Source organism: Empedobacter falsenii (assembly GCF_019308355.1).
Classification (GTDB): domain Bacteria; phylum Bacteroidota; class Bacteroidia; order Flavobacteriales; family Weeksellaceae; genus Empedobacter; species Empedobacter falsenii_B.
On record NZ_JAAGKM010000002.1, the window covers coordinates 57,672 to 115,342 of the forward strand.

The following is a 57,671-nucleotide window of genomic DNA, read 5'->3' on the forward strand; positions in this document are numbered from 1 at the left end:
TCATCCGAAAAATCATGTTGATTAATTACTTCATTTTCTGCCAAAAAAACAGCTAAATCATGGTAAATATCAACATTAGTAAATGCGCGATCTGAATATTTATTGGTTTGAATCTCGACGCTATTTTCTGCATTATTCACTGAATATTCTAACATATTCTGCGAAGCCAACACACGCAAAGCAACATTTAGATAACCTTCGTTTGCCTGAAATTCGTTTGTCAATTCTTCTAACTGTATAGTTTTACGCTCGACGATATAATGCAAAGCTCCTTTTTTAGCCAAAGCACTTAATACCGGAGCCGTTACCAAACCATCGAGATGTCTAAAAATTAACGATCTCAAATATTTTTTATCCATTTTGGGCGATTTTTTCTACTATAAATATATTGAAAATTGCGAAAAGTTGATGTGAAGGTTATTGTAAAATTTTAAAAATTAGAAATTAAAAAAAACCTCATCTATTGACAAGGTTTTTGATGTATTTGATTAATCAATTTTGATAAAATTACCATTCAAATCAAATTTCAAATCGACATTATTTTGTAACAATTCTACTTTTATTTCTTTGTCTTTTGTATCCATTTCAATTGATTTCGCATCGATTTTAGGATATTTTGATTGAAGATATTTTTGAATATTATCTGGGAAAAATTTAATCGGAATCGCTTTTCCTAAACCATTTTTCACCTCCTTCCAATCACCATTATCTGTAAATTCTATTTTTGTTCCGTCTTTCAACTGAATATTATATGTTGTGATATTGCGTTCAACTTCTTTTATCGCATTCACAAACTCCATATTACCAAAGTTTTTCGAAACAAAATTTTGTGCATTAACAGGTAAACTATTTGCTGAAATCACCGTTTCATTTGGATCAATATTTACCGTTTTTTGTTGACCATTATCTTGTAAAACCACATAAGTATTTTGTGAAGTCGATGACTCTGGATGATTCGCAATATCACTTTCCGAAACAATTGGCTGTTCTGCAACTTCAGATTTACTTGTGATAACTTCTGAGTTTTCTGTTTTCTTCGATTCACACGAAGAGAAAACTAAGCTTAAAATGGCGGCTGTTGATAAAATTATTTTTCTCATGATTTGGATTTTAAACGTTTATCAACAAGCATTATACCATAAAAAAAGCTGATTAAAAATTTAACCAGCTTTTAAGAATTTATTTTTTCTTCTGAACTAAAATCAGGTATTCCCAAGGTTTTAATTTCAGTTTTGTTGTTGCATCAAATGTAACATCTTCGTTGTTCATAAAGTTTTTGTACACACCATTAATTGGAACTGTAATTTCTTTATTTGCTTTCGTAAAATTCGCAATAAAATAAGCTTCTGTCGTATTTTTATGACGTTTGAACGCTAAGATAGATTTATCATCAGATGTTTTCAAACGTTCGTAAGAAGCCGCTTTTTTCGCTCCATTAAATGCTTCATTTGTGATTTTTAGTTCTCCTAACTTTTCGTAAACGCCACGCATTTTTGCTGTTGGATTACGATCAATAGAATCTTTGACAAAGAATTTTAAACGACGATTAAAATCTTCTTCTTGTCCATTATAAATCAAAGGAATTCCTGGTAAAGTATACGTTAATGCAGCAAATGTTTCGACCGCATGACCCATTCTTTCGTACTCAGTTCCAGCCCAAGAATTTTCGTCATGATTTGATGTGAATAATAATTTATAATCATCCGCTTGCCATTTTTTCGGAAGCGAATCCATGTACGCATCAATCGCAGAAACATTCTTTTTACCTTTTGCAATATCATTCATGATATGATGAATTTCCCAACCATAAGCAGCATCAAATGCATTATTTGCTAATAAATCTGGCTTCTCTGTTTCACCTAACATAAAAATTTCGCGACCTTTTGCCAATTGTGGTTTTGCTTCATTCCAAAAATCTGTTGGAACTTCATGCGCCATATCACAACGGAAACCATCAATTTTGAAATCATCTAACCAATATTTCATATCGGCAATCATCTGTTTGCGCATTTCTTTGTTATCGAAATTTAATGCCACAACATCCGACCAATCGTAAGGAGAATGCATTTTCCCGTTCTTATCTTGTTCGTACCAATCAGGATGTTGTTTTACCCAAGGATGATCCCAAGCCGTGTGATTCGCAACCCAATCCAAAATCACATAGATTCCGTTTTTGTGCGCTTCATCAACCAATTTCTTAAAATCTTCGGCATTTCCAAATTCTGGATTGATTCCTCTATAATCTTTGATTGAATAATACGAACCTAAACCTTCTTTTCGATTTTCTTCTCCAATTGGATAAATAGGCATAATCCAAAGGATCTTAACCCCTAATTTTTTGATATTCGAAATCTCTTTTGTTACCGCAGCAAAAGTTCCTTCCGGCGAAAATTGACGAACATTCACTTCATAAATCACAGAAGTTTCCGCCATATCAGCCGTAAAAGGCAAAATACTTTGTTCTTTCCTTTCTTTTTTAACGTCTTCTGACTTTGTTTCCTTTTTGTTTTCACAACTTGTCAAAAACAAAGTTGTTATCAAGGTTAAACCAACTATTTTTTTTATCATTTTTCTTCTATTACTTCTCAAAAAATTAATTCACTTTTTCCAATAATACAATATCAGAAGTCGTATTCAATTCTAAATTTCCGTTCACAACTTTTCCTGAAAAACCTGAATAAGCATCGCGAATTTTAGCACCATCTTTCCAGATAGAACTTACATTAATTGTTTTTTTACCAATTGGCATTTCCAATCCAATCACCACTTCGTCTGTCTTATATTTTCTAGTAAAAATATATGGTTGATCTTGTAAATCTGTTTGATTACCTGCGCCAACTGCTGGATGATTTCGTCTGAATTGTCCTAATTTTTGATAATGTTCTAACAATAATTTTGTTTCTTGATTAGAATTTACATCATCCCAATTCATGAAAGAACGCAAATTTGCATCACCATCAACACCTTCTATTTCTAAAGGTCTAGCCGACTCATCGCCATAATAAACTTGCGAAATACCTGGCGTTAATAATAAACGTGTCGCAGCATCAAAATTATTTTCTCGTTTTATGTCAAACGGAGAACCGTCGTCATGAGATGTAATATAACTCATCACGGTTTTACCATTCATTTTATTTTGTAAAATCGAGTTGTAACGATTAAATACCTGTTGAGAAGTTTCGTTTTGAGTCGAACGCAAATCGAAGTTAATCAATGCATCAAATCCATTTTCGAAATAATTAACTTTTTTATCTGGAAATGGAAATTCTAATGCATCGTTCACCGAATAATTATAAACTTCTCCAATTAAATAAAAATCATTTTGATCTAAAACTTTTTCTGGATGATTGATTTTATATTGATTAAATGCATCTTGACAAATCTCTGCAAACTTCTTCCACACGCTTTCTTCTGTATGTTTCACCGTATCTACACGATAACCATCAATACCATATTTTTTGATATAATCCGAAAGCCATTTCATGATGTAATATTTTGGCGCTTTTGGCAGATTGTATTTGATGAAAAAAGTATTCAACTCTGCAACTTCTCTATCCAAACGACCTTCTTGTGACCATTTTGCAATCAATTGTGGAGGCAATAAAACATCATCTTCTGACTCGGTTAAAATATCTGGTAAATTGGCCACCAAGGTACATTCTACGGTTGTTTCGTAAGAATCGTAAGTGCATTGTGGCGAAACACGAACCCAATCTGCAGGAAAAACACCATCAGAATCTGTGACTGGTCCCGTGTGATTGATGACAGCATCTAACATAATTCGGATTCCCTTTGCATGTGCTTTATCTACTAATTCTTGCAATTCTTTTTCGGTTCCCCAATTTTTATCTATCGACGACCAATCTTTTGTCCAATAACCATGAAAACCATAAGTTGCACCTTGACCTTCGTTAACAGAACCATGAACTTGTTCTACAATCGGAGTCATCCAAATGGCATTAACTCCTAAATCTGAAAAATAATTATCTTCGATTTTATTGATTACCCCACGAAAATCTCCTCCTTCAAAACCTCTTAATTTAGATGTTTTAGCAGTTCTCCCGTAATTAACATCATTCTTTTTATCTCCATTCTCGAAACGATCGGTCAATAAAAAATAAATATTTGCACCATTCCAAACAAATGGTTGTTTTTCTGAATGATTTGTCTGCGTAGCTTGTGTTGTTGTTTTTGAACAAGAGCTTAAAAACAATGAAGCTATTCCTAACGTGAAAAGTATTTTTTTCATACTAAAAAGTTTTGAGTAGTAAGTTTTGAGTATTGAGTAATAAGTTTCTCAATACTCATCACTCATTACTTATTTAATTTCTTTGATACTAATTGCAAAACCACCACCAACTTGAGAAGTTAAATCTAACACTGATTTAGCATCAACTTTTTTGGTTTCAATTTTATACGATTGAGGATTTGTTTTGAAATGAGCATCTTTACCATCAGCATAAATAGTTGCTTCGTATTTTTTTCCTTTATCTAAGAAATCTAATTTAATTTTCGTTGAACGAGGCGTTTCACCATTTACATTTCCAACAAACCAATTGTTCGAATTTTTGTCTTTACGTGCAATTGTTAAATATCTTCCTGGTTCAGCTTCCAAATAATTAGAATCTTGCCAATCTACAGGCACATCTTTGATGAATTGAAATGCATCAGAAAATTGTTTGTAATGCTCGATAATATCAGCAGCCATTTGTAAAGGAGAATACATTGTCACGTATAAAGCCAACTGATTTGCAATCGTAGAATTAACGTGAGAATGATTGTTTGGATTTAATTTTTTCACATCCATTTCGAAAATACCAGGCGTGTAATCCATTGGTCCACCTAATAGACGTGTGAAAGGTAAAACCGTTACGTGATTTGGTTTAGAACCACCGAAAGCTTGGTATTCTGTTCCACGTGCAGATTCGTTTCCGATTAAATTTGGCCATGTACGCGCAACTCCTGTAGGACGAACCGCTTCGTGTGCGTTGACCATTATTTTATAATCAGCCGCTTTTTCGATTGCATATTGATAATGATTAATTGTATTTTGGCTGTAATGATAATCTCCACGAGGAACGATATCACCAACATATCCACTTTTTACAGATGTATAACCATTATCGTTCATGAATTTATATGCTTTATCCAAATGTCTTTCGTAATTACGAATTGATCCCGAAGTTTCGTGATGCATCATAATTTTTACACCTTTTGATTTTGCATATTCATTTAATGCTTTTACATCAAAATCTGGATAAGGCGTTACAAAATCGAACACATAATCTTTGTGATTTCCGAACCAATCTTCCCAACCTTCGTTCCAACCTTCTACCAATACCGCATCGAAACCATGTTTTGCAGCAAAGTCAATGTAATTTTTTACATTTTCGTTATTAGCCGCATGTTTTCCATTTGGTTTTGCGTTTTTATAATCCGTTATTCCTAATTGCACTGTAGAAAAATCGTCTGTATAAGCCCAAGAACCACGACCTGTAATCATTTCCCACCAAATACCTACATACTTCACTGGTTTGATCCATGAAGTATCTTCAATCTTTGATGGTTCATTTAAATTATATACTAATTGTGGCCCTTTAAACGCAATATCTGCCGCATTATCACTTGCAATAACTGTTCTCCAAGGTGTATTAAAAGGCGCTTGTAAATATCCTTTATCACCTAATGCATCAGGCGTTAACCACGATTCAAATACTAAATTTTTATCGTTTAAATTTAGATTCATTGCTGGATAATTGATTAAAGCTGCTTCATGAATGTTGATGTATAATCCATTCTCAGCTTTCATCATTAATGAAGTCTGAACTCCTGTTTTAGAAAATGATTTTTGTGATGCATTTCCAGTATAGGCTTGATCAAATAATCCTCTAATTTCTGATAACTTTGATTCTGTGTAATCATATTCTTGCGTATCGTAATCGCCAGGAATCCAAAAAGCTGTGTGATCTCCCGCCATTGCGAATTGCGAATGCTCTTCTTTGATGACAAAATATTTTAAATTCTTTTGTTCTGGAAACTCGTAACGGAAACCTAATCCTTCATTAAACAAACGAAAACGAATAATCATTTGTCGATCTGTATTTGGTTGAGAAACTGTAACTGCTAATTCGTTAAAATTATTTCTGATTTTAGCTACTTCTCCCCAAACTGGTGTCCACGTTTCATCAAAAGTTGAAGTCTTTGTATCTACGATTTGAAAACCAGATACAAAATTTGTAAATGCATTTTTATCTCCGACTTGATTTTCCCATTCAAAACTCATTTGATTGTTCGCTTTAAATTCGAATCCTAAAGTTGAAGGTTTGATGACATCTTTCCCTTTGTATTTTAATTGATACGTTGGTTTTCCATCTTTCGATAAAGAAAAATCTAATTTGAAATTTCCATTTGGTGATTTCAATTCTTGACCGTAAACGACGCTCATCATTGAAATTCCTAACGCTATAATTGATTTTAAGTGTTTCATTATAATTTGTTTATTTTTTATATCTATATTTTTTTGTCTTTTTGAGATTGCCGAAGAATTAATTCTCCAATATTCTTTTCTTGATAAAAAAGTATTCAAATTGTCAAGCTAAATTTATTTCAGCTTCTCATCATCTTTAATTTGATCCTGCACTTCGACTTCGCTCAGTGACCTATTCAAGATTACTTTAAATAACATTCTAAGCTTATCAAAGAAGCTTAAAAATACACTTCGACAAGCTCAGTGTGACAATTTATTAATGAGAATTGAAAGAAGTTCTACGTAAAACGTATCACGTAGAACTTAAAACATTTTCTACTTTATTGGAAAAATCGAAATTGCTGTTCCTCCACTCGCCGCTAAATTCAATTTCAGTTTTGATTTTGAATTTACTTTTACTTTTTTGATGTCGTATGCTTTTGGATTTTTATCCCAATGTGCATTTTTCGCATCTTGGTAAATTGTTGCTTCGTAAGTTACTCCAGGCGTTAAGAAATCTAATTTAATTTCAGTTTTTCGAGGATTTTCATCTGTAATCGCACCTACAAACCAATTCTCCCTTCCTTTTGCTTTACGCGCTACTGTTAAATAATCACCAGGCTCAGCTTCTAAGTATTTTGTATCGTCCCAATCCACTGCCACATCTTTGATGAATTGGAAAGCATCGGCATACTTCTCGTAGTTTTCTGGTAAATCGGCAGCCATTTGTAACGGAGAATATAACGTCACATATAAAGCCAATTGTTTCGCTAAAGTGGTATGCACTTTTGTATCACGACCAACATTATACACTTTCATTTCTGTTTCAAAAATACCAGGCGTATAATCCATAGGACCACCTAACTGACGTGTGAAGGGTAGAATGGTTTCGTGCGCTGGAGGATTTCCATAACTCCATGCATTAAACTCGTTTCCTCTCCCTGCCTCAGCAGCAATATAATTTGGATACGTACGGTGATAACCCGAAGGACGAGAACTCTCGTGTGTATTGACTAAAATTTTATTTTCAGCGAAACGCTCTACCGTCCAATTGAAATGATTGACCATTGTTTGTCCATCGTGATATTCTCCTCTTGGAATGATGCGACCAACATAACCTGTTTTTACTGCAGGATATTCGTAATGTTTCATTACCTCCATTGCACGGTCAAAACGACGTTCGTAGTTGGCTACTGAACCAGAAGTTTCGTGGTGCATAATCATTTTTACACCTTTTGATTTTGCATAAGCAGAAATTTCTTTGATATCGAAATCAGCATAAGGTGTTGTGAAATCGAAAACATCTTCTTTCCAGTTCCCATACCAATCTTCCCATCCTTCATTCCAACCTTCCACTAAAACTCCGTCGAATCCGTGTTTCGCTGCAAAGTCGATGTAACGTTTTGTATTTTCTGTAGTCGCTCCGTGAGGAAATTTAATTGCCTCCTGTCCGACTTGGTTTTGTGCGTTTTGAGTTCCTTGACGATCCCACGTTGATTTCCCAACGTGCATTTCCCACCAAATTCCGACATATTTCATTGGTTTAATCCAAGATGTATCTTCAATTTTTGATGGTTCATTTAAATTTAAAATCATTTGAGGACCTTTCCCTACGATATCTCGGGCATCATCTGATACCATTATTGTACGCCAAGGTGTGTTGAAAGGCGCTTGTAAATAAGCTAAATCTCCAATTGCGTTTGGTGCTAAATGCGATTTGAATTGATAGGAGTTTTTATCAAATTCTAAATGCATTACTGGATAATTAACCACTGCAGCTTCGAAAATATTTAAGTAAATATTATCCGAAGTTTTCATTTGTAATGGCGTTTGAACTGAATTTGGTTTCCCAATTGATTTCACTCCAATCCCATTATTCATATCAATTTTACTGTGATCGATTCCTGAAATCTTCGATTCGATGTATGTATATTCTTGTGTATCGAAATCACCAGGTAACCAAAATGTTTGATGATCTCCTGTTAAATTAAATTGTGTTTTTTCTTCTTTTACGACAAAGTAATTTAAGTTTTGTTGCTTCGGAAATTCATAGCGAAAAGCTACACCTTCATCAAAAACTCGAAACGTAACATTTACATTTCGGTTAGTAGAAGTTTGCGTTAATTGAAACGTACCTTCGTTATGAATATCTTTAATTTCTTTGTATTCTCCTAAAACAGGTTGCCAAGCATCATTTACTGATTTAGTCGTATAATTTGTAACTGTAAATCCGTTTTCTAAAGCTTCTGCATCTTTTAAAATGAAACCTAATGTTGAAGGTTTTACAATTTCTTTTCCTTTATAAGTTACCGAATACGATGGTTGACCATTAGCTGTTAATTCGAAGTTAACTTTTACTTCCTTTGATGGCGATTCAATGATTTGGGCATTTAATGCGCCTATGGCAAGTAAAGTAAATATAGTTGTTGTTAATTTTTTCATTTGCTTTTTACGTTGTACGTGATATGTTTTACGTTATACGATTTTGTTATTCTGAGCTTTTTAAGAATTATAAAAAACATTTCGACAAGCTCAGTGTGACAGTAATTCTATTTCATCAATTCAATAATCATCGAAGATTTTCCATCAATTGTGATTTCACCGTTTGGATGAATTGTGAAATCTTGATTCGATAAAATATCTTTTCCAGTATGATATCCTTTGATCGATTCTTCAAAACGATCCAATTGGAGGGTTTGCTTATCTAATTTATTATTTAAAATCACCATTACCGATTCGTTGTCATTGTATCGGAAATACACATAGACATCATTGATTGGTGCATAATGTTTGGTTTTACCGGAATGAATCACCTCTTTATTTTTACGCCAATTGAATACTTTCGCTGTAAAATCATAGAACGCTTTTTGCGTTGCTGTTCGTGAATTTGGATTAAATGCATTTTGTGTATCAGACTTCCAACCACCAAGAAAATCTTGACGAATTGCTGCATCTCCACCAGTATTTTTATCTCCAGCCATACCGATTTCAGTGCCGTAATAAATTTGTGGAATTCCACGAACCGTTCCGATTAAAGTCGTTGCTAGTTGATACGGCTTAATATCTCCTTTGTAGATTTCGTTCCAACGTTCGGTATCGTGATTTTCAAAAAAGACCAATAAATTATTGATGTCTGGATATAAGAAATCATTCGTGAATGATTCGTAGATTTTCACCAAACCTTTATCCCACGATTCTTCTTCCTGAAAAGCTTTCGTCATATTTGCATACAACGAAAAATCCATCACCGCTGGTAAATTCGAATTGTACCCCGCCATTTCACCGATTTTCGAATCTTTTTGCCAATACGATACATGAGCTGGCGAATGCATCCACGCCTCTCCTACTACATTTAGATTGGGATATTCATCTGTAATTGCTTTTACCCAAGTTGCCATTCCTTCTTTGTTATTGTAAGGATATGTATCTACACGTAAACCTCCTAATTCGGCATATTCTATCCACCAAATGGCATTTTGAGTGATGTACTTTAATACTAATGGATTTGCTTGATTGATGTCTGGCATCGTCGTATCGAACCAACCATTTAATGCGCCTATTTTATCAATCTCTGAAGCATTAGGATCAAATTGGGTTGTTGTTCTATAATTCGAACGACGGAATCCATTTTCTCCTTCTGGAAATGTATGGATCCAATCTTTTGAAGGTAAATCCTGAATCATCCAATGTGAGATTCCCCAGTGATTCGTGACATAATCTTGAATCAAATACATTCCACGTTGATTCAATTTCTGAGACAATTCACGGTATTCTTCGTTTGTCCCGTAACGACCATCAATTTTATATAAATCGGTTTGAGCATACCCGTGATACGAATATTCTTTTTCATTGTCTTCGTTTACTGGAGTTAACCAAACTGCAGTGGCTCCTAAATTTTGGATATAATCTAAGTTGTTGATAATTCCTCGTAAATCTCCTCCGTGACGACCACCTGGCAATTGACGATTAACTTTCTCACGCAATTCTTTTTTCGAATCATTGCTTTCATCTCCATTGGCGAAACGATCCGGCATAATTAAATACACCATATCTTTTGACGTAAAAGATGTTCGATTTGCAGAATTTGGCTGACGATTTTTTAACTCGTATGTATACGAATCAACGATTTTATTTTTGTTTTTGATGTTAATTTTGAATGATGATTTGTTTACTTCATTCGTATTAATCGTTACAAAAACATAATTTGGATTTTCAGTTTTCTGTAAATTTTGAATTTTTACATTATCCGATAATTCAATATTGTATTTACTAATATCTTTTCCATAAACCAGAATTTGAACTTCTGGATTTTTCATTCCTTTCCACCAAAACATTGGCTCTACTTTTTGAATTTGTGCAAAAGCTAATGTTGATAGGAAAGATGATAATAATAGTATTTTTTTCATGTTTTTTGTTTTTTTGATACCTCGACAAGCTTTGTATGATATTTACTTTATTGTCATTTTGAGTTTATCAAAGAATCTTTTTTAAATTCTCTGTCCAGCTGAACTTGTTTCAGCTTCTCATTCTCTGCTTCATGCGATCCTGAAATGAATTCAGGATGACTTTTTTAAAATACGTTTTCAGAATAAACTTAGAACTTAAAACATCTATTCTAAATAAAAATACCCTGAAAACCGAAGCCTTCAAGGTATTAGATTCCCTTTATTAAATCGAAGGCTGAACAACTACTTTCTGGTCGAAAACATAAACCTCTAACGGTTCTGTTCCTTCCAATTCAAATGTTGTTTCTCCTTTATTTACAATAACTTTTAGGATTTGATGACGGAAATTTACTTTAAATGTAAAACCTTCCCATTGTTCTGGTAAACGTGGCTCAAAATACAATTGATCGTTTTTCACACGCATTCCACCAAATCCTTCTACAATCGACATCCAAGTTCCAGCCATAGATGTGATGTGTAATCCTTCGTGAACTTCTTTGTTATAATCATCTAAATCTAAACGAGAAGTTCTCAAATAAAATGTATATGCTTGCTCCATTCTTCCTAACGTTGCTGCTTGGATGGAATGAACACAAGGCGATAATGATGATTCGTGAACCGTTAATGGTTCGTAAAAATCAAAATGTTTTTCTAATTGATCTTTCGAAAATTGATCTTCGAAATAATAGAACGATTGTAAAACGTCTGCTTGTTTGATATAAGCTGAACGTAAAATTCTATCCCAAGACCATTTTTGATTAATCGGACGTTCTTCTTTTGGTAATTCAGAAACAGGTGTTAAATCTTTATCCAAGAAACCATCTTGCTGTAAATAAATTCCTAATTCTTCACTGAATGGAAAATAAATATTCTCTGCAACTTCTTTCATTTCTGCTAATTCAGCATCAGTAATACTTCTCTTTGCAGCGATTCGAGCGAAATCCTCTGGATAATTTGTTTTGACGTTTTCAACTTGTTCCAACAAATAATTCATACACCATTGTGCACAATAATTTGAATGGAAATTGTTGTTGACATTATTTTCATATTCGTTAGGTCCCGTAACTCCTAACATCACATATTGTTTTTTGTCGTTTGACCAATTCACACGCTGTTTCCAAAAACGTGCAATTCCTAATAAAACCTCTAAACCAGCTTCTGGAATATACGTTTGATCTCCCGTAAAACGAACATAGTTGTAAATCGCAAATGCAATAGCTCCATTACGGTGAATTTCCTCGAATGTAATTTCCCATTCGTTATGGCATTCTTCACCATTCATCGTAACCATCGGATACAAAGCTGCACCTTTGTTGAAGCCTAATTTTTCTCCATTTTCAATCGCTTTATCCAATTGATTAAAACGATACATTAATAAGTTTCGCGCAACTTCTTGATTTTTTGTTACCATGTAAAATGGCAAACAATATGCTTCTGTATCCCAATATGTAGAACCTCCATATTTCTCTCCCGTAAAGCCTTTTGGACCGATATTCAAACGCTCATCTTTTCCAGAATACGTTTGATTTAATTGAAAAATATTAAAACGAATACCTTGTTGCGCTTTTGTATCTCCTTCTATAGTGATATCAGCCATTTCCCAAATCTTTGCCCAAGCTTCTTTTTGGTTTATTAACAATTGTTCATAACCTTGTTCATTTGCTTGAGATAATACATTTTCGGCAGCGTTAATTAATTCATTTTTAGGATGATTTGTCGAAACTACATAACCTCCAAATTTCTCAATTGTCGCGGTATCATTCGCTTTTACCTCAACTTCATATGTAAATTCTACTTTTGTTTCAGTTTTAACATCACTTGTTGGTGTATTTTGTTGATAACTTCCATTTACCAAGATTTTATTCTGCATAAATGTTACGACTTCAAAATGAGTTTTGAACGTACGCGCTTGTACAAAACCTTGTTCACCTTTAATTTCAGAAAAAATTGGTTCCCAAAAAATCTCTTCCCAGTTCGCATCTTCGTTCTTTACAGCTGCATCAACATAAGGTTTGAAGACAATTTTCGCATCATCATTGATTGGTTTGATGTCATATTTAATTGCTCCTAATTCATCTAAATCAGCAGAAAGAAAACGTCGAACAAAAACCTCAATTTCTAATCCTGAAGGTAAAATCGCAATAAATGAACGATCCAATAAACCTTCTTTCATATTCAATTCGCGACGGAAATTTTTAACTTCTTTACAAGTGTTTAAATCAAATTTTTCACCGTTAATTTCGATGTCAATTCCAATCCAAACTGGCGCATTTAATACTTTTGCAAAATATTCTGGATAACCGTTTTTCCACCATCCCACTTTTGTCTTGTCAGGATAATAAACGCCGGCAATATAGCTTCCTTGAAATGTATCACCTGAATAAAATTCTTCGAAATTGGCACGTTGTCCCATTGCTCCATTTCCGATAGAAAATAAACTTTCAGACGATTTTACACGATCTTTTTCAAACCCTTCTTCGATAATTGACCACGCATTCGGGATGATATAATCTTGATTCATTTTGTTTGTTGTATATAGTTTGTATAATTATTGATTGATTAATTCGAACAAGAAATCCTCTGAGATTTCAGTAAAATTTTTAAAGTTGTATTTCGCTTCATTCAAAACTGAATCTTCTCCAATTCCGATGCTTGTCATTCCTGCAACATTTGCTGCTTCAATTCCTGCAACAGAATCTTCAAATACAATTGAATTTTCGTTTGTTTGATTCGCTTTTTTCGCTCCAACGATAAAAACTTCTGGATCTGGTTTTGCGTTAGAAACATCGTTTCCATCTACGATATCATCGAAATAATTTAGAATATTAACTTTCTCTAAAATTGGACGTGCATTTTTAGAAGCTGATCCCAAAATAATTGGTTGATTGTTTTCTTTTAGAAAGTTTAAAACGTCCATAACGCCTGGTAAAATTTCAGAATCGTCCATCTTATCAATGTATTCTAAATATTCTTTGTTCTTCTGAATTAACCATTCGTTTTTCTGCTCATCAGAAGCTTCAACATTTCCCAATCCAAGAATAATTTCTAATGATCGCACACGAGAAACACCTTTCAATAATTCGTTATGTTCGTGCGTAAAATCGATGTTTAGATTATTCGCTAATTTTTTCCATGCTAAATAATGGTACTTTGCAGTGTCGACGATGACACCATCTAAATCAAAAATAAATGCTTTAGTTTTCAAAATGATTATGCTTTGATTGGTTCATCCACATCTTTTACGCGCGTTACAAAAAGTGCTGCAATAATTAGCGCAACACCGCTGGTAACAATGGCGAAAATTGGATTATCGTGATATAAATATTTTACAATTGGACCGCCTAACAATGCGTTGACGATTTGAGGCATACAAATGAAGAAATTGAAAATTCCCATGTAAACACCCATTTTTTTCGCTGGAATTGCTCCCGCTAAAATTGCATAAGGTATCGATAAGATACTTGCCCAAGCGATTCCTACTCCGATCATGGAAAGGATTAGTAATTTTGGATCGTGAATAAAATAGATTGAAATTAATCCTAATCCTCCACAAATTAATGAAATAGCATGTGTTGTTTTTCGACCAAATTTTAAGGCTATTGCTGGTAAAAAGAAGGCGAATATTGCAGAAATTCCGTTGTAAACTCCGAAGATAATTCCAACCCAATCTCCTGCTTTTTGATATGTTTCTGAATGGGTATCACTCAAAGACAAACCGTACACATGATGCGCGATTGCTGGCGTAGCAAATACCCACATTCCGAATAATGCAAACCACGTAAAGAATTGTACCAAACCTAATTGTTTCATCGTTTTTGGCATATTTCCAAAATCGGTAAAAATCTGTGTTAAGCTTGCTTTTTCTTCAACAATTGGTTCTCTACCTTCTGCTTTTTCGAAAGCGTCTAATTCTTCTGGCGAATATTCTTTTGTTGTAAAAATGGTGATTAAAACGGTTACAATAATTGCAATTGCTCCAATAATGAATGATAAAATTAAGTGAAACGGAACTTCTCCTTCCGCTGCAACACTTGAAACACCAAACCAGTTGCTCAAAATATAAGGTAACCACGAACCCACAACAGCTCCTAAACCAATAATTACAGTTTGAATTGAATATCCTAATGTACGTTGATCCGAAGGCAACATATCTGCTACAAATGCACGCATCGGTTCCATCGCGATATTGAATGAAGCATCCATTATCATCAAGAATCCAGCACCCATCCATAATGCAGGCATCAATGCCGTAAATGCACCTGCTTGTGGCATTAAGATTAATCCGAAAGAAGCCAATAAAGCTCCTACTAAAAAGTATGGTTTTCTTCGTCCAAATTTAGACCAAGTATTATCTGAATAATGACCAATAATAGGTTGAACAATCAATCCCATTAGCGGTGCAACAATCCAAAACCAAGACAATTCGTGCACATCGGCACCAAATGAACTTAGAATACGGCTCGCATTTGCGTTTTGCAAGGCGAAACCCATTTGAACTCCTAGATATCCGAAACTTAAATTCCAGATTTCAAGAAATCCTAATCTACGCTTTCTCATTATCGTAATTTTTTTATGTATTTTACGATAAGCGTTTTATGCTTATCAAAACTATATTTTTGTAATTTGAGAAGTAAAAATATGTTTTGATTTGTTTACAATGTTAAAACTTTTTTTTGGGATTATTGCAACTGTAACAATTATTTAACCAAAAAAAACTTACTAAATCGTTGTAGTTTCTCTGTGTAATAATTCTGTTCCGACAACTTCGGTAATGTAATGCTCATGCTCGTTTTCTGACTCTAATTTTTGAATCAATAAACGCGCTGCAATCTCACCCATTTTGAATGCATTTTGTTTGACTGTAGAAATGCTTGGAATTGAGTTCTTGGAAATTACACCATCTGTAAAAGCTATTAAATGTAATTCTTCTGGCACTTTGATTCCTTTTTTCAGTGCTGCTCTCAACACTTTTACGGCATATAATTCATTTACTGCCATTACTGCGTCAAATTTATTTTTTTCGAAAAACTCATCAATCATAGTGTCCAACTGACTCTCGTCTTCTACACGCAAAATCAAGTTTTCGTCAACTGCAATTCCATTCGCTTCTAATGTTCTTTTATATCCTTCGGTTCTTAAGCGTCCAACACTTATATAATCTGGCGTTGTGATAAAACCGATTTTCTTGCGTTCTTTACTTATAAAATACTGAATTGCTTCTTGTGTCGCAAGTACATCATCAATAATCACTTTATCAGTATAAACCTCACGCGTTACACGGTCGAACATCACAACTGGCATTCCTTGGTTGATGATTTCTTTGATATGATGATAATCTTTTTTGGCTTGAGTTTCTTTCGAAAGAGAAATCACAAATCCGTCTATACTACCCGCTGCAAGCATCTCCATATTAATCACTTCACGTTCGTACGATTCATTTGACAAACATATTAAGACATTATAACCATATTGATTGGCTAAATTTTCGATTCCACTAATTACCATCGCAAAAAAATCGTGAACGATTTCGGGAATAATCACGGCAATGGTTTTCGTTTTACGATTCTTTAGACTTAATGCTATATTATTCGGTTTGTAGTTGTATAATTTTGCAAATGCCTGAATCTTTTGTTTCGTTACAGCACTAATCTCTTCGCTATTTTTCAACGCCTTAGAAACCGTTGATATCGAAACATCTAACTCTTTTGCAATCTGTTTTAATGTCAAATTCTTTTTCATAATCTTCTTTCTACCTTAACCATCAATCTTATTCTACTAATTTCCGTCTTTTTTATTAAAAATTAACATGCTATAACAATTAATTTAATTATTTATTAACACGAAAACGTTTTCGTTTAACTAGTTAGTGTATTACATACACAATCAATCAATTAAACAACTTATATTTGGTAATGAGAAGTAAAAATATAAATTAATAATTAACGAAACAAAACAAAAAATATATGAGGATTTTAAAACAATCTCTTCTAGCATTAGTTTTATCAAGCCCTGCTATTTTATCTGCACAAACTGCGATAAAAGGAACAGTACAAGATAGCGCTAATAACACGGCTTTAGCTGGTGCAGATGTTTCGAACATTACAACAGGAGAATCGACAGTTTCTGATGAAAAAGGAAATTTTACATTAGAAGCGAACGATGGTGATATAATTGTTATCAGTTTTTTTGGTTATGACGATCAAGAAATAACTTTTGCGGGACAAACGCAATTACAACTTCGTATGTCTAAAACGACAGAAAACTTGAAAGAAGTAGTTGTAATTGGATATGGTACAGCTAAAAAAGAAGATGTCACAGGTTCTGTAAATCAATTAAATTCAGAAGATTTCAACAAAGGATCAATCACTTCTGCGCAAGAATTAATGACAGGGAAAATCGCTGGTGTTGTGGTAACATCTGCTGGTGGAGCTCCTGGTGACGGTCAAAACATTATCATTCGTGGTAATAGTTCGTTATCATTAAACTCTCAACCATTATATGTAGTTGATGGTGTTCCTTTATCTGAAGTAAATATTGGAGGTTCTCGAAATCCTTTGGATTTCTTAAATCCTAACGACATCGAAACGATGACTATTTTGAAAGATGCTTCTGCAACTGCCATTTATGGTTCTCGTGCTGCGAATGGGGTTGTAATGGTTACAACTAAAAAAGGAAAAGGAAAAAAATTCCGTTTTAATTATAATTCAATTACATCAATTTATCAACCAGAAGGTTATATTGATGTAATGAATGCAGATCAATTCCGTGAATTGGTAAAATCTGTAGGAACAGCTGACGAAATTTCTCGTTTAGGTAACGCAAATACAGATTGGCAAAAAGAAATTTATAGAACAGCTGTAGGTTTTGATCACAACTTTAGTGCAACAGGAAATATTGGAGGTAAAATGCCGTCTCGTTTTTCTATTTCTAACACAGATCAAGATGGTATTTTGAAAGGAGATAACATCAATCGTACAACAGCTTCTATGAACTTAAGTCCATCTTTCTTAGATGATCACTTAAAATTTGAATTGAATGCTCGAGGTTCTTATATCGAAAATCAATTTGCAAACAGAGGTGCAATTGGAGCTGCTTTAGAGTATGATCCAACTCAACCAGTTTATTCTGGAGCAAATATATTTGGAGGTTACCACACTTGGATGGACGGATCTGTTAAACACAATTTAGCGCCAACTAACCCAGTTGCATTAATCAACGAAAACAGAGATACATCAGAAGTTCGTCGTTTTGTAGGAAATGCAAAAATGGATTATAAATTACATTTCTTACCATCTGTTACTGCAACAGTTAATGTAGGTTATGATATTTCTAATGCGAATGGACGTAATGTAACAACTGCAAATATGCCAAACTCTTCTTTGACATGGGATGGTTCTAAAACAACATTTAGCGCACAATTCTACAACAAATTATTTGATGCATATTTAACATTCAACAAAGATTTTGGACAACACGGATTAACTGTTGTTGGAGGTTACAGTTATCAATACTTTAATACATACAACACCAATTACGATAGTGAATTAGAACAACAAGGTTCTGATCAATTTACATTCGTAGACCGTGATCACTATTCTTTACTATCATACTTCGGACGTTTAAACTATAATTTTGATAATCGTTACATCTTAACAGCTACTATGCGTGCAGATGCTTCATCAAAATTAAGCCATGACAACCAATGGGGTTATTTCCCTTCTGCAGCTATTGCATGGAATATCTCTAAAGAAGAATTCTTGAAAGGAAGTTCTGTTGTAAATGATTTGAAATTACGTGTTGGATATGGTAAAGTTGGTAATGTGAACGGATTAGGAAACTTCCAATTCTTAACGCGTTATCAAGGATCAGAATCAACTGCTTATTATCAATTTGGTTCAACATTCTATCAAACTTATCGTCCTCAACCATTTAATGGTGATTTAAAATGGGAAATTTCTAGTACATTAAATGCTGGTATTGATTACTCTTTATTCAAAAATAGAATCTATGGTACATTAGACGTTTACAAGAAAAAAACAAGTGATTTAATTGCGAGTGTTTATGTAGATCCATTTACAAACTTTGGAAATATGATCGATAAAAATATCGGTGATATGGAAAATAAAGGAATCGAATTTAGCATCAATGCTGATATCGTAAAAACAAAAGATTTTGATTGGTCTTTTGGATACAACATCGCTTTTAATGATAATAAAATTGTCAACTTACCTACTGATAATTTAACAGGTGGTATCGATGGAGGAACTGGTAACAATATTCAAATTCAACGTGAAGGAGAAGAACCATTTAGTTTCTACGTATACAAACAAATTTATGATGCAAACGGAAAGCCTATCGAAGGAGCTTACGAAGATTTGAACAACGACGGAATCATCAACGAAAAAGACCGTTATATTCACAAAAGTCCTTTCGCAAAAGTAACAATGGGATTCAATACATTCTTCCGTTACAAAAATTGGGATTTAAGTGCAACTGCTCGTGCTAATATCGGAAACTATGCTTACAATAACATGGCTTCGTCTAAAGGTTACAGCAAAAAAGCGACAGGAAATGGTCAAAACTATTTATCTAATGTGCTTTCAAGCTACTACAACACAGGTTTCACAAGTATCACAGAAACTAATTTGTTAAGTGACCACTTTATAGAAGATGCATCTTTCTTCCGTATTGATAACATTACATTAGGTTACAACCTAAAACAAGCAATCAAAGGATTAGATATTCGTCTTTATGGAGCGGTTCAAAACGTAGCTGTATTCACAAATTACAGTGGTTTAGATCCTGAAATTTACCGCGGAATTGATAATAGTTTTTATCCAAGACCGAGAACGTATGTATTTGGTTTAAATGTTAATTTCTAAGAAAACTACAATGAAAAAGATTAAAATTTCAACATATATTTTAGCTGCGGCATTGGCTTTCTCTGTTTCTTCATGTCATGATGATTTAGATTTAATGCCAAATGATCCAGATACTTATACACAATTTGATGTATTCAAAGATGTTGCTACTGCAAAATCTGCTTTAGCAAAAGTATATTCTTCTTTAGCACTTACTGGACAAAAAGGTCCAGCGGGAAGTGGAGATATTCAAGGTATTGACGAAGGTGCTTCTCAATATACTCGTTTAATGTTCAACTTAAATGTATTAACAACAGACGAATCTATTGTTGGCTGGGGAGATCCAGGTTTACCAAACTTGCATGAGATTTCTTGGGGAGCAAGTAACAGTTTTGTTGAAGCGATGTATTATCGTTTAGCACAAACCGTTTCTTTCTCTAATTCATTTATTGCAAACGCTGAAGCTTTATCAAGCACAACTCCAGAAGTGAAAGAATATGTAGCTGAAGCGCGTTTCATTAGAGCATATGCTTATTATAGCTTAATGGATTTATATGCGAATGTTCCGTTAGTAACAGAAGTTTCTTCTGAATTACCGAAACAAAGCAATCGTAAAGAGATTTTCACTTTCGTTGAAAGCGAACTAAAAGCTATCGAAGCTGAATTAAAAGCTGGTCGTACAAACGAATACGGACGTGTAGACAAAGCAGCTGCCGAAGCATTATTATCTCGTTTATATCTAAATGCAGAAACTTGGATTGGTGAAGCAAAATATACAGAAGCCATCACTTATTCTAAATTGGCTATGCAAGCTGGATATACGCTTAACATAACTGATGGAAATAAAAATGGTTCTGCTTATGACGAATTATTTTTAGCTGATAACAATACGAATGGCGCGCAGAACGAAGCTATTTTCGTTTTAAATTTTGACGGAAATAATTCTCGTACATATGGAGGTTCTACTTTCTTAGTAAAAGCTGCAATTGGTGGAAAAATGACAGCTGCTGATTATGGTGTAAATGGTGGATGGGGAGGTCCTCGTTCTACAAAAGCATTGGTGAATCAATTTACAGATGCTGTAACAACGAAAGACAGTAACGGAAATCCAACTGCATGGAAAGATAAACGTGCGATGTTCTTTACAGATGGACAAACATTTGAAATTAACAACATAGGTACATTTGGAGAAGGTTATGCTGTTTACAAATGGTCAAATAAACGTTCAGACGGAAAAAGTGCAAACGACGCAACAGGAGAATATGTTGACACAGATGTTCCTATAATTCGTTTAGCAGAAGTTTATTTAAACTATGCCGAAGCTGTTTTACGTGGAGGAACTGGTGGTGATCGTGCAACTGCATTGAGCTTAATCAACGAATTAAGAACTCGTGCATACGGAAATACATCAGGTAATATTACTGACGGACAATTAAACTTAGATTTCATTTTAGCAGAAAGATCAAGAGAGTTGTACTGGGAAGGAACGCGTAGAACGGATTTAATTCGTTTCAGTAGATATACAAATAATTACAATTGGCCTTGGAAAGGAGGCGTTCAAAACGGAACTTCTGTAGATGCTACAAAAGCTATCTTCCCAATTCCAAACAATATTATTGTCATTAATCCAAACTTAACTCAAAACCCAGGTTATTAAGATGAAAAATTTTATAAAATATATTTCGTTAGCTTGTGCGAGTATTTTTGCCTTAAGCGCATGTAACGATGATGAAGATATCATCAAATTAGATCCCTCAAATTTTGTTGCACCGAAAGTAGAAACACCTGCTTCATCAACAATTGAATTATTAGAAGAAAATGCTGCAAATACAGCAATGACATTTAATTGGAGTGCCGCAAATTATGGAACAAATACTCCTCCTAAATATGAATTACAAATTGATGTAAAAGGAGATAATTTTGAAAATCATCAAGTTCTTACTTCAACTTCAACATTAACAGCTGATGTTACCGTAAAAGAATTGAATTTAGCAGTTATTGCTTTAGGATTAGAACCTTTTAAAGAAGGAGAAATAGAATATCGTATTGTCTCTACAGTTGGTACTCCTGGTTCTCAACAGTTAATTTCTAATGTCAATATATTAAAAATAACGCCATATCCAACAGATTTATCTACAAATTGGGGTGTTGTTGGTTCTGCTACTCCTAACGGTTGGGACGGGCCAGATGTTCAATTTTGGAAAACTGATGTTACAAATGTATTTGTAGCGTATACAGATTTAAAAGCTGGTGAAATCAAATTCCGTCAAGACAACAAATGGGAGTTAGATTATGGTGGATCTAATGGAAAACTTGAAAAAGGAGGTAAAAACATCGCAGTAGATGCCGGTACTTACAAGATAACTATGGACTTAACAAATCTAACTTATAAATTAGATAATTATTCTTGGGGATTAGTAGGTGACGCTACAGCAAACGGATGGGATGGTCCAGACCAAAAATTGTCTTATGATGGTACTTTAGATGCTTGGACTATTACTACAACATTAAAAGATGGAGAATTTAAATTCCGTTTAAATAATGATTGGGGAACAAATTTTGGTGGTACAAGTAATGCAGGAGAATTAACAGACAAAGACGGTACTAACATCAAAATAAAAGCTGGGAAATATAAAATCACAGCTAATTTCAACAAGAAAACTTATACAGTAGAAGCTCAATAAAATTTTTTCTCATCAACAAATAATTTTTTAAAAGCCATTAAAATTCAATTACGTTTTTTAATGGCTTTTTTCTAAAACTACACAAAACATGAAAAACATTCTATCTATTTTAATGCTTTTAATGGTAATATCTTTTACCAAAGCACAAATTACAACAACTCCTTCACCACCCGAAGCAAACCAAGCAGTTGTAATAAACTTCGATAAAACAGGAACAGGTCTTGCCAATTATTCAGGAGATATTTATGCGCATACAGGCGTAACTATTGATGGAAAACAATGGGAAAATATAATTGAAAGTTGGGGAAATAATACCACTCAACCCAAATTAACTTTCGTTTCTGGATCAACCTACAAATTAGAAATCCCTACATCTATTTATCAATTCTATGGAGTTGATACTTCTAAAAATATTACAGCAATAGATGTTGTTTTTAGAAGTGCAGATGGAAAACAACAAACTACGGATCTTTCTATTTCGGTAGGTTCTTTCAAAGTTACTTTAACTAATCCGCTCGAAAATTCAATTACAAATGTTTCTTCAGGATCAAGTTTTAACATCAAAGCGATAGCTACAAAATCTGCTAATTGGACATTATCTGCTAACGGAACTCAAATTGATGCATTAAATAATTCAACTTCTTTTGATAAAAATTATACCATTTTACAAAATCAGAATTATACATTAAATGCAACTTTTAATGGTCAAACAATAAGCAAATCTTTTACAATTAATATCAAACCAACGGTTAAAGATGTAGCCATTCCATCTAATTTACATGAAGGAATTAATTATTTGAATAATGATTTTACAAAAGCATATTTGGTTTTATACGCTCCACAAAAAGAGTTCATTCATGTAATCGGAAGTTTCAATAATTGGCAACTTTCTGATCAATATGTGATGAATCGAGATACAACTAACAAGGATTTATATTGGATTGAATTATCTAATCTTAAAGCAAGTGAAATCTATACGTTTCAATATCGAACAAGTGATGGAATCAAAACTGCAGATCCTTATTCGACTTTAGTTTTATCGCCTTATGATGATCCGTATATTACCGCAGCAACTTACCCAAATATGCCTGTATATCCTACTGGACAACAATTTGAAGTTTCGGTTTTACAAACAAATCAAGCAAAATACAATTGGAAAGTTTCAAATTTCAATCGCCCAAATAAAGAGAATTTGATGATTTACGAATTATTAATTCGTGATTTCAATTCGACAAAAACATGGCAATCTTTAATTGATGATTTTGATTATTTCAAAAAATTAAACATTAACGCAATCGAAGTTATGCCCGTAATGGAGTTTGAAGGAAATATTTCTTGGGGTTATAATACAGCTTATCATCTTGCTTTGGATAAAGCTTATGGACCAGCAGATAAAATGAAAGAATTCATCGATTTGTGTCATCAAAATGGAATTTCAATCATTTTAGATGTTGCTTTAAATCATGTTTATGGTCGATCTCCGTTGGTTAGAATGTGGATGAATGATCCCGACAATGATGGTTTTGGAGAACCAACTGCTATAAATCCTTATGTTAATCAAACTGCAAAACATAGTTACAATGTTGGATACGATTTAAATCATCAATTAACACCAACTCAAAATTATGTACAACGTACATTAAAACATTGGATTGAAGAGTTTAAAATTGATGGATTTAGATGGGATTTAACAAAAGGATTTACACAAAATTGTACACCTTCTGATGAAACTTGTACAAACGGATATCAAGCTGATCGTGTAGCAATTTTAAAAAAATATGCAGATATGCAATGGACAATTGATCCGAATTCCTACATCATTTTTGAGCATTTAGGAAATAATGGTTCAGCACAAGAGGAAACAGAATGGGCGAATTATCGCATTAACGAAGGTAAAGGAATTATGCTTTGGGGTAAAGCGACTAATAATTTTAATCAAAATACAATGGGATATGCTTCGGATAGTAACTTTGATTGGTTGAAGCATACTGTAAAAGGTTTTACGAAAAAACATTTGGTTGCCTATGCAGAAAGTCATGATGAAGAAAGAATGATGTACAAGAATTTACAATATGGTGCATCATCAGGAACTTATAATATAAAAGATTTAAAAACTTCTTTGGAAAGACAAAAAGCTCTTGGTGCAGTTTTATTTACAATTCCTGGTCCTAAAATGTTGTGGCAATTCGGAGAATTAGGATATGATTACTCGATAAATCATTGCGAAGATGGAACAAATAATGACGGATGTCGCACCAATCCAAAACCTATTCCAAGCGAAATTGGTTACTTAACAAATGCCGATAGAAAATCTGTTTATGAAGTTTGGTCAAAAATTATTGGTCTTAAATTAAACAACAAAGTTTTCGAAACTGATAATTATACAATTACATCTGGAGATTTAAAACCGCGTATTCAGATTACAAATAATTTATTATCGTCGTCTGATTTATATGAGGTAATTGTTATTGCAAACTTCACAACAAGCACTCAAGCAATTGCGCCACTTTTTCCATTTACAGGAAATTGGTACAATTTGATGGACGAAACAACGCTGAATGTCACCAATACAAATTCATCATTTACAGTTAATCTAAATCCAGGTGAATTTAGAATTTTCGGGAATGCAAAAGCAAATTTATCAACAGATAATATTGAGGTTAATTCAGAAAAAATCTCTGTAACTCCAAATCCAGTTTCTTCCTCTTTTTCATTAAATATTAATTCAGAAAAAGTAAAAATCTATGATTTAACAGGAAAACTGATCAAAGAGTTTTCAGGAAAATTTTCAGCGATACATCAATTTAACATCAAAGAATTACCAAAAGGTATTTACATTCTTGACATTGAAGCTAAAAATCGAAAATCGTCGGCGAAACTGATTAAAAATTAATTTTAAAAAAAGCCATTAAAATTCGTTTTGATGGCTTTTCATTTTCACAAATCGTTGAAAAATCAATAACTTGTCGGTTAATTTACACCATGACAAAAAAGAAAAATTCTACTTGCCATTTTTTCCTTCGCTTATACGCTAGGATTTGCCCAAACCAACAAACAAGTTTTATTTACAAGCAAAAATCAATCGGATGTCAAATGTTATCGCATTCAGAGTATCATTACATCAGCAAAAGGAATATTGATTGCGGCAATCGACGAGCGTGTTCCAAATTGTGGCGATTTACTTTACAATCCTAATATCAATATTGTGATTAGGAAAAGTGATGACAAGGGAAAAACATGGTCAGCAATCAAGCGAGTTATCGATTTTCCAGATCAAGAATCTGCTTCTGATGTATCGATGGTTTTGAATGAAAAGACAAAAGAAATTTATCTTTTTTACAATTACATGAATCAAAAAAATTGCGAAAAATGAATTTCGATTACATTTTGTAAAAAGTGCTGACAATGGAGAAACGTGGTCAAAACCTGTTGATATTACAGACCAAATTACGCCAACGGAATGGAAAAAAGATTTTAAATTCATTACTTCTGGTCGTGGCGCATACACAAAAGAAGGTTGGATTTTGAATACATTGGTTCGATTGAAAGACGGTGTTTACGTATTCGGAAGTAAAGATCATGGAAAAACGTGGGAACGAATTTCGAGTGTTGCAGATAAAGCAGACGAAACAAATATTGTACAACTTCCGAACAAAGATTGGATGTTAAATGCGCGCGTTCAAAATGCTGGTTTCCGTAAAATATTTATCTCAAAAGATCAAGGAAAAACGTGGGTTTCTAAAATGGAAGAACAATTAATTGATCCAATTTGTAATGCATCGACATTAGTTTTAGGAAAAAATATTGTGTTTAGTAATTTGCATGATTCAAAAGATCGTCAAAATCTGGGATTGAAAGTAAGTAAAGATCAAGCGAAAACATGGAATTTTATCAAAACTATTGAACCAAATTCTTCGGTTTATTCCGTTTTAACGAATATATCAAAAAATAAAGTTGGTATTTTTTATGAAGCTGATGATTACCAAGATATGTTTTTTGAAGTAGTTGATTTAAAATAAATTCAATCATAAAAATATAAAAAAACCTCATCAAATGATGAGGTTTTTTGTTGCTTAAAAATTAAGCTTAATATTATATTTTTCGTAGAAATTCTCGATGTGAGCAACTGCTTCTTCTGCTGTATCAACCAAACGGAAAAGATCCAAATCTTTCTCAGAAATATAACCTTCTCTCAAAACTGTTTCTTTGATCCAATCAATTAAACCTGACCAATATTCAGTTCCAACTAACACAATTGGGAAACGTCCTGTTTTCTTCGTTTGTACCAATGTCATCGACTCAAATAATTCGTCTAACGTCCCAAAACCTCCTGGCATTCCGATAAATCCTTGTGAATATTTCACAAACATTACTTTTCGTGCAAAGAAATAATCGAAATTAATTTCATATTCACGGTCGATATATTTGTTCAAGTCTGTTTCGAAAGGCAATGTAATTCCCAATCCAACAGAAGTTCCTCCACCCTTTTGCGCTCCTTTGTTTGCAGCTTCCATAATTGCCGGACCTCCACCAGTAATTACACCAAAACCTATTTGCGTTAATCGATACGCAATGTCCTCTGCTAATGCATAATATGGATGATCTGGAGAAGTACGTGCCGAACCAAAAATAGACACGCAAGGTCCTATTTTAGACATTACTTCGTAACCATTTACAAACTCTGCCATAATCTTGAACAACGCCCAAGAATCATTTATTCTAATCTCATTCCAATCTTTTGGTCGAAACGGAGATTGTATTCTATCGTCTTCTTTTTCTTTATCTGTCATAGTATCTTAAATAAAAAAACCGCAACAAAAATGCTACGATTCAATATACAAATTTATTGTTTCTTCATGATTAATCTCTACTCATAAAAATTCTCAAAATATACCAAAACAATAACATTAATGAAGCAAATAACGACAATGCCGCTGCAACATACTGTTGTGTTCCGAACTCATATTTTAATTGGTGAGTGTTGTACAAAATTGCTCCACCAGCTAAGGCGCACATTCCAACTGAGAACCATAATCCTAGATCGAACCCGAATAACATCCCTGCAATAATCAATCCAATTGCTAAGAAAAATCCTATAGTTAATGCTCCTCGTAAAATAGAGAAATCTGCTTTTGTTAAAAATACAATAGCTGACAATCCTACAAATAATCCGCCTGTTACTACAGCTGCTTGTTTTATCACATAAGTTCCGCCATAATACAATGCGATGTAAAGCATTGGTACAAAAATTAAAGCTTCTGCAACTATATATAAAAAGTAGCCTAAATATTGTTTAGATTTTGAAATCGATCCGTACGCCATTTTTTGAGCAACCCATGTAATTCCCATGAAACCTGCTAATAAAATAAGCCAAAGATATCCAGAAGTTAAACTCAACATGAAGCTTACTAATGCTTCTGATTTTAACATCAAAGATTCGATTAAAACAAATACCAAAACTCCTCCAGCAACGTGTCCGTAAGTATGTTTATAGAAATTTGCCCTTTCTACGCTCGTTGCCTCTGCAACCAATTGGTTTTGTTGATATACGTGTTGATTTTCCATATTCGTAATTTTTATAGGTTTTTCAAATTCAATTTATAAGGCTAAAATACTAATTTTAAATTATTTCTTAGCTCACTATTTTTTGGGAGTTTTTTACTGATTTTATCCAATCGATTAATCCGATAAATGATAAAATCAATAAGACAATATATTGCACAGAAGTGATAACTGCTCCTTTGTAAATCATTAATGGAATCATGATTAAATCGCCGATAATCCAGAAATACCAGTTATCAATTTTTCGTCTCGCCATCATCCACATTCCAATCAAAAAGATAGCGGTCGTCGAAGCGTCTACAAAATCAATTTTGGAATAATGTAATTTACATTGGTTTATAAAACTGAAATCAAAACCATTTTGAATAACTGGACGAAAATAATAAATCGTCAAAATAAAGATAAAACTCAACGCGAAAAGTAAAGTTGCGTACAGATATTCTTTCTTCGTTGCCCACGAAACATCGACATGTTTATGATCTGCTTCGAGATTTTTTTGCCACAAAATCCAACCATAAATCGCCATTGAAGTATAGTAAACATTAATAATTGTTTCACCATATAATCCCCAATTAAAAAATAAATAAATGAAAATAAATGTTGAAATAATTGTAGTTGGATAAACCCAAATATTGCGTTTGTAGGTATAATAAACTGAAATAATTCCGAAAAAAGTTGCTATCGTTTCGAGCAAGATATTCAACGTAGAATAGGTTTTGTAAGGCGCAAGGATATAATCAATAAAATCGTTCATTCTTAAGTTGTGAGTTGTGAGTTGTGAGTTGTGAGTTGTGAGTTGTGAGTTAAAAATAATTCATTCTAAATCAAAAATCTAAATTCGTAATTCTAATTTTAAACTTCGACTTATTCATAATCCAACACCCAAACCAAATAATATTCACCAATCATTTTATAGAATGCATGATATTTTCGAGATTTTACATCATCCGAAATCCAACAAATAAATTGTTTATTTTCTATTAATTCAAATTCTTCTGCACGATAATGATTCAGAAAATTCCAAAGATTTCCACCATTCAATTTGTACAAACCTTCTTTCATTCCCCAAATTACATGCAAATATTCAGTTTCATGTTCTTGAGGTATCCAAGCTATTTCATCTGGACGGGCAAATTTATGTTTGATGTTCAAAATTTTTCTTGGTCGAGACAATTCAATATCTATCCCAATATTATATTCGCTCACGCCAACAGAAACCAATCCATAGGAATGTGTGATGGAAATTTCTTTATTTGTAGGTAAAAAAGGTTTTCCTCTTTCGTCATAATTTACATCATAATCCAAGTCCAATTTCTTTAGACAAGCGCGCAAACCAAGATATTCTCTGGCCTGTTTAGGTCGAAGATTATTATATTTTTCTATTCTATAGTCCTCTAAATGAAGATATTCTAATAATTCTTCATTCGATTCTGTTACATTCCACGTAATAATGCGGGTATGTTTAAAATCGTTAATATAATCGATAACGGGCATTTTATTAATCGAAATTTGTTTGTAAATTTGTTCCTTATAAACTTAAAAAAAAAGTTAGTTAAATATATCAATTGATGGATACAAAAACGCAATACATTCCATACAAAGTTAAAGATATTTCTTTAGCTGAGTGGGGAAGAAAGGAAATTACGTTGGCTGAGGCAGAAATGCCTGGGTTGATGGCTATCCGTGAAGAGTACAAAGCTGCTCAACCTTTGAAAGGTGCTCGCATTGCAGGTTGTCTACACATGACAATCCAAACTGCAGTATTAATCGAAACGTTGGTTGCTTTAGGAGCTGATGTTACATGGTCGTCATGTAATATTTTCTCTACACAAGATCACGCTGCTGCTGCAATAGCTGCTGCTGGGATTCCTGTGTATGCTTGGAAAGGGATGAACGAAGAGGAATTCGATTGGTGTATCGAGCAAACATTATTCTTCGGAGAAGATCGTAAACCATTAAACATGATTTTGGATGATGGTGGAGACTTAACGAATATGGTGATTGATCGTTACCCAGAATTGGTTGCTGAGATCAAAGGATTATCAGAAGAAACAACTACGGGTGTACACCGTCTTTACGAAAGAATGGAGAAAGGTACATTGCCTATGCCTGCAATTAACGTAAATGACTCTGTAACAAAATCTAAATTCGACAACAAATACGGATGTCGTGAATCTGCAGTAGATGCTATCAAACGTGCTACTGACTTGATGATCGCTGGTAAACGTGTTGTAGTTTGTGGATTTGGTGATGTTGGGAAAGGTACAGCGGCTTCTTTCCGCGGTGCTGGAGCAATTGTTACAGTAACAGAAATCGACCCTATTTGTGCTTTACAAGCATCTATGGAAGGTTACGAAGTAAAAAAATTAGATACAGTGGTTGCAAACGCTGATATCGTAATTACGACTACTGGTAACTTTGGAATTGTACGTGCAGAGCATTTCGAGAAAATGAAAGACAAAGTAGTTGTGTGTAACATTGGTCACTTCGATAACGAAATCGATATGGCTTGGTTAAACGGAAACTACGGAAACACGAAAGAAGAAATTAAACCACAAGTTGACAAATACAACATCAACGGAAATGACATCATCATTTTGGCTGAAGGACGTTTAGTTAACTTAGGTTGTGCAACAGGACACCCTTCTTTTGTGATGTCAAACTCTTTCTCTAACCAAACTTTAGCTCAAATCGAATTGTGGACAAATTCATCAGCTTACAAAAATGAAGTATATACTTTACCTAAGCATTTAGATGAAAAAGTTGCAGAATTGCATTTAGCTAAATTAGGAGTAGAATTAGAAGTTTTATCTCAAGAACAAGCAGAATACATTGGTGTAACGGTTGAAGGACCATTTAAACCAGAATATTATAGATATTAATTAATTTTAATTCAAAATTTTTATTTGAAAAAAGAAAAAAGCACTTAACTATATGCCCTCGCCCTGAACAAGCGAGGGCTTTTTTGTTAGTCATTTTCTACGCCAGAAATTGATTCAAGTTCATTATTCAATTTATTTAGCTCTTCCTTTGTTGTATATTTTTTAGGAATATTTTTCTTAAATTAAATGTCGCTTCTTTTTTATTTTTTATCAAAATATCAGCATTGATTGCAGGCGTAATTCCTAATGGTGTTTTCATCCACACATCAGAATCAGTCGTTTTATATAAACATTTAGCCAGCAAAGCTCCACTAAAATAAATTGGCTTTTCAACTTCTGTTAATAATTCTACTTTGATGAAAAAATCATCTTGATATTTAATATTCAAATCACGTAAATCCATCGAAAAGACATCATTCTGTTGATATTCTTTTTTTACAACAACTTCAAAAGGTTTTTCTAAAATTGATTGAGCTGGTTTCCCATTATTCATTGCCGTTAAATCAACTTTCAAAAGAATAGAATCTAATTTCAAACTATTACTAAAATTGAAATTAATACGTTGAAAAGTGAATTCTTTTTTAGGCGCATTTATTGGAATTGCAAATTCTTTGGTAAACTTAGGAAGTGAATCTTTACTAAAATTAATATCAGCCGTTAATCCGATTAAAATTGATTTCGTCTTGGTATCCGAACCAACACGTTTCAATCGAAATTTGCTTTTATCATACAAAATCGTTTCATGTCATTCTATCGTATCTTTTTTATAATCTTGTGCATTTGCAAACGTTATAAAACATAAAAAAAGAAAGTAAATTTTTGTCATCTATTTGGTTTTTAAATCATTTATCAATTTTATAAAATATAGATGTTCAAAATTCACAAAGGTTACACAATGATATGTTAAAGTTTAACGCATTACATTAACAAAAGAAGAGTAACTTTTGGTTACTCTTCTAATTGATGCAATATATTTTCTAATTCTACCAGATTCTTTTTATAATAAGTAGAAATCCACCATTTTAATAATAAAACGCAAATTAATACATAAAAAAATAGTGTAAGAAAAATATAAAGATAAAACTGAAATTTGTATTCAAATTGCAACGAGTTAGGATGCTGGATATACGAAATCCCAATAATCATCAACACTAAAATAGAAATCAAGTACGAGTAAATACTGTAAATATCAATCGCAGATTTGTAATTATAATAAAACCAATTGATGTTCTTTAGCGAATTATATTCCAGATGATATGATCGTTTATAAAACTTGAAAACATAAATAAACGGCACCAAAAAAGTCAACGAAATACACAACAATGTCCACCAAATTGTTGGCGTATTTGCATCAAATAAGAAAGGAAAAGTATATAAAAACAATAATCCTAATAATTGAACATAAAACTCTTTCTTCAAGGTTTTTCGTACTTTATCAATAATGGTATTTGCTTCTTGATTAAACTCAAGATTTGGATCAATTTTAACTTCATCTGAAGATTGATTGTCCCATTGTTTTTGTAATTCATCAAAATTCATAACCGTATTTTTTTATGATGATTTGTATTTTTTCTTTCGTTCTGTTCAATTTCACACGTGCATTTACTTCCGAAATTCCCAAGTTCATACAAATTTCCTTGTGATTTTGTCCTTCCAAAAACAGAAAAATCAATGCTTTTTCTACTTTATTCAATTCATGAACTGCTTTATAAAACAATTCGAGTTGTGTTTCTTTTTCACCAAAATCCATCTCATCTACTTGATCAATATTTTCTAAAAAAGTATGACGATCTGCTTTTTTCTTTTCTTTTCTAAAATAAGTTAACGCCGTGTTCAACGAAACGCGATACATCCAAGTTGAAAATTGAGATTTACCTTCGAAACGATCAAAAGATTTCCATAGTTGCAAAACAATCTCTTGTATCAAATCATTTTGATCTTCAGAATTATCCATATACATCTTAGCGATTTTGTGTAAAATCTCTTTGTGTTGATCGATTAATTCTAAAAAAAGGGTTTGTTTAGCTTCCAAAATCGTTACTTTATTTTTTTCAACGCAACTTGTTCATCGTCTATTATGATAACATTATTTTCAACTGTTATTTCCAAAATAGATTTCATCGCTTAATTATTTAGTGTTTATTAGTAAGTAAACATAAAGTAAAAACGTTACAAAAATTTTGAAAAAAAATTTAAAAAACCATTTCTAACCAAATCGGTAAACTGAATTCTTCTAATAAATGAGCCAATTGAAATTCTTTGTAGTTTTCTTTCGTTATCCACGCCATTTCTTCTATCTCAGAAGCGATTTTAAGCGTTTCTAATGATTTTAATTTAACATGAAATACATTTGCATAAACTTCGGTATTAACTTCATTAACGGCAATAGAAGTGTGTTGCCCTAAAAATGAAACATCGTGCTGTACAATATCAACATTAATCTCTTCTAAAAATTCGCGTCGAAGTGTGGTTAATAATTCTTCATCTTGTTCTCGTTTTCCACCAACCATCTGAAAAAATTTCGATTTCTTTTTTCGGACAGCTAACATTCTACCCGTTTCATCTGTAACCAAGGCGTTCACCAAATAAATATGATTCATTGTTATGCGTTATGCGTTATGCGTTATGCGTTATGCGTTATGCGTTATGCGTTATGCGTTATGCGTTATGCGTTATGCGTTATGCGTTATGCGTTATGCGTTATGCGTTATGCAAAAATAAAAAGTTTGGAGCAAAAAAAAGCCTCACAATAAGTGAAGCTTATAAAAGTTGGCGATCCGGACGGGACTCGAACCCGCGACCACTTGCGTGACAGGCAAGTATTCTAACCAACTGAACTACCGGATCAGTCTGTTTTTTTATTTATAATTTTCGATCGCACTAAAATAGAAAAAGAAATAGATGCGATCCGGACGGGACTCGAACCCGCGACCACTTGCGTGACAGGCAAGTATTCTAACCAACTGAACTACCGGATCAGAAAATTATAAATTGATATATTTTTTATGAATTTTTATAAAAAATTGCGATCCGGACGGGACTCGAACCCGCGACCACTTGCGTGACAGGCAAGTATTCTAACCAACTGAACTACCGGATCAGAAATTATAAAAAATATATTGTGTAAAAGAACGAACTTTTTGCGATCCGGACGGGACTCGAACCCGCGACCACTTGCGTGACAGGCAAGTATTCTAACCAACTGAACTACCGGATCAAAATCTGTATCGATTTCGGATTGCAAATATAGGCGGTTTTCTGATAAAACCTAAACTTTTTTCAAAAAAAATCTCGGAAATTTTGCATCCGAGATTCTTTTATTTCAAAATCAGCGATTTAATTTATTATAAAATCGCGTTTAATTTTTCTACTAATTGCTCTTTTGGAACAACTCCAACAACTTTGTCTACTACTTCTCCGTCTTTGAAGAATAAAATTGTAGGAATGTTGCGAATTCCATATTTTGCTGCAACTTCTTGGTTTGTGTCTACATCAACTTTACCAATAACTGCTTTTCCTTGATATTCTGTAGCAAGCTCTTCCACAACTGGACCAACCATTCTACAAGGACCACACCAAACAGCCCAAAAATCAACCATTGCTGGTTTTCCTGACTCTATAATATCTGATGCAAATGATGCGTCTGTTACTTCTAATGCCATAATCTTATATTTTTTTTATCTAATCTTAAGTTTACAAATCTACATAAAATTTTATTCTTGAAAAATTTCGTTCATATTATCTATCAATTATTCAATAGATGAAACGAATAATTAATTCAGTTTGAATGTAATTTCCTGCAATTCATCTAATTCTTTCAACAAATCTCGACAAATGTTAATTTTGATTTTACTTGCTGGTAAATCTAAATTATTCAAATAATCTTTTGGATCAATTAATTGAATTTTTAATAATTTATCTCCTTGATATTTGAACATAATATCTGATAATTTGCTAAATGTTTCTTCCGAAAATTCTGGAACTTCAATCTTCACCGTCATTTTTTCGGCTTGTTTTTCAACAATTTCATTCAACAACAAAATATTTGTGATGTTTTTATACACACGACCTTGCGTTACATTTCCTTCTTTGTCTTTGAATTCTTTTTTCGAGATATTCAATTTCAAATTCAAGAACATATTTTCCTGCATAAAGTGTCTATATTTCATATAATCGCTACCAAAAACCATGATATCCATCGAATCGGTGTAATCACTAAACGTAAAAATACCAAATTCGTTTCCATTTTTGGCAATTCTATGTTGAATATTTGACATCATTCCACAAATTGAAACTTCTTTGTTGACAAAATTATCTTCATTCGCATTGATATCAGAAATACTACAATTTGAAGCCATTTTCAACTCATGTTTGAAATCATCCAAAGGATGCGAAGAAATATAAATTCCAACAACTTCTTTCTCTTTCGACAAACGTTGTAACATATTCCATTTCTCACAATCTGGCAACATCGGAACCACATCTTCTACAACAGAATCACCACCAAAATCGCCAAATAAAGAAGTTTGAGAAGAGTTTTTTTGCTCCTGATAATTTCCTCCATATTTGATTAATTTTTCCAGATTCGTCGTTGTATTATCGATAAAAAAATAACGTCCACGATGAAATTCAAACGAATCAAAACCTCCAGCTAAAACTAAGTTTTCGATTGTTTTTTTGTTCACTGTTCGCAATTCGACACGTTTAACAAAGTCGTATATATCTTTGAACGGACCATTTGCTTCACGTTCAGAAATTATCGAGTTTACTGCGGCTTGCCCAACACCTTTTACAGCTCCCATTCCAAAACGAATTTCATAATTTTCGTTTACGTTAAACTTCGTAATCGATTCATTGATATCTGGACCAAGAACCGCCAATCCCATTCGCTTACACTCTTCCATAAAGAAGGTCACTTGCTTGATATCATTCATATTATTTGAAAGAACAGCCGCCATATATTCTGCTGGATAATGTGCTTTCAGATAAGCTGTTTGATACGCTACCCATGCATAACACGTCGAGTGCGATTTATTGAAGGCATAGGATGCAAAGGCTTCCCAGTCTGTCCAAACTTTTTCTAAAATCTTAGGATCATGCCCTTTTTCTGAAGCTTGCGCAACAAATTTTGGTTTCATTTTATCCAAGACAGCTTTTTGCTTTTTCCCCATTGCTTTACGCAAAACGTCGGCATCACCTTTCGAGAAACCTGCTAATTTTTGCGAAAGCAACATTACTTGCTCCTGATAAACCGTAATTCCGTAGGTTTCTGATAAATATTCTTCCATCGCATCCAAATCGTACTGAATTGGTTCTTCACCATTTTTACGGCGAACAAACGACGGAATATATTCGATAGGCCCAGGACGATAAAGGGCATTCATGGCAATTAAATCCGCGAAAACTGTCGGACGTAAATCCTTCATGTATTTTTGCATTCCGGGTGACTCGTATTGGAAAACCCCAACCGTTTCGCCACGCTGGAAAAGCTCATATGTTTTTTCGTCGTCAATCGGAATTTCATCCGGATTGATTTCGATTCCTGTTCTCGCTTTTACTAATTTGATGGTATCTTTAATCAAGGTTAAGGTTTTCAACCCCAAAAAGTCCATCTTCAATAATCCGGCACTTTCTGCAACCGAGTTATCAAACTGCGTTACATATAAATCTGAATCTTTAGCTGTTGTTACAGGTACGAAATTCGTAATATCATCTGGCGTAATAATTACCCCACACGCGTGAATTCCCGTGTTACGAACAGAACCTTCTAAGATTTTTGCTTGCTGAATAGTTTCCGCAGCTAAATCGTCTCCATTCGATAAACGTTTTAATTCGCTTACAGCATCAAACTCTTCTGGTTTTAAGGCTCCTTTTAATGCAGCTTCATCTAAATTGAAGATTTTAGATAACTTCATATTCGGAATCAAACCTGCAACACGGTTCGCATCAAACAATGGTAAATCCAATACACGCGCCGTATCTTTAATCGAAGATTTCGCCGCCATTGTACCATAAGTGATGATTTGCGCTACTTGATTTGCTCCATATTTATCAATCACATAATCCATTACCAACGATCGACCTTCGTCATCAAAGTCGATATCGATATCGGGCATAGATACACGATCAGGATTTAGGAATCGCTCAAAAAGTAAATCGTACTGAATTGGATCTAAATTGGTAATCCATAAACAATAAGCAACTGCTGATCCTGCCGCCGAACCACGACCTGGACCAACCGATACGCCCATTTTACGCGCCGCAGCAATAAAATCTTGTACAATCAAGAAATAACCAGGATAACCTGTTTTTTCAATTGTGGCTAATTCGAAATCCAAACGTTCTTTAATTTCGTCTGTCAATTCTGGATAACGAATTTTTGCACCTTCGTAGGTTAAATGTTTTAAATAAGCATTCTCACCTCTTTTCCCTCCATCTTCATCATCTTCTGCGTGATGAAATTCTTCGGGAATATCAAATTTTGGAAGTAATACATCTCGATAAAGCGTGTATTCTTCTATTTTATCAACAATTTCTTGAATATTAATAATTGCTTCGGGAATGTCTTGAAACAATTGTTTCATTTCTGCTTCCGACTTAAAATAATATTCTTGATTTGGCAAACCAAAACGGAATCCACGACCACGACCAATTGGCGTTGATTGTTTTTCTGCATCGCGCACACACAACAAAATATCGTGTGCATTCGAATCGTCTTGATTGATATAATACGTATTATTTGTCGCAACAACTTTTACATTGTGTTTACGCGCAAACGCAAGCAAAGTCTGATTAACACGATCTTCATCTTCTTGTCCGTGGCGCATCAATTCGATGTAAAAATCATCACCAAACTGCTCTTTCCACCAAAGTAAAGCTTCTTCGGCTTGCTTTTCACCAAGATTCAAAATTTTGTTTGGAACTTCACCTTGTAAGTTTCCAGACAAAACAATTAAATCTTCTTTATATTCTTCAATAATCGCTTTATCAATTCGAGGCACGTAGTAAAACCCATCAGTATAAGCCTTCGATGCCATTTTTGCTAAATGATGATAACCATTTTTGTTCTTTGCAAAAATTACAATTTGATAGCCATTATCCTTTTTTGTTTTGTCTAAATGATTTTCACAAACAAAGAATTCGGAACCAATAATAGGTTTTAAGATAACTTCCGTTGGTTCTGCTCCGTCAGCAATTAACTCTTCATTCTTTACTTTTGCAGCTTTATTATGATTTTGTACTTCTGCATTAAAATGAAAAGCTCCCATCATATTTCCATGATCGGTAATTGCAACTGCAGTCATTTTATTTTTTGCCGCAGCACTCACCAAATCGTTTACAGAAATAGTCGATTGAAGAATTGAAAATTGTGTGTGATTATGTAAATGTGCAAATTTTGCTTTCTCGAATTGTGCTAAAACTTCTTCCGAAATATCAATAACCTCATCTCCTCCATCTTCTTTGGCTTTAATTTTCGCAATTTCTTGTGAAGCTTTTTTAAGATTTACGTGATTTAGTCCAACTGGCTGAATATTTGTTTCATTAATTGCATTAAATCGAACAAAATATTCATCTTCAACTTCTAACTCGTTTTTTGTAAAAATACCTTTACGAATCAACTCGAAAAAACAACGCGTAGTTGCCTCCACATCGGCAGTTGCGTTATGCGCTTCGCCAAACGAAACACCAAAAAGATATTGATGCAATTCCGTTAACGTTGGTAATTTGTAACGACCTCCACGACCTCCAGGAAGTTTCAATAACTCAGCAGTCACCTCGGTACAGGTATCCAAAACAGGTTTTTCGGCTAAATTATTTTCATAATTCAGACGATAAAATTCGGCTCCCATAATGTTAATATCGAAACCTAAATTTTGTCCAACAATAAATTTAGCTTTACCTAAAGCTTCGTTGAATTTATCTAAAACTTCTTTTAATGGAACACCTTTTTCGGTTGCTAAATCAGTTGAAATTCCGTGAATACGTTCAGAATCATACGGAATATCAAAACCATCTGGACGCACCAAATAATCTTGATGTTCAATAATTTGCCCCATTTCATCGTGCAATTGCCAAGCGATTTGTATACAACGCGGCCAGTTGTCGGAGTCAGAAATCGGCGCATTCCAATCTTTCGGAAGACCAGTTGTCTCTGTATCGTATATTAAGTACATTGAGTTTTCGTTTGAATCTGTAAATTTACGAAATCTTAGCAGAAGATTTTCTTAAGATAAGTTAAGAATAATTATCTATTTTAGATGTTCAAATCAACGAAAATGAAAAATATTTTCATCATTAATGGAAGCACAAGCGAAAATTCATCTAATCAAAAAATCATAGAAAATTTTATTTCTTCTACATCTCAATATTTCAAATGTACTGTTTTTGATGAATTAAAAACTCTTCCTCATTTTGATCCAGAACGTTCTATCGAAAATACGCCGCAAGAAATACTTGGTTTTAGAACTGAAATAGAAAAAGCTGATGGAATAATTATTTGTACGCCCGAATATATTTTTAGTATTCCGAGTGGATTAAAAAATGTATTAGAATGGTGCGTTTCTACAACTATTTTTGATGGAAAACCTTTAGGAATTATCACTGCGTCTGCAAATGGAGAAAAAGGACATGAAGAATTGCAATTGATAATGAAAACGTTGATGACAAACTTCAATAATGAAACAACTTTACTCATTCAAGGTGTTAAAGGAAAAGTAAATTCGGAAGGAAAAATTATTGATAAAGTAACTTTACAACAATTGGAAGAGTTCATCGTAGCTTATAACCAACTATTAACCTAAAATATGTTTTACGTTTATACTATTGCAATACCACTTTTGATTATTTTGACTTTTTATTTCGTTGAACGAAAAATATTCAAAATAAATAACCTTCTCATTTTAGTTTTTTTATTCTGGCTTTACTTGATTAGCTTATTTTTTTTACAATATTTTAAAATTTTAAATGATTTTTGGAGTTTATACTCCATTTTACTCTTCTTACTTCCAATCACTATTATTGTATTAATTATAAAAATTGTAATGATTATTCTAAATAATTTTAAAAAATAAATGAAACAAAAACTAATCTATATACTTTATTGGTCAGCAATATTTACGGTTTCAATATCAATGTTTGTGTATGGAATTGTAAAACCTACTCAATTCACAAATATGGATAACAGCATTAATAATCATCTTTCTGAAGGTCATCGATTGATGTGGAATTTTTATAGTTTTACCAAAGGGTATCCAATAATCATCGGAATTTTTGAAGTGATTGGTGCAATCACATTACTTTTTAGAAGGACAAGAATTTTTGCATGCTTGTTATTAACTACAATTTTAATCAATATTATTCTACAAGATTATTTCTATGAAATTGTTGCGCTAAATTCTTCTATTTTTTATCAAGTTTTAGTCTTTGTTATCTTAATTATTGACAAAGAAAGAGTGATTGAAATTTTTTCGAAACTATTTGAATTAAAAACTAAACTAAAACCAAACTGGATTCTAATCATTATAAGTTTTATACTTGCAATTGGCTTTAAATTTATTGAAACAAAAGTTTTATAACCAAAAAAGATGAACTTAATTCAGTTCATCTTTTTCTAAAATTTCTTCCGACTCAAAACTCATTTTAAGTTTGATGAGTTCATCTTTTATATTTTCTAATCGCTTCACAACATCTATTTCATCTGTTGTTGTCGCAATTCCTTTTTTACCAATCGCTTGTTTTGCACCTTCTAACGTATAGCCTTTTATTTTTACCAAATAATAGATATTCTTGAAACAATCAATATCATTTTTGGTAAATAATCGATTTCCTTTTTTGTTCTTTTTGGGTTGAATAATTTCAAATTCTTTCTCCCAAAATCGAATCAACGATGCATTTACATCAAAGGCTTTGGCGACTTCGCCAATCGAGTAATATAGTTTATCAGGCAGGTCTACGTTCATTATCAGCGTTTAATCCAAAGATAATGACAATTTTTTAGAGTTTTGATAAATTTTAATGAAATCGTCTGGATCTACATCATTGTAGAAATACATAATTGGATCTACAGGTTCTCCATTCTTGTGAATTTCGTAATGCAAATGCGCTCCTGTCGACAATCCAGTCGTCCCAACATAACCAATTACATCGCCTCTTTTCACTTTTTGTCCACTACGAACTTTCGCACGAGACATGTGAGCATACAAACTTTCGTAACCATTTCCGTGTTTCAAGACCACCATATTTCCGTAACCCGAATTAAATTCAGAAACTTTTACAGAACCATCTCCAGTTGCATAAATTGGTGTTCCTGTAGAAGCTGCAAAATCTAAACCTTTGTGCATTTTATTCACTTTCAAAATTGGGTGAAAACGAGATCCATAACCAGAAGCTAATCTACTTACATATTTATCTGCAACAGGTTTTAGAACTGGCATTGATGATAAATTGGCATCTTTTACACCAGCAGAACGAAATACTTCGTCCAACGATTTTGATTCAATTTCGATTTTATCAATCAATTTTTCGATATCTTCTGCTGTATAATTATCAATTTCTTTGTTTACAGAATCGATATTTTCATTGACACGCATATCATAAATTGTACGATAAATATTGCGATCTTTTTCTTCGATTTCTGTCAAAGCCTCTTCAACTTCTTTGAATTTTTTATGTAATTGCTGATTTTCATTTTCCATTCTTTCCAACTCAGCCAATAATTTGCTTTTGTCATCTTTGAATTTCCCTGCTCTCGATGCGTATTCAGAATCATTAAAATGATAACCAATCATTCCAGCAGATATTGTCGATAGACATAAAAATAGTAATACGTATAACGCTGTTTTAGGAGTTTTTTGGACTCTTTTCTTCGCCCAACTCATCAAAAATTTTACAGAATTATACTTATAGTTTTTATTTTCCATTACTTAACCAACCTTTTATTATCTTTGTAAAACGTTTGCAAAGTAACGAATATTGTACGAGTAAACTTGTTAATCAAATGATAAAAATAATTTAATTAAATGAAATCCAAAGATATAAGAAAAGAATTTCTGCATTTTTTTGAGACAAAAGGCCACTTAATAGTAGACTCTGCGCCGATTGTTTTGAAAGACGATCCGACATTAATGTTCAATAATTCGGGGATGGCACAATTCAAAGAATATTTTTTAGGAAACGGAACTCCAAAAAGTAATCGTATCGCGGATACACAAAAATGTCTTCGTGTTTCTGGTAAACATAATGATTTGGATGATGTAGGAAAAGATACTTACCACCACACGATGTTCGAAATGTTAGGAAACTGGTCTTTTGGTGATTATTTCAAAAAAGAAGCAATCGCTTGGGCGTGGGAATTACTAACAGAAAAATACGGAATCTCTAAAGATCAAATTTATGTAACAGTTTTTGAAGGTGATAAAGGTGACGGAACATCATTAGATGAAGAAGCATTAGAACTTTGGAAACAACATATTGCTGAAGACAGAATTCTTTACGGAAATAAAAAAGATAATTTCTGGGAAATGGGTGATATCGGACCATGTGGACCATGTTCTGAAATTCATGTTGATATTCGTCCAGAAGCTGATCGTTTAGCTGTTGATGGTAAAACATTGGTTAATATGGATCACCCACAAGTTATCGAAATTTGGAACTTGGTATTTATGCAATACCAACGTAAAGCTGATGGTTCTTTAGAATCTTTACCAGCGCGACACATCGATACAGGAATGGGATTTGAGCGTTTAGCAATGGTTTTACAAGGAAAATCATCAAATTATGATACAGATGTTTTTCAACCAACAATTCAAAAATTAGAAGAAATTTCTGGTGTAAAATATGGCGCAGCAGAAAAAACAGATATCGCGATTCGTGTTGTAGTTGACCATTTACGTGCAGTTTCTTTTGCAATTGCAGACGGACAATTACCATCAAACACAGGAGCTGGATATGTAATTCGTCGTATTTTACGTCGTGCTATTTCTTACGGATATCGTTTCTTAGGTCTTAAAGAGCCTTTTATCTATAAATTATATCCAATCTTGAAAGCTGAAATGGGCGATTTCTTCCCAGAATTAGTAAAACAAGAAACAATTGTAACTGGCGTTATTCGTGAAGAAGAAGCATCTTTCTTACGTACAATTGAACAAGGATTAAATCGATTAAATCAAATCATTGAGCAATTAGGAGATTCTAAAGTTGTTCCTGGTGATGTGGTTTTCGAATTATATGACACATTTGGTTTCCCCGCAGATTTATCTCGTATTGTAGCAGAAGATCACGGTTTCACAATTGACGAAGCTGGTTTTGAAGCTGAAATGGCGAAACAAAAAGAACGTTCGAAAAAAGCAACTGCTTTAGTAACGGATGACTGGGTTATTTTAGATGATAAAGGAAACGAAACCTCTATCGCTTATGATAACACAGAAGCTGAAGTAAAAATTACACGTTACAGAAAAGTAAAAAATAAAAAAGGAGAATTTTTCCAATTAGTATTCAATCAAACGCCTTTCTATGCAGAATCTGGAGGACAAATTGGTGATACAGGATCAATTTCTACTTTGAATGAAACAATTGAAGTTGTTGACACGAAAAAAGAAAATAACTTAGTAATTCATTTCGTTGAAACTTTACCAGAAAATGTAAACGCTACATTCAATGCGAAAGTTGACACAGAAAAACGTAATGAGACAACTAAAAATCACTCTGCAACACACTTAATGCACGAAGCTTTACGCGAAGTTTTAGGAACGCACGTAGAGCAAAAAGGTTCTTATGTTGGAGATGATTATTTACGTTTTGACTTTTCTCATTTCTCTAAAATGACAGATGAAGAAATCGCAATTGTTGAGCAAAAAGTAAATGATAAAATTGCGGAAGCTTTACCACTAATCGAAAAAAGAGATTGTGATATCAACGAAGCTATCGCTGATGGAGCAATGGCTTTATTTGGTGAAAAATATGGTGATAAAGTTCGTGTGATTCGTTTCGGATCTTCAATCGAATTATGTGGTGGTACGCACGTAAAAAACACAGCAGATATTCGTTTGTTCAGAATTTTATCTGAATCTTCGACTGCTGCTGGTATTCGTCGTATCGAAGCAATTACATCAAACAAAGCTATCGAAGCATACAAAGATGCTGAGAAAAACTACAATGATGTTTTAGCTGCACTTAAAACTAAAAATGATGCGGTAAAAGCGGTTCAACATTTATTAGATGAAAATGCAGAATTGAAAAAGCAATTAGAATCTTTTGTTGCGCAACAAGCTGCTGCTGAGAAAGCGACTTGGAAAGCTGCGATTAAAGAGATTAATGGTGTTAATTTCTTAGCGGTTAAAACGAATTTAGATACAAATGCCGCAAAACAAAATGCAATTGATTTAACAAAAGAAATCGAAAATGCATTTATCGTTGTTGGTACGAATGATGCCGTAAAACCATCGATTACAATTTCTATCGCAAAAAACCTTGTAGATGAAAAAGGTTATAACGCAGGACAAATTGTAAAAGAAATCGCGAAGCATATCAATGGCGGCGGAGGTGGACAAGCTTTCTTAGCTACAGCAGGTGGTAAAGAGGTTTCTGGATTAGATGCTGCACTAAAACAAGCAGAAGATTTTGTTAAATAATAAATCTCTATTATAATACTTTAAAAGCGACTTGGTTTATCAAGTCGCTTTTTTTTATTTTTATAATTCTATTTTAGAATTAACACTTTTAACTTTTTTATCTTGAAAGAGATCAAATTATTGATTGCCGTTAGTATAGTTGCAATACTTTGGGGAACAACTTTCCTCGGAATTCGTATAGCTGTAGAAACTATTCCTGGTTGGTTTGTTGCTGAAATTCGTAAATTTTTGGCAGGACTAATTATGCTAATTATTTTACTATCTAAAAAGGAATTAAAATAGATTGTCTGGAAAAACCTTTCTTATCAACTTATCTCGCTTCATTAATGCTGATAATGGCAAATGGATTAACTACTGCTGCAGAAGAAAACTTATCGAGTATTTTAGCTGCATTAATTAGTGCAACCTTACCTATTCTCGTTTTTTTAGGAAGTATTTTATTGGCTTAAAAAAATTCAGTTAGCGTGGGTTATTAGGTGTTTTACTTTATTTTTGGGGTGGAATATTTATTTTTTGGTAGGGAAATCAAGAATTAGCAAATCTAGCATATAGAACTGGAATTATTTTACTTTTTTGTGCGATTACAGGTTGGGCAACAGGAACTATTTTCACAAAAAAAATGAATATTCAATCTAAAAATATTTCTCTCAATCTTTTTTATCAATTTATATTTGCTGAAATTGTTCAAATTATTTTTGCATTCGCTTTTACTAAAAATTATAATTTCGAGAATTGGAGTACAAAAAGTATTTCTGCCGTGCTTTATTTAGCTGTTTTTGGTTCTGTGATTACGTTTTTTTCATTTCATTATGCATTGACCAAAATTTCCCCTATACAAGTTTCTATTCTTTCTTATTTCAATACGATTATTGCAATTATTTTGAGTTGGTTAGTTCTTGACGAGCAGATTTCATCAAAGTTTATTGTCGCTACTATTCTAATTATTCTTGGTGTTTTTATTATTAACTATAAGCCAGAAATGTTCAAAACTAAACGTTTAAAAGCAGATTAAGAGTTGCGTAATAAAATTTATTTTAATATTTTTAACATAATTTAACAACTTAATCTATGATTGAAATATACAAACGAGTAATGTTTGACAATTACGCCAATTTCTCGGGAAGAGCCCGCAGAAGCGAATTTTGGTATACAACTTTAATTAATACTATATTTTTTATAATATCTTTCATTTGTTTATTTAAATTTATAAATATATCAGACATAGTTTCATATACTATTGGAGGAATAATAGTTTTATTTTTTTTTATAACTCTTATACCAAGATTAGCTTTAATAAGTAGAAGATTGCATGACACAGGAAAAAGTGGATGGTTCTATTTATTAACTTTTATACCTGGAGGAAATCTTATTTTATTAATATTTTTTATTATGGATAGTCAACCAGGTTCTAATCAATGGGGACCAAACCCAAAAGAAACTGATGATTCTATCAACGAAATAGAAAACGATTTAATCGAAAGATATTAAAATTAAAAAGCGAGATTAATTCTCGCTTTTTAATTGGATCAATTTTATCCATTGTTTTAGATTATATCGTCTAAAAATTCCGAAATAACGTTGATTAAAAGAGTTCACCCAAATCGAATTGTCTTCACAGTAAATCACAACTGTTTCGATATAATCTCTTCTTCGGTAATTGTATTTGTAAAAAATATTTCGTTCCGAATATTCAAAAAGAAACAAACCTTCTTCGTCCAATGATTGCGTAAAATTATGTTGACGCTGTGCTAATTCTTTGATTAAATTAATATTCTCACTCAACGATTTTGATGTTTTAATTTCTACAAAAAATCTGTCTTTAATTGTCGTTATTATTCGGATTCCAAAAATTAAAATCATTGAAATAAAAACAATATTCATTTCACTTGATGCATAAATAAAGAATAAAACAAGTGCAAACATCAGCCCAAAATCTAAATAATTCCACATTTCGAAAGGTAGAAAATATTTATCACCAACCTTTTTGAGTTTTGTTTTATGATGAAATGTGGAAAGATCATTTGTATTCATAAGTTTTAGATTTCTCTTAAAAATAAGAAATATTATCGAATTGAAACAATCTTAAATGAATAACAATTAACTATTTTTATTAAAATAAGAAATTTTAATTATAAAACAAAAACATTCGAATCATTTTTGTAATTTTGCATCTCAAAAAATAAGTAATAAATACAATTCAATAAAATGGCAAACATTACATTTACAATGATTAAGCCTGATGCAGTTGCAAAAGGACACATCGGAGATATTTTAAAAGACATTACTGACGCTGGTTTCAAAATTAAAGCGGCTAAAATGACTCAATTAGCAAAACAAGATGCTGAAGCATTTTACGCTATCCACGCAGAGCGTCCTTTCTTCAAGGATTTAGTAGAATTCATGACTTCTGGACCAATCGTTGCTGCAGTTTTAGAAAAAGACAACGCAGTTGCTGATTTCCGTACTTTAATCGGTGCTACTAACCCAGCTGAGGCTGCAGAAGGTACAATCCGTGCTAAATATGCTGAATCTATCGATGCTAACGCTGTTCACGGTTCTGATTCTGACGAAAATGCTGCTATTGAAGCTGCTTTCCACTTTGCTGCGAAAGAAATTTTCTAATCGAATAAGATTACAAAACATTATACAAATCCTTCTGAAAATATTCGGAAGGATTTTTTTTGGCTCAAAATTTACTTACCTTTAAATCAAATTCTAAAAAATGAAAAAAATAATTTTAGCCACATTTACAATCGCAGCTTTTGTTGTGTCAAGTTGTAAAAGCGAAACAGAACCTGTAAAAAATGATGTAGAAAATGTAGAAGATTCAGTAAAAGTTGAAGCAAAAACTGCCGAAGAATCTATTCAATACGAAGGAGCTTACAAAGGAATTTTGCCTTGTTATGAGAAAGATTGCAAAGAGGTTGAAATGGAAATAAAATTATTACCAAACAAAGGATATGTCTATTCTACAAAACGTCTGGGGTTAGATAAAATGGCAATTATGACATCTGGAACTTTTCAGTTTAAAGAAGATGGAAATACAATTGTTTTTCCTGAAATTGCCAATGTTCCGAATGCTTTTTTGGTTGAAGAGGGAAAAATTACTCAGTTAAATAAAAATCAGAAGAAAATAGAATCGGCCGATTCTGCTAAATTTGTTTTGACAAAAGAAAAATAGATAAAAAAAGGTTTCGATATGAAACCTTTTTTTATTGTAATAATTTTAGATTCTTTGATAAACTCAGAATAATTGTTTTCAAAACTCTGATAAAGTAAATGTCATTCCGACGAAAGGAGGAATCTGAGATTCTTCATTCCACTTACGTTGCATTCTGACTTATTATCCATAAGTCATGTTGAACTCATTTCTACATCGCATTATACAAAGTATTTTACCTCAACTCCAATCGACAAACGAAGTTTACTTTTTCTTGATTAACAACTTTAAACTGAATTAAATTCTTAGTTTCTAATTTCTGAATTTCTATTTTGTCATGTAAACTTAATTCTTTCAAGAAATTCATATCAATCGCTTTGATACGATGTTTGAATATTATTTCAGGATCAATAGTATTCAAACACCAATCCAAATATTTGGTATTATTTGCGTGTTTTACGATATCTAAATCAGAAAACTGAACTTTATATTGAATAACTTCTGTTGGTTCAAAATCGATGTTTAAAATCGAATTCTCGACTTCCGTTGGTTTCAGATCAGGAAAACGTTCAATGTGAGATGAATCAATTTGAAGAATATCAGGACGACGTTTTTCTGTATTGAAAACCGCCCACAAACTTGAAGCTCCAATTAATTTTTTTCCATTTTTCTCGATTGTAAAATCACGAATAGATTTTGCACCTTTCAATACTTCAATCCAAGTTTTTACATCAACAAAATCTGTCCAAGAAGGTAATTCATCAATCTCAATTCGAAGTCGATTCATTACCCAAGATTGATTAAATTCTTGTAAATCAAAGAAACCTAAACCTCCTTTTATCGCGTGTTCTGAAGCAGTTAATTGAAAAAGATTTGCCATTTCAGACAATTTCATCTTACCTGTCGGATCACATTGAGAAAAATAAATCTCCCAATTTTTCGTATAAATTGATTTAAAATCTTCTGCTATTGGCATCGATAAAGTTTTGAATCTATCATTCTAAAATTATTTACCTAATTTCTTTTTCATATCCGCCATCATAACCGCAGCTACACCAGCTTCAACTCCTTTATTTCCATGTTTTCCGCCAGAACGATCAATTGATTGCTGTTCATTTTCGTCTGTTAAAACACAAAAAATAATTGGCATATTGTGTTTGATATTCAAATCTTTGATTCCTTGTGTCACACCTTGACAAACATAATCAAAATGCGCTGTTGCTCCACGAATCACACATCCAACAACGATAATTCCGTCCAAATCTGGATGAACTTGCGCGACTTTATCAGCTCCATAAATCAACTCAAAACTACCAGGAACTTCATATAATGTAACATCATCAGGATTTGCGCCCAAATCAATCAATGTATCTTTTGCTCCATCTCGCAAATTAAATGTGATATGATTATTCCATTCAGATGTAATGATTGCAAACTTAGAGCCCGCTACATTTGGTAATTCTGCTTTATTATATTGAGATAAATTTTTATTTTCTGTTGCCATTTTGTTTAAAATTTGAATGGTAAAATTACAAAAATGATTTAGGATAAACTTTGATTTGAATCAATAAAAAAAGCCGAACAATTTGTTCGGCTTGTAATTATCTTTTGAAGTGAATTATTTCGCAGTTTCAGAAGCGTATTTTAAACGCTCAATAAACTTCGCAGTTTCACCATTATTTGCATTTGGATATTTATCCTCTAAAGCTTGAAAATATTTTAAAGCATCAGCATTTTTACCTAATTCCATCGCAATTTCACCCGCTTTTGTATAGTAAGTCGATTGTAATGTTTCAACTTCTGTCGCTTCAGCAGCTTTTACATAGTAAGGTAAACCTTCTTCTAATTTGTTAGAAGCAACTAATGCATTTCCTAACATACCATATTTTTGCGCCAACATTACATTGTCATCTGTGTCAAAATCTTCTAATAATTTTACCGCAGATGCGTAATCTCCTAATTTATAATAAGAACTTGCCGCTTTGAAACGTGCTAAATTACCAGCATCAGTATTTCCATATTCATCAACAATTTGTTGTAAACCTTGGAAACTTCCTGCGCTACCATTAAGAGCAACGTTAATAGAATCTTGATCAAAAAGACGTTCTGCTTGAACCATTTCTTTGAAAGCGTCTTCTGATTTAGGTTCTACGACTAATTTTAAGTAAGCAAAATAACCTAAAACAGCTACAATAATTACTCCTAAACCAATACCAATTGCTTTAGCATATTTTTCAACAAAAAACTCTACGTTGAAAGCTGTTCTATCTAATTTTTCTACGAATTGCTCTGTAGCGAATTCTTCTTTTTTATTATTTTTTGCCATTTTAATAATTTACGAGGTTGCAAAAATACAATTTGGAACAAATATATCCAATAAATTTATTTACAAACAACCTTTTAGAATAAATATGCTACTGATAAGTTTAACATTTGCGGACGATTTTCTGTTCTATATTGTCCATTTGATCCGTTCAAAATGTCAGATCCAACTTTTCCTAAACCGAATTCGTAACGTAAATCGAATAATAATTTAGAAACTTCTACACCTGCACCAATTTGCATTCCGACATTAAATTCGTCTTGTTTTGCAGTTGTAAAATCTTTTACAGATAATTTATCATCAAAATAGTAAGAGAAAACTGGACCAGCTTGAATATGTCCGATTCCTAAAAATCTTTTTCCAACATTTACAGGAATATCCATACGTTTTTTAGTTACATTCAGTTTTTGTCCATCAACATCATATTCATTTTTGAATTGCGTATACAATAACTCTGGTTGAATGTAAATTCCTGCTAAAGAGACACGAGCTAAAGCACCAGCTTGAAACCCTGCAGAAGCTTTCCCATCTTTCTTGAAAATATTTCCAGCATCTTCCCAAACTTTTCCTTTATCTGTATTGAAAACAGCTCCTCCTTTGATACCAAAATTGATATTTTGTGCTGTTGCAAAATTTGCAGCTAAACCTACAATTGCAGTTAAAATTAATTTTTTCATAGAATTTTTATTTTTATTGATTTATTATTGTTCTTTTAATAAGGCTTCTCTTAGTTTCTTGAAAAGATTTGACGAATATACAAAATCAATAACATTTGGATTATCAGCCACCAAAATCTCCTCTTTTGTCCCTTCCCATTCCAAGAAACCATTTTTTAAGAAAACAATATGATCTCCAATTTCCATTACCGAGTTCATATCGTGTGTATTTACAACGGTTGTTGTGTTGTATTCTTTTGTGATATCATAAATTAATTGGTCGATAACTAACGCCGTTTTCGGGTCAAGACCAGAGTTTGGTTCATCAGCAAATAAATATTTTGGATTATTTACAATCGCGCGCGCAATCGCCACACGTTTTTGCATTCCTCCAGATATTTCTGACGGATATTTTTTAAGCGCTGTACGAGCTATTTCTACACGATCTAACACTTCACGCGCACGTTTTTCGGCATCAGCATTTGACATATCCGAAAACATTTGCAATGGAAATTTTACATTTTCTACAATATTCATCGTATCATACAAAGCCGAACCTTGGAAAACTACTCCAATTTCTGAACGTAAACGTTGTTTTTCTTTGTAATCAAACTCGATCATATTATCTCCTTCGTACAAAATTTGACCTGAAGTTGGTGTTAATAATCCAATCAAATTTTTCAAGAAAACTGTTTTTCCAGAACCACTTTGACCAATAATCAAACTAACTTTTCCTTTCTCGAAAGTGACAGAAAAACCTTTCAGAACTTCTACTGCATCAAATGATTTTCTGATATCTTTTACTTCAATCATTAGCTCAAAATTGTTTGTGTTAATATTAAGTTGATCACAATAATTGCTACTGATGTCCATACAACAGCTGTTGTTGCAGAACGACCAACTTCTAACGAACCTCCTTTTACTTTATAACCATAGTATGCCGGAATTGTTGCGATAACAAACGCGAATACCATTGTTTTAAGGAATGTATAGACAAACAATTTTGTTGCCATATTCATTTGTAAACCTGTAATAAAATCGGCTGCCGACCATAGTTTTGTAAAAACTCCAATATAATAACCGCCTAATAATCCAAATCCGATAGAAATCATAACCAATAAAGGATTGAAAAATACACAGGCGATAATTTTTGGTAAAATCAAGAAGTTTGCAGAATTGATCCCCATTACATCTAACGCGTCAATTTGTTCTGTAACACGCATAGTTCCGATACTCGATGCGATGTACGAACCTACTTTACCAACTAAAATTAGCGACATAATGGTTGGGGCAAACTCTAACACCAAAACCACTTTGGTCGCATAACCAATGTAAGCATCTGGAACAGGAATAGACGCTCCCTGAAAGTTTTTCGCCATTTGTATTGCTACAACTGCACCCATAAATGTTGAGATAAAGGTTACAATTCCCAAAGAGTTGACACCTAAATCATATATTTCTCTAACGGTCAATTTCCAGAAAACGCTCAATTTTTGAGGTTTGCTAAATACTTTACCCATAAGCATAAAGTATGACCCTAAATTTTCGATTAGTTTCATTACGACAAAATTAATATTTTTATTGGAAAGGCTTTTTATTTATCTTGCACAATGTGAATTTAGAACATTTAACTTCTTATCTCCCTCATAATGCAGACTTGTATGTAAAAAAGTGGTTAGAAAATCATTTTATAACGTTAAAAATTACAAGAAGACGTGAAACTAAGTTGGGAGATTATCGCAAATTGGTCGAAAATAATCGTCATCAAATTACAGTGAATGGCGACTTAAATCAGTATGCTTTCTTTTTTGTTTTTACACATGAAGTGGCGCATCTCAAAACTTTTGTTCAGTTTGATTCGCGTAAAATAAATCCGCATGGAAAAGAATGGAAAACCATTTTTGGGCATTTATTATTAGAATCTCTTCACATTTATCCCGAAGAATTGCAACCGTATATTCTTCATCATGCCAAACATCCGAAAGCGAGTTTAGGAGCAGATATTAATATCTCAAAATATATTATAGATGATAAAAATCCTGCTCAAATTTATCTTGAAGATTTGGAGGATGGTACAATATTTTCGATAGGAAAAAGAATCTTTAAAAAAGAATCTAAAAGAAAATTAAGGTATCTTTGTTTAGAGTTGAAAACCAAGAAAAAATATTTGATAAACGCAACTGCAACTGTAAATAAACTTTAAAAGACAATCATGAATAATAAAGATAACTACGCTGTTATCCTTGCCAGTGGTACAGGAGTGAGATTATGGCCTTTGAGTACAATTAAAAAACCAAAACAATTTCATGATTTATTAGGAATAGGAAAAACTTTTATTCAATTAACGTATAATCGCCTTAAAAAAGTCGTTCCGCAAGAAAATATTTTCATTGTAACTATTCAAGATTATAAAGAGATTGTAAAAGAACAATTACCAGATTTTGAGGATAAAAATTTTATCATCGAACCAAGAGTCATGAATACCGCAGCTTGTAATTTATTGGCCGCAATGACAATCCAACAATTTAATCCAAATGCAAAATTGATTATTTCTCCTTCAGATCATTTTATTTTTGATGAAGATGAATTTGTAGAAAAAGTAAATCTTGCTTTCGAGGATGCTGACAACGATCGATTGATTACTTTGGGAGTAGCTCCAACGCGTCCAGATGTTAATTACAGTTATATTCAGTTCATCGAAAATACAACACCTATAAAAAAAGTAAAATCTTATATCGATAAACCTGATTTAGAATTTGCTGAATCTTTTATAACGAGTGGTGAATTTATTTGGAATACAGGAATCCTTGTTTGGTCTGTAGATAGTATTGTAAAAGCTTTTCAACAACATTTACCTTCGATGAAAGAAACTTTAAAAAAATATTTTGATCTTGATCGTTCTTTACAAAATACAGAAACTTTAAAACCTATTTACACAACGTTAGACGTAACTTCTATCAACAAAGGAATTTTAGAACAAGCAGATAATGTTTATGTCATTCCAACAACTTTTGGCTGGAGTGATATTGGAACTTGGTCTGCAATCAACGAAAAGTATAAATACACAGGTGAAGATCAGGACGAAAATCACAATACATTATTATGCAAACATTTTTCTGGTTACAACGCTAAAAATAATTTTATTTATTCTACACAAGACAAAGCTATTATTATTGATGGATTAGACAATTATGTGGTTATTAATTCGGAGAAAGGATTACTCATTTGTCCTCGAAGCAATGTACAGTTTATAAAAACTTATGTGAGCGATTTGAAATTACAGAAAAACGGAGAAAAATATTGTTAATAAAAAAACTCTTCAAGAATCTTGAAGAGTTTTTTTATGTATTTATAATTTTAATATTTATCGAAGTGTAATCACATTTTGACCAACTTTGTATCCATTTTGGTAAATATCGATTTTATATTCACCTTTTGGAAAGTCATAATCAACCCAGTCAAAATTAACTCTTGAACCAGACATATTATTGTAATTAACTTTTACACGATCAGAATATTCTACAGAAGATCCAGAACGTAAAGTTGTTTCACCTGCATCAGCACCTTTAAATTTTCCTATCTCGCCGCTTGGTTTATAAATAGATACATACAATTCTTTGGTTTCTGAAGTCGCATTCAAGTTTTTATCCAAATCAAAAGATACTCTAACTTTATCAATTCTTCTTGCTCGCGTTGTTTCCACTTCTTTTCCGCTTGATTTTACTCTCAAACCTTTAATCGTATAATTTGAAATCGATAAAGTAGAATTTGTCTCTTTGATTAAATTCTGATGATTTTCTTTTTCAGTACTCAAATTTGATTCAACCGTTTTTTTCTGCTCATTCAAATGAGAATTTTCCGAAGTTAACTCTGTATTTTTGTTTGTCAGCTTTTTATTTTCGTCTTTCAAGCGAACAATTTCTTCTTTATAAACTTTAATATCTGCTTGTAAAGAAGTAATCAATCGTTTAGCACGCTGCAATTCTCCATTTGTAATGCCTTCTTTATTTAAGATTGATTGAATTTCTTTTTGTTTCTCCAAAATCAATCGATCTTGATAACTTAAAGAAGAATCTTTTTTTACAACACGAGTTTTAGCATCATCAAAATCAGATCTAATTATACGTAATTCTTGTTTCAGAATTTCTCTAGATCGTTCCAAATCATTGATATCACTTTGCATTTCTATCGAAGATTTTGCATTTGCTTCTTTAGAATATACAATATACCCAATAGCTAATAACAGGGCTACTGCTAAAACAGCAATAATAATATTCTTTACGAATTCATTTTTATGTTTAGGGTTTGTAGAGGGTTCAAGATCTTTGTATTCAGTCATTTTAATTATTTCGAGGAAAAATTATTAAATCAAAAATTAAACCAATTTTATAATAATTAATAACTAATGTTAAATTTAACATTTACAAATTGTAATAAAACTTAATAAATAAAGACTTTTTAATCGTATGTCTCTTTTTTAATGTCTTCAGAAGCTTCGTCTAATTTATTTTCGGCTTTTGTTTTTAATTCATCAGCTTTTTCTTCCAATTCTGTTTTTTCTTCTTTAAAAGTTTCTTTCAAATCCGAAACTTTCTCTTTCACAAAAGCACTTGTTTCTTTCATTTGCTTTTCCGCAATATCTTTTACTTCGTTATAATCTTGCTTCGATCTTTCTTTAAAATCTCTAGCGGCTTCTTTCGATTGTTCTTTCAGATCACCAGAAGCATCTTTTATATTATTGATTGTTTTACGCGCAAAATCCGATGCATCATCTGCAATCAATGTTCCTGCTTTTTTCACAGTTGCCGAAACATCGTCAAATTTATCTCCCGCAACATCAATCGCGGTTTCCGTTTTTCCTAAAATTCTTTTCAAAAAAGTTCTAAGTCCCATAATAATTTATTTTGTTGATTATTTTCAGTTTAAATTTACAGCTTCATTCGTAATTTTAGAATGAATTAATTTAATTTTTTATTTAAAAAAATGAATTTCAACTATTTTAAACGATATTATCTCCGAATTTTAATGTTCAGTTTACTAACTATTTTTAGTTGTAATCCGAAGAAAAATCAATCCGAAACACATCAAAATACTTCATCCGAAGAAATATCCTTCAAATATTCGACCAAAAATAAAAACTTTGTCAGCGCACATCGTGGCGGAAGTGGAATACATGGTTTTCCTGAAAATTGTGTCGAAACTTTTGAACATCTTTATCAAAAAGGAATACAAATTTTTGAGATTGATGTTGCCGAAACAAAGGATAATCAACTTATTTTAATGCACGATAATTCGTTGCAACGAACAAGCACAGGGCGACAAGATGTCAATCAAGTTGACTTAAAAACCATTAAGGAATACTTTTTGGTAGATGATTTTGGACAACAAACGTCATACAAAATTCCGACTTTTGCAGAAGCGCTAAATTGGGGGAAAAGTAAACCGATTTATTTTATGGTTGACATCAAAAAAGGTGTTGATTATCGTGATATTGTGAAGACAATAGAACATGTAAACATGCAAAAACAGGTTGTTTTGGTGACGTATACAGTTGGTCAAGCGAAAAAGTTGCATCAACTTGCGCCAGATATGCTATTGTCTGTTTCGATGCGAAACGAACGCGAATTTAATGAAATGATGAACAGCGGAATTCCGACTGACAAAATGGTTGCCTTTACAGGAACTCGACGCAATGACAAATCATTTTTAAACAAAATTCATGACAAGGATATTTTGGTCATTTTTGGGACGTTAGGAAACTTAGACAAAAGTGTTTCGGCGAGAAATGGACAACTTTACCGCGATTTAGAAAAAGATGGTGTCGACATTTTTGCAACAGACAGAGCAATGGATGTACATCAAACGATTAATAAAAATTAAATGGAAACAATATCACTTAAGGATTCAAATTATTTTTCAAAATTGATGCTAAATTATATCAATCAAGACGAGGATTTGAAAAACTTCTACAACCTATTTCCAACCAAAGAAAACTATATAAAACAAGCGAAAAATAAGCTTGGACATTATAAAAATAGAGCAATTCTTGTTGAACAAATTTCGAAACAATTAGGTCATTTAGATTTATCGGAAAAGCAACAAAATAATCTACAAAAATTAAGAGAAAAGAATACAGTAACAATTACGACTGGACATCAATTAAATTTATTTACAGGTCCAATTTTCTTTTTTTATAAAATTTTGCAAGTTATCAAAGCATGCGAAGAATTGAATAATGAACAAAGTGAAATCAATTTTGTTCCGATGTTTTGGATGGCGACAGAAGATCACGATTTCGAAGAAATTAATCATTTCAAATTTGGAGATCGAATTATTCATTGGGAAAAAGAATTTGGTGGACCAGTTGGTCGTTTATCAACAAACGGTTTACAAAAAGTTTTTGATTCATTTTTGTCATTAATTCCAAATGGAAAAAAGAAAACTGAATTGCAAAATTTGATTGAAGCATCTTATTTATCGAATGATAATTTGACAGACGCAACACGAAAATTGGTTCATTTATTATTCAAAGATCTTGGATTGTTGATGATTGATGGAGATGATAAAGAATTGAAAAAATTGATGATTCCAACTTTTGAAGAAGAATTAATTCAGTCAATATCGTTCAAAAAAGTAATACCTCAAAATGAGAAATTAGAACAATTGGGGTATTCTATTCAAGTGAATCCTCGTGAGATAAATTTGTTTTATATCAATCAAAATAATTCGCGCGAACGTATTGTTGAACAAAATGGAACGTATTTTGTCAATAACACTTCAATCAAATTTTCGAAAGAAGAAATTATTGCCGATTTACATCAAAATCCAGATAAATTTAGCCCAAATGTGATTTTGAGACCATTGTACCAAGAAACAATTTTACCAAATGTTGCCTATGTTGGCGGCGGTGGCGAAATGGCTTATTGGTTACAACTGAAAGAAATGTTCAATCAATTTGAAGTTGATTTTCCACTTTTAGTTTTGAGAAATTCATTGTTAATCCG

The 57,671-nt window shown here is 32.7% G+C and carries 52 protein-coding genes and 4 tRNA genes (2 of these 56 cut by a window edge); 20 read left to right on the plus strand and 36 right to left on the minus strand.

Annotated features, from left to right (window positions below):
* The 11 genes from G0Q09_RS01670 to G0Q09_RS01720 all read right to left on the minus strand — a co-directional run.
* Positions 1-359: the beginning of a class I SAM-dependent methyltransferase gene (locus G0Q09_RS01670; protein ID WP_219033772.1), read on the minus strand. The gene continues 1,243 nt to the left of window position 1, outside the view; 359 of the gene's 1,602 nt are visible here — the first part of the coding sequence; the start codon lies at positions 357-359; its stop codon lies beyond the left edge, outside the window.
* Positions 360-488: 129 nt separating this feature from the next.
* Positions 489-1,100, minus strand: a complete 612-nt coding sequence (locus G0Q09_RS01675; protein ID WP_219033773.1) for a PepSY-like domain-containing protein — start codon at positions 1,098-1,100, stop codon at positions 489-491.
* A gap of 79 nt (positions 1,101-1,179) precedes the next feature.
* Entirely contained in the window at positions 1,180-2,568 is a 1,389-nt protein-coding gene (locus tag G0Q09_RS01680; RefSeq protein ID WP_219033774.1) for an alpha-amylase family glycosyl hydrolase, read from the minus strand.
* Positions 2,569-2,593: 25 nt separating this feature from the next.
* The gene (locus G0Q09_RS01685; RefSeq protein WP_219033775.1) at positions 2,594-4,249 is read right to left on the minus strand and encodes an alpha-amylase family glycosyl hydrolase; all 1,656 of its coding nucleotides are present in this window, start codon (positions 4,247-4,249) and stop codon (positions 2,594-2,596) included.
* A 69-nt stretch (positions 4,250-4,318) separates the two neighbouring features.
* Positions 4,319-6,487, minus strand: coding sequence for a glycoside hydrolase family 97 protein (locus tag G0Q09_RS01690; RefSeq protein ID WP_219033776.1), 2,169 nt, complete (start codon positions 6,485-6,487; stop codon positions 4,319-4,321).
* Between the two features lie 315 nt (positions 6,488-6,802).
* Entirely contained in the window at positions 6,803-8,908 is a 2,106-nt protein-coding gene (locus G0Q09_RS01695) for a glycoside hydrolase family 97 protein (protein ID WP_219033777.1), read from the minus strand.
* A 107-nt stretch (positions 8,909-9,015) separates the two neighbouring features.
* A complete protein-coding gene (locus G0Q09_RS01700) occupies positions 9,016-10,872 on the minus strand; it encodes a glycoside hydrolase family 13 protein (RefSeq protein WP_219033778.1) in 1,857 nt (618 codons plus the stop codon).
* Positions 10,873-11,134: 262 nt separating this feature from the next.
* Complete coding sequence (gene mdxK, locus G0Q09_RS01705) at positions 11,135-13,432, minus strand: maltose phosphorylase MdxK (protein WP_219033779.1); 2,298 nt, start codon at positions 13,430-13,432, stop codon at positions 11,135-11,137.
* A gap of 27 nt (positions 13,433-13,459) precedes the next feature.
* A complete protein-coding gene (gene pgmB, locus G0Q09_RS01710; RefSeq protein WP_219033780.1) occupies positions 13,460-14,116 on the minus strand; it encodes a beta-phosphoglucomutase in 657 nt (218 codons plus the stop codon).
* Positions 14,117-14,121: 5 nt separating this feature from the next.
* Positions 14,122-15,468: an MFS transporter gene (locus tag G0Q09_RS01715; protein ID WP_219033781.1), complete on the minus strand. Its 1,347-nt coding sequence runs from the start codon at positions 15,466-15,468 to the stop codon at positions 14,122-14,124.
* A gap of 162 nt (positions 15,469-15,630) precedes the next feature.
* Complete coding sequence (locus G0Q09_RS01720; RefSeq protein ID WP_038331040.1) at positions 15,631-16,650, minus strand: LacI family DNA-binding transcriptional regulator; 1,020 nt, start codon at positions 16,648-16,650, stop codon at positions 15,631-15,633.
* 224 nt (positions 16,651-16,874) lie between these two features.
* Here G0Q09_RS01720 and G0Q09_RS01725 point away from each other — a divergent pair, with 224 nt between their 5' ends.
* The 6 genes from G0Q09_RS01725 (at position 16,875) to G0Q09_RS14925 (ending at position 26,475) form a co-directional block, all read left to right on the plus strand.
* On the plus strand, positions 16,875-19,793 hold the full coding sequence (locus G0Q09_RS01725) for a SusC/RagA family TonB-linked outer membrane protein (protein WP_219033782.1): 2,919 nt from the start codon (positions 16,875-16,877) through the stop codon (positions 19,791-19,793).
* Positions 19,794-19,803: 10 nt separating this feature from the next.
* A complete protein-coding gene (locus tag G0Q09_RS01730) occupies positions 19,804-21,429 on the plus strand; it encodes a RagB/SusD family nutrient uptake outer membrane protein (protein WP_038331160.1) in 1,626 nt (541 codons plus the stop codon).
* A 1-nt stretch (position 21,430) separates the two neighbouring features.
* Entirely contained in the window at positions 21,431-22,456 is a 1,026-nt protein-coding gene (locus tag G0Q09_RS01735; protein ID WP_125349454.1) for a SusE domain-containing protein, read from the plus strand.
* 88 nt (positions 22,457-22,544) lie between these two features.
* Positions 22,545-25,349, plus strand: a complete 2,805-nt coding sequence (locus G0Q09_RS01740) for an alpha-amylase family glycosyl hydrolase (RefSeq protein ID WP_219033783.1) — start codon at positions 22,545-22,547, stop codon at positions 25,347-25,349.
* Between the two features lie 243 nt (positions 25,350-25,592).
* Positions 25,593-25,829, plus strand: coding sequence for a sialidase family protein (locus tag G0Q09_RS14920; protein ID WP_257468011.1), 237 nt, complete (start codon positions 25,593-25,595; stop codon positions 25,827-25,829).
* On the plus strand, positions 25,816-26,475 hold the full coding sequence (locus tag G0Q09_RS14925; RefSeq protein WP_371875721.1) for a sialidase family protein: 660 nt from the start codon (positions 25,816-25,818) through the stop codon (positions 26,473-26,475). Before G0Q09_RS14920 ends, G0Q09_RS14925 begins: the two co-directional genes overlap by 14 nt.
* Positions 26,476-26,529: 54 nt before the next feature.
* Here the strand turns inward: G0Q09_RS14925 and G0Q09_RS01750 are convergent, their stop codons facing one another.
* The 4 genes from G0Q09_RS01750 to G0Q09_RS01765 form a co-directional block, all read right to left on the minus strand.
* Complete coding sequence (locus G0Q09_RS01750) at positions 26,530-27,246, minus strand: LOG family protein (RefSeq protein WP_219033784.1); 717 nt, start codon at positions 27,244-27,246, stop codon at positions 26,530-26,532.
* Positions 27,247-27,316: 70 nt separating this feature from the next.
* Positions 27,317-28,021: a Bax inhibitor-1/YccA family protein gene (locus G0Q09_RS01755; RefSeq protein ID WP_052217477.1), complete on the minus strand. Its 705-nt coding sequence runs from the start codon at positions 28,019-28,021 to the stop codon at positions 27,317-27,319.
* Positions 28,022-28,088: 67 nt separating this feature from the next.
* The gene (gene pnuC / locus G0Q09_RS01760) at positions 28,089-28,772 is read right to left on the minus strand and encodes a nicotinamide riboside transporter PnuC (RefSeq protein ID WP_219033785.1); all 684 of its coding nucleotides are present in this window, start codon (positions 28,770-28,772) and stop codon (positions 28,089-28,091) included.
* Positions 28,773-28,882: 110 nt separating this feature from the next.
* Positions 28,883-29,512, minus strand: a complete 630-nt coding sequence (locus G0Q09_RS01765; protein ID WP_038331028.1) for a 4'-phosphopantetheinyl transferase family protein — start codon at positions 29,510-29,512, stop codon at positions 28,883-28,885.
* Positions 29,513-29,586: 74 nt separating this feature from the next.
* Here G0Q09_RS01765 and ahcY point away from each other — a divergent pair, with 74 nt between their 5' ends.
* Complete coding sequence (gene ahcY, locus G0Q09_RS01770; RefSeq protein WP_038331025.1) at positions 29,587-30,900, plus strand: adenosylhomocysteinase; 1,314 nt, start codon at positions 29,587-29,589, stop codon at positions 30,898-30,900.
* Between the two features lie 136 nt (positions 30,901-31,036).
* Here the strand turns inward: ahcY and G0Q09_RS01775 are convergent, their stop codons facing one another.
* From G0Q09_RS01775 to G0Q09_RS01790, 4 genes are all read right to left on the minus strand, one after another.
* The gene (locus tag G0Q09_RS01775; RefSeq protein ID WP_125349459.1) at positions 31,037-31,633 is read right to left on the minus strand and encodes a hypothetical protein; all 597 of its coding nucleotides are present in this window, start codon (positions 31,631-31,633) and stop codon (positions 31,037-31,039) included.
* Between the two features lie 215 nt (positions 31,634-31,848).
* On the minus strand, positions 31,849-32,439 hold the full coding sequence (locus tag G0Q09_RS01780) for a hypothetical protein (RefSeq protein ID WP_038331016.1): 591 nt from the start codon (positions 32,437-32,439) through the stop codon (positions 31,849-31,851).
* Positions 32,429-32,932, minus strand: a complete 504-nt coding sequence (locus G0Q09_RS01785; RefSeq protein ID WP_038331014.1) for an RNA polymerase sigma factor — start codon at positions 32,930-32,932, stop codon at positions 32,429-32,431. Before G0Q09_RS01785 ends, G0Q09_RS01780 begins: the two co-directional genes overlap by 11 nt.
* Positions 32,933-33,092: 160 nt before the next feature.
* Positions 33,093-33,500, minus strand: coding sequence for an NUDIX hydrolase (locus tag G0Q09_RS01790; protein ID WP_219033786.1), 408 nt, complete (start codon positions 33,498-33,500; stop codon positions 33,093-33,095).
* Here G0Q09_RS01790 and G0Q09_RS01795 point away from each other — a divergent pair.
* The gene (locus G0Q09_RS01795; RefSeq protein ID WP_219033787.1) at positions 33,492-33,653 is read left to right on the plus strand and encodes a hypothetical protein; all 162 of its coding nucleotides are present in this window, start codon (positions 33,492-33,494) and stop codon (positions 33,651-33,653) included. The two genes, G0Q09_RS01790 and G0Q09_RS01795, sit on opposite strands and share 9 nt — an antisense overlap.
* A gap of 17 nt (positions 33,654-33,670) precedes the next feature.
* On the opposite strand, the gene G0Q09_RS01800 is transcribed toward G0Q09_RS01795, so the two are convergent.
* From G0Q09_RS01800 to dnaE, 6 genes are all read right to left on the minus strand, one after another.
* A tRNA-Asp gene (locus G0Q09_RS01800) sits at positions 33,671-33,747 on the minus strand.
* A gap of 57 nt (positions 33,748-33,804) precedes the next feature.
* Positions 33,805-33,878 (minus strand) — tRNA-Asp (locus G0Q09_RS01805).
* Positions 33,879-33,926: 48 nt separating this feature from the next.
* Positions 33,927-34,000: transfer RNA gene (locus tag G0Q09_RS01810), tRNA-Asp, on the minus strand.
* A gap of 43 nt (positions 34,001-34,043) precedes the next feature.
* A tRNA-Asp gene (locus tag G0Q09_RS01815) sits at positions 34,044-34,117 on the minus strand.
* A gap of 127 nt (positions 34,118-34,244) precedes the next feature.
* Positions 34,245-34,562 carry a thioredoxin gene (gene trxA, locus G0Q09_RS01820; protein WP_038331009.1) on the minus strand — a complete coding sequence of 106 codons (318 nt, stop codon included), beginning with the start codon at positions 34,560-34,562 and terminating at the stop codon, positions 34,245-34,247.
* A gap of 111 nt (positions 34,563-34,673) precedes the next feature.
* Positions 34,674-39,074: a DNA polymerase III subunit alpha gene (dnaE, locus tag G0Q09_RS01825; protein WP_114998805.1), complete on the minus strand. Its 4,401-nt coding sequence runs from the start codon at positions 39,072-39,074 to the stop codon at positions 34,674-34,676.
* Between the two features lie 102 nt (positions 39,075-39,176).
* Here dnaE and G0Q09_RS01830 point away from each other — a divergent pair, with 102 nt between their 5' ends.
* Both G0Q09_RS01830 and G0Q09_RS01835 read left to right on the plus strand, forming a co-directional pair.
* Positions 39,177-39,701 (plus strand): NADPH-dependent FMN reductase, encoded by a 525-nt coding sequence (locus tag G0Q09_RS01830; RefSeq protein WP_115001941.1) that lies wholly within the window; start codon positions 39,177-39,179, stop codon positions 39,699-39,701.
* 270 nt (positions 39,702-39,971) lie between these two features.
* Positions 39,972-40,475, plus strand: coding sequence for a hypothetical protein (locus tag G0Q09_RS01835; protein ID WP_038331001.1), 504 nt, complete (start codon positions 39,972-39,974; stop codon positions 40,473-40,475).
* A gap of 15 nt (positions 40,476-40,490) precedes the next feature.
* Here G0Q09_RS01835 and G0Q09_RS01840 read toward each other — a convergent pair whose 3' ends face one another.
* Complete coding sequence (locus tag G0Q09_RS01840) at positions 40,491-40,859, minus strand: MerR family transcriptional regulator (RefSeq protein ID WP_038331000.1); 369 nt, start codon at positions 40,857-40,859, stop codon at positions 40,491-40,493.
* A 9-nt stretch (positions 40,860-40,868) separates the two neighbouring features.
* On the minus strand, positions 40,869-41,819 hold the full coding sequence (locus tag G0Q09_RS01845) for a M23 family metallopeptidase (protein WP_038330999.1): 951 nt from the start codon (positions 41,817-41,819) through the stop codon (positions 40,869-40,871).
* A gap of 99 nt (positions 41,820-41,918) precedes the next feature.
* On the opposite strand from G0Q09_RS01845, the gene alaS reads away from it, so the two are divergent.
* The 4 genes from alaS (at position 41,919) to G0Q09_RS01860 (ending at position 46,016) form a co-directional block, all read left to right on the plus strand.
* A complete protein-coding gene (gene alaS / locus G0Q09_RS01850; protein WP_219033788.1) occupies positions 41,919-44,528 on the plus strand; it encodes an alanine--tRNA ligase in 2,610 nt (869 codons plus the stop codon).
* A gap of 102 nt (positions 44,529-44,630) precedes the next feature.
* The gene (locus tag G0Q09_RS15125; protein ID WP_306822314.1) at positions 44,631-44,810 is read left to right on the plus strand and encodes an EamA family transporter; all 180 of its coding nucleotides are present in this window, start codon (positions 44,631-44,633) and stop codon (positions 44,808-44,810) included.
* Positions 44,811-45,132: 322 nt separating this feature from the next.
* Complete coding sequence (locus G0Q09_RS15130; protein WP_371875722.1) at positions 45,133-45,540, plus strand: DMT family transporter; 408 nt, start codon at positions 45,133-45,135, stop codon at positions 45,538-45,540.
* An 80-nt stretch (positions 45,541-45,620) separates the two neighbouring features.
* The gene (locus tag G0Q09_RS01860) at positions 45,621-46,016 is read left to right on the plus strand and encodes a DUF805 domain-containing protein (protein ID WP_257468025.1); all 396 of its coding nucleotides are present in this window, start codon (positions 45,621-45,623) and stop codon (positions 46,014-46,016) included.
* Between the two features lie 15 nt (positions 46,017-46,031).
* On the opposite strand, the gene G0Q09_RS01865 is transcribed toward G0Q09_RS01860, so the two are convergent.
* Positions 46,032-46,559: a hypothetical protein gene (locus G0Q09_RS01865; RefSeq protein WP_219033790.1), complete on the minus strand. Its 528-nt coding sequence runs from the start codon at positions 46,557-46,559 to the stop codon at positions 46,032-46,034.
* A gap of 174 nt (positions 46,560-46,733) precedes the next feature.
* Here G0Q09_RS01865 and G0Q09_RS01870 point away from each other — a divergent pair, with 174 nt between their 5' ends.
* Together G0Q09_RS01870 and G0Q09_RS01875 are read left to right on the plus strand one after the other, a co-directional pair.
* On the plus strand, positions 46,734-47,150 hold the full coding sequence (locus G0Q09_RS01870) for a nucleoside-diphosphate kinase (RefSeq protein ID WP_038330990.1): 417 nt from the start codon (positions 46,734-46,736) through the stop codon (positions 47,148-47,150).
* Positions 47,151-47,250: 100 nt separating this feature from the next.
* The gene (locus G0Q09_RS01875) at positions 47,251-47,709 is read left to right on the plus strand and encodes a copper resistance protein NlpE N-terminal domain-containing protein (protein WP_219033791.1); all 459 of its coding nucleotides are present in this window, start codon (positions 47,251-47,253) and stop codon (positions 47,707-47,709) included.
* 214 nt (positions 47,710-47,923) lie between these two features.
* Here G0Q09_RS01875 and G0Q09_RS01880 read toward each other — a convergent pair whose 3' ends face one another.
* The 6 genes from G0Q09_RS01880 to G0Q09_RS01905 form a co-directional block, all read right to left on the minus strand.
* Positions 47,924-48,664 carry an acyl-[acyl-carrier-protein] thioesterase gene (locus tag G0Q09_RS01880; RefSeq protein ID WP_219033792.1) on the minus strand — a complete coding sequence of 247 codons (741 nt, stop codon included), beginning with the start codon at positions 48,662-48,664 and terminating at the stop codon, positions 47,924-47,926.
* 30 nt (positions 48,665-48,694) lie between these two features.
* On the minus strand, positions 48,695-49,192 hold the full coding sequence (gene ribH / locus G0Q09_RS01885; protein WP_180905773.1) for a 6,7-dimethyl-8-ribityllumazine synthase: 498 nt from the start codon (positions 49,190-49,192) through the stop codon (positions 48,695-48,697).
* Between the two features lie 114 nt (positions 49,193-49,306).
* Entirely contained in the window at positions 49,307-50,014 is a 708-nt protein-coding gene (locus tag G0Q09_RS01890) for a tetratricopeptide repeat protein (protein ID WP_125349548.1), read from the minus strand.
* 74 nt (positions 50,015-50,088) lie between these two features.
* A complete protein-coding gene (locus tag G0Q09_RS01895; RefSeq protein ID WP_219033793.1) occupies positions 50,089-50,688 on the minus strand; it encodes a porin family protein in 600 nt (199 codons plus the stop codon).
* Positions 50,689-50,712: 24 nt separating this feature from the next.
* A complete protein-coding gene (locus tag G0Q09_RS01900; RefSeq protein ID WP_114998788.1) occupies positions 50,713-51,480 on the minus strand; it encodes an ABC transporter ATP-binding protein in 768 nt (255 codons plus the stop codon).
* Positions 51,480-52,226 (minus strand): MlaE family ABC transporter permease, encoded by a 747-nt coding sequence (locus tag G0Q09_RS01905; RefSeq protein ID WP_038330976.1) that lies wholly within the window; start codon positions 52,224-52,226, stop codon positions 51,480-51,482. Before G0Q09_RS01905 ends, G0Q09_RS01900 begins: the two co-directional genes overlap by 1 nt.
* Positions 52,227-52,279: 53 nt before the next feature.
* Between G0Q09_RS01905 and G0Q09_RS01910 the strand changes: the two genes are divergently transcribed.
* Both G0Q09_RS01910 and G0Q09_RS01915 read left to right on the plus strand, forming a co-directional pair.
* Positions 52,280-52,870, plus strand: a complete 591-nt coding sequence (locus G0Q09_RS01910; RefSeq protein WP_180905771.1) for a SprT-like domain-containing protein — start codon at positions 52,280-52,282, stop codon at positions 52,868-52,870.
* A gap of 9 nt (positions 52,871-52,879) precedes the next feature.
* Positions 52,880-53,974: a mannose-1-phosphate guanylyltransferase gene (locus G0Q09_RS01915; RefSeq protein WP_180905770.1), complete on the plus strand. Its 1,095-nt coding sequence runs from the start codon at positions 52,880-52,882 to the stop codon at positions 53,972-53,974.
* Positions 53,975-54,031: 57 nt separating this feature from the next.
* On the opposite strand, the gene G0Q09_RS01920 is transcribed toward G0Q09_RS01915, so the two are convergent.
* Both G0Q09_RS01920 and G0Q09_RS01925 read right to left on the minus strand, forming a co-directional pair.
* Positions 54,032-55,006 carry a DUF8428 domain-containing protein gene (locus G0Q09_RS01920; protein WP_219033794.1) on the minus strand — a complete coding sequence of 325 codons (975 nt, stop codon included), beginning with the start codon at positions 55,004-55,006 and terminating at the stop codon, positions 54,032-54,034.
* Positions 55,007-55,125: 119 nt separating this feature from the next.
* A complete protein-coding gene (locus G0Q09_RS01925) occupies positions 55,126-55,560 on the minus strand; it encodes a hypothetical protein (protein WP_219033795.1) in 435 nt (144 codons plus the stop codon).
* Positions 55,561-55,692: 132 nt separating this feature from the next.
* Between G0Q09_RS01925 and G0Q09_RS01930 the strand changes: the two genes are divergently transcribed.
* Positions 55,693-56,547 (plus strand): glycerophosphodiester phosphodiesterase family protein, encoded by an 855-nt coding sequence (locus G0Q09_RS01930; RefSeq protein WP_257468014.1) that lies wholly within the window; start codon positions 55,693-55,695, stop codon positions 56,545-56,547.
* Positions 56,548-57,671: the 5' portion of a bacillithiol biosynthesis cysteine-adding enzyme BshC gene (bshC, locus tag G0Q09_RS01935; RefSeq protein WP_114998742.1), read on the plus strand. The gene runs 475 nt beyond the window's last position; only the first 1,124 of its 1,599 coding nucleotides appear in the window; the start codon lies at positions 56,548-56,550; its stop codon lies beyond the right edge, outside the window.

Bases quoted from the DNA above. Each gene is read 5' to 3' on its own strand.
- G0Q09_RS01675 (WP_219033773.1), bottom strand. From the start codon at position 1,100: ATGAGAAAAATAATTTTATCAACAGCCGCCATTTTAAGCTTAGTTTTC.
- G0Q09_RS01680 (WP_219033774.1), bottom strand. From the start codon at position 2,568: ATGATAAAAAAAATAGTTGGTTTAACCTTGATAACAACTTTGTTTTTG.
- G0Q09_RS01685 (WP_219033775.1), bottom strand. From the start codon at position 4,249: ATGAAAAAAATACTTTTCACGTTAGGAATAGCTTCATTGTTTTTAAGC.
- G0Q09_RS01690 (WP_219033776.1), bottom strand. From the start codon at position 6,487: ATGAAACACTTAAAATCAATTATAGCGTTAGGAATTTCAATGATGAGC.
- G0Q09_RS01695 (WP_219033777.1), bottom strand. From the start codon at position 8,908: ATGAAAAAATTAACAACAACTATATTTACTTTACTTGCCATAGGCGCA.
- G0Q09_RS01700 (WP_219033778.1), bottom strand. From the start codon at position 10,872: ATGAAAAAAATACTATTATTATCATCTTTCCTATCAACATTAGCTTTT.
- mdxK (WP_219033779.1), bottom strand. From the start codon at position 13,432: ATGAATCAAGATTATATCATCCCGAATGCGTGGTCAATTATCGAAGAA.
- G0Q09_RS01715 (WP_219033781.1), bottom strand. From the start codon at position 15,468: ATGAGAAAGCGTAGATTAGGATTTCTTGAAATCTGGAATTTAAGTTTC.
- G0Q09_RS01720 (WP_038331040.1), bottom strand. From the start codon at position 16,650: ATGAAAAAGAATTTGACATTAAAACAGATTGCAAAAGAGTTAGATGTT.
- G0Q09_RS01725 (WP_219033782.1), top strand. From the start codon at position 16,875: ATGAGGATTTTAAAACAATCTCTTCTAGCATTAGTTTTATCAAGCCCT.
- G0Q09_RS01730 (WP_038331160.1), top strand. From the start codon at position 19,804: ATGAAAAAGATTAAAATTTCAACATATATTTTAGCTGCGGCATTGGCT.
- G0Q09_RS01735 (WP_125349454.1), top strand. From the start codon at position 21,431: ATGAAAAATTTTATAAAATATATTTCGTTAGCTTGTGCGAGTATTTTT.
- G0Q09_RS01740 (WP_219033783.1), top strand. From the start codon at position 22,545: ATGAAAAACATTCTATCTATTTTAATGCTTTTAATGGTAATATCTTTT.
- G0Q09_RS01750 (WP_219033784.1), bottom strand. From the start codon at position 27,246: ATGACAGATAAAGAAAAAGAAGACGATAGAATACAATCTCCGTTTCGA.
- G0Q09_RS01755 (WP_052217477.1), bottom strand. From the start codon at position 28,021: ATGGAAAATCAACACGTATATCAACAAAACCAATTGGTTGCAGAGGCA.
- pnuC (WP_219033785.1), bottom strand. From the start codon at position 28,772: ATGAACGATTTTATTGATTATATCCTTGCGCCTTACAAAACCTATTCT.
- G0Q09_RS01765 (WP_038331028.1), bottom strand. From the start codon at position 29,512: ATGCCCGTTATCGATTATATTAACGATTTTAAACATACCCGCATTATT.
- ahcY (WP_038331025.1), top strand. From the start codon at position 29,587: ATGGATACAAAAACGCAATACATTCCATACAAAGTTAAAGATATTTCT.
- G0Q09_RS01780 (WP_038331016.1), bottom strand. From the start codon at position 32,439: ATGAATTTTGATGAATTACAAAAACAATGGGACAATCAATCTTCAGAT.
- G0Q09_RS01795 (WP_219033787.1), top strand. From the start codon at position 33,492: ATGATTCATTGTTATGCGTTATGCGTTATGCGTTATGCGTTATGCGTT.
- G0Q09_RS01790 (WP_219033786.1), bottom strand. From the start codon at position 33,500: ATGAATCATATTTATTTGGTGAACGCCTTGGTTACAGATGAAACGGGT.
- trxA (WP_038331009.1), bottom strand. From the start codon at position 34,562: ATGGCATTAGAAGTAACAGACGCATCATTTGCATCAGATATTATAGAG.
- dnaE (WP_114998805.1), bottom strand. From the start codon at position 39,074: ATGTACTTAATATACGATACAGAGACAACTGGTCTTCCGAAAGATTGG.
- G0Q09_RS01830 (WP_115001941.1), top strand. From the start codon at position 39,177: ATGAAAAATATTTTCATCATTAATGGAAGCACAAGCGAAAATTCATCT.
- G0Q09_RS01835 (WP_038331001.1), top strand. From the start codon at position 39,972: ATGAAACAAAAACTAATCTATATACTTTATTGGTCAGCAATATTTACG.
- G0Q09_RS01840 (WP_038331000.1), bottom strand. From the start codon at position 40,859: ATGAACGTAGACCTGCCTGATAAACTATATTACTCGATTGGCGAAGTC.
- G0Q09_RS01845 (WP_038330999.1), bottom strand. From the start codon at position 41,819: ATGGAAAATAAAAACTATAAGTATAATTCTGTAAAATTTTTGATGAGT.
- alaS (WP_219033788.1), top strand. From the start codon at position 41,919: ATGAAATCCAAAGATATAAGAAAAGAATTTCTGCATTTTTTTGAGACA.
- G0Q09_RS01860 (WP_257468025.1), top strand. From the start codon at position 45,621: ATGTTTGACAATTACGCCAATTTCTCGGGAAGAGCCCGCAGAAGCGAA.
- G0Q09_RS01865 (WP_219033790.1), bottom strand. From the start codon at position 46,559: ATGAATACAAATGATCTTTCCACATTTCATCATAAAACAAAACTCAAA.
- G0Q09_RS01870 (WP_038330990.1), top strand. From the start codon at position 46,734: ATGGCAAACATTACATTTACAATGATTAAGCCTGATGCAGTTGCAAAA.
- G0Q09_RS01875 (WP_219033791.1), top strand. From the start codon at position 47,251: ATGAAAAAAATAATTTTAGCCACATTTACAATCGCAGCTTTTGTTGTG.
- G0Q09_RS01880 (WP_219033792.1), bottom strand. From the start codon at position 48,664: ATGCCAATAGCAGAAGATTTTAAATCAATTTATACGAAAAATTGGGAG.
- ribH (WP_180905773.1), bottom strand. From the start codon at position 49,192: ATGGCAACAGAAAATAAAAATTTATCTCAATATAATAAAGCAGAATTA.
- G0Q09_RS01890 (WP_125349548.1), bottom strand. From the start codon at position 50,014: ATGGCAAAAAATAATAAAAAAGAAGAATTCGCTACAGAGCAATTCGTA.
- G0Q09_RS01895 (WP_219033793.1), bottom strand. From the start codon at position 50,688: ATGAAAAAATTAATTTTAACTGCAATTGTAGGTTTAGCTGCAAATTTT.
- G0Q09_RS01900 (WP_114998788.1), bottom strand. From the start codon at position 51,480: ATGATTGAAGTAAAAGATATCAGAAAATCATTTGATGCAGTAGAAGTT.
- G0Q09_RS01905 (WP_038330976.1), bottom strand. From the start codon at position 52,226: ATGAAACTAATCGAAAATTTAGGGTCATACTTTATGCTTATGGGTAAA.
- G0Q09_RS01915 (WP_180905770.1), top strand. From the start codon at position 52,880: ATGAATAATAAAGATAACTACGCTGTTATCCTTGCCAGTGGTACAGGA.
- G0Q09_RS01920 (WP_219033794.1), bottom strand. From the start codon at position 55,006: ATGACTGAATACAAAGATCTTGAACCCTCTACAAACCCTAAACATAAA.
- G0Q09_RS01925 (WP_219033795.1), bottom strand. From the start codon at position 55,560: ATGGGACTTAGAACTTTTTTGAAAAGAATTTTAGGAAAAACGGAAACC.
- G0Q09_RS01930 (WP_257468014.1), top strand. From the start codon at position 55,693: ATGTTCAGTTTACTAACTATTTTTAGTTGTAATCCGAAGAAAAATCAA.